This is a genomic window from Streptomyces sp. NPDC058284, from assembly GCF_042881135.1.
In the GTDB taxonomy this organism is placed as follows: Bacteria; Actinomycetota; Actinomycetes; order Streptomycetales; family Streptomycetaceae; genus Streptomyces.
In genome coordinates this window covers 113,971-169,712 of sequence record NZ_JBHVYE010000003.1, presented here as the reverse complement: position 1 = coordinate 169,712, position 55,742 = coordinate 113,971, and the positions used below count along the sequence as shown (strand labels likewise).

Sequence of the window (55,742 nt, the reverse complement as noted above, 5' to 3'; positions counted from 1 at the left end):
AGCTGGCCGAGAAGCTGGCCATCTCCGAGGAGGAGGTGCTGGAGGGCCTGGAGTCGGCCAACGCCTACTCCACGCTGTCCTTGGACGTCCCCGACACGGACGACGAGTCCCCGGCCGTCGCGGACACCCTGGGCGCCGAGGACGAGGCCCTCGAGGGCGTCGAGTACCGCGAGTCGCTCAAGCCCCTCCTGGAGGACCTGCCCCCGCGCGAGAAACGCATCCTGCTGCTGCGCTTCTTCGGCAACATGACCCAGTCGCAGATCGCGCAGGAGGTCGGCATCTCCCAGATGCACGTCTCCCGGCTGCTGGCGCGCACGCTCGCGCAACTGCGCGAGAAGCTGCTGGTCGAGGAGTAGTCACTGCGCGTGATCACCACGTCGTGACTTTGCGTGATCACTCACCGGAGTCACTCCTCGTAGCCGATTTCCACGGTCACTGCCGCGTACCCGCTACTTCTGATCCTGAACGTTACTTCTGATCCTGGACGTTGCCGGGGCCCTGGATACCGAGGGCCTCGGTCGTGGCGGGATTGATCAGGAGGACGAGCGAGGCCACGGCCGCGAGCGCGAGGGCGATGCCGGCCGGGATCGCCGCACTGTCGGCCTGCAGCAGCTGCCAGGCCACCGGAAGCGCCATGATCTGCGTGATGATCGCGGGCCCGCGGCTCCAGCGGCGCAGCTTCATCAGCCCGCGCGCGGCGAGCAGCGGAAGCAGTGCGAGGACGATGAGCGTGATGCCCCCCGTCTCGGCCTGCCGCGGATCGTCGGGCGATCCCGCGAGGCCCATCGCGAGCATGTAGACGCCCCCGGCGAGAAGGGCGAGACCCTCCAGCGCGACCAGGGCCGCGGCGGCGGTCACCCGTGCGGGTCGCGGGCCGGGCTCGGGCGACTCCGGGGTTTCGGGGGTGGATTTCCGCTCAGTACTCACCCGAGCAGGGTAGCTCCGGGTGCCCGCGCCGCGGCACCTCGGTCTAGGCCGGGTAAAGACGGCTAGGTAGTCTGCTGCGCATGCGTGCACTTCTCGTGGTCAACCCGGCGGCAACCACCACCAGTGCGCGTACGCGTGATGTGCTGGTCCACGCCCTGGCGAGCGAGATGAAGCTCGACGCGGTCACCACGGAGTACCGCGGGCACGCCAGAGACCTCGGCCGACAGGCCGCGGAGAGCAAGGACATCGAGCTCATCGTCGCCCTCGGCGGCGACGGCACCGTCAACGAGGTCGTCAACGGCCTGCTGCACCACGGTCCCGATCCGGACCGCCTCCCCCGCCTCGCCGTCGTCCCCGGCGGCTCCACCAACGTCTTCGCGCGCGCCCTTGGGCTGCCGAACGACGCCGTGGAGGCCACCGGCGCCCTGCTGGACGCCCTGCGCGAGGGCAGCGAGCGCACGGTGGGGCTCGGTATCGCGGGCGGCACGCCGGGCACGGAGGACGAGGCCGTGCCCTCGCGCTGGTTCACGTTCTGTGCGGGACTCGGCTTCGACGGCGGCGTGGTCGGCAGGGTCGAACAGCAGCGCGAGCTCGGCCGGCGTTCGACGCATGCCCTCTATGTGCGACAGGTGCTCCGCCAGTTCCTCGACGAGCCACACCGCAGGCACGGAATGATCACCCTCGAGCGGCCCGGCGAGGACCCGGTGACCGACCTGGTGATGTCGATAGTCTGCAACACCTCCCCCTACTCCTACCTGGGCAATCGTCCGCTGTACGCGTCCCCGCAGGCCTCCTTCGACACAGGTCTGGACGTGCTGGGCCTGAAGAAGCTCTCCACGGCCGCGGTGGCCCGTTACGGCACCCAGCTCCTGACGTCGACGCCCGAACGCGGACCGCACGGTAAGCACGCGGTTACGCTCCACGACCTCACGGACTTCACCTTGCAATCCAAGGTGCCCCTGCCCCTCCAGATGGACGGCGACCACTTGGGACTGCGGACGAGCGTGACGTTCACAGGCGTACGCCGTGCACTGCGTGTGATTGTGTGAGTAGAAGGGCCTAAAGTCCTTTCACTCGAACGTTTAGGCCAGGGTCCACCCCATAGAAGTACGGCTGTGACCCAGCCGACACTGAGGAATCAAAAAAAACTTTCCGGAAGGGGTTGTATCCGCCGCCGAGGTTTGCGAATCTCTACATGGCGATCGGGACGGCCCGCAACATCGGCCCCACAGAGAGCCAGAACCCCTCCTCCACCACAGGTCCACACCAGGCAACTGGGCGTCGGCCCTTCCCGTGCGGGGGGATTCGTGAAAGCGTTCACATTCACAAGCAATCTGCATGTAATACCAAGGAGAGGTAGCAGCCATGGACTGGCGTCACAACGCCGTTTGCCGCGAGGAAGACCCCGAGCTCTTCTTCCCCATCGGCAACACCGGTCCTGCGCTGCTGCAGATCGAGGAAGCCAAGGCCGTCTGCCGCCGCTGCCCCGTCATGGAGCAGTGCCTGCAGTGGGCGCTCGAGTCCGGCCAGGACTCCGGCGTCTGGGGTGGCCTCAGCGAGGACGAGCGTCGTGCAATGAAGCGCCGCGCCGCTCGCAACCGTGCTCGCCAGGCCAGCGCCTGACGTTCACGCCCCCCCACGAGCCTGAGCTTGGCGGCGCGTACAGCGAGTACGCAACTCCCGCCCCCGAGCCGCAGCCGCGCAGTACCCCCGATGCGCATCGCAACGTGAGCAGTGAGCCCCGGACCAATCGGTCCGGGGCTCACTGCTTTCTTCTGTACCGCGGCCGGCTCTCGCCCGGCCGGTCGCCGACTGTTTGCCGCTGCTACGTATCCGCTGTCACTTGTCGGCGCGAACCGGAATGTCGAGGATCACCCGTGTGCCACGCTCGGGAGCGGGAACCATGTCGAAAGTGCCGCCCAGCTCACCTTCGACCAGTGTGCGGACGATCTGCAGACCGAGATTGCCCGAGCGGTGCGGATCGAAGCCGTCGGGCAGCCCGACGCCGTCGTCCTGGACGGTGATCAGCAGCCGTGTGTCCTTGGCGGTGCCGCCGCGCACCGCCGACACCTCGACCGTGCCGGTGTCCCCTTCCCGGAAACCGTGCTCCAGGGCGTTCTGCAGAATCTCCGTCAGCACCATCGACAGCGGCGTCGCGACCTCCGCGTCGAGGATTCCGAAACGGCCGGTGCGCCGGCCCGTGACCTTGCCGGGTGAGATCTCGGCGACCATCGCGAGCACCCGGTCGGCGATCTCGTCGAACTCCACGCGCTCGTCCAGGTTCTGGGAGAGCGTCTCGTGGACGATGGCGATGGAGCCCACGCGGCGCACGGCCTCCTCGAGCGCCTCACGGCCGGTGGCGGAGTCGATGCGACGGGCCTGCAGCCGCAGCAGCGCGGCGACTGTCTGGAGGTTGTTCTTCACCCGGTGGTGGATCTCCCGGATGGTGGCGTCCTTCGTGATCAACTCCCGCTCGCGGCGGCGCAGTTCGGTGACGTCACGCAGGAGGACGAGCGATCCGATACGGGGCCCCTTGGGCTTGAGCGGGATCGCGCGCAGCTGGATCACGCCGTCACCGCCCTCGATCTCGAACTCCCGCGGTGCCCAGCCACTGGCGAGTTTGGCCAGCGCCTCGTCCACCGGGCCGCGGGACGGCGCGAGTTCGGCCGTCGCCGTGCCCAGGTGGTGGCCTACGAGATCGGACGCGAGGCCGAGACGGTGGTACGCGGAGAGCGCGTTCGGCGACGCGTACTGCACGACACCCTCGGCGTCGAGGCGCACCAGACCATCACCCACGCGCGGGGAGGCGTCCATGTCGACCTGCTGCCCCTGGAAGGGGAACGATCCCGCGGCGATCATCTGTGCGAGGTCGGACGCCGACTGGAGGTAGGTGAGCTCCAGCCGCGACGGCGTGCGCACGGTCAGCAGGTTGGTGTTGCGGGCGATGACTCCCAGGACGCGCCCTTCCCTGCGTACGGGAATGGACTCGACGCGCACCGGGACCTCCTCGCGCCACTCCGGGTCGCCCTCACGCACGATGCGGCCCTCGTCCAGGGCGGCGTCGAGGAGGGGGCGGCGACCGCGCGGCACGAGGTGGCCGACCATGTCGTCCTGGTAGGAGGTCGGGCCGGTGTTGGGCCGCATCTGCGCCACGGAGACGTAGCGGGTTCCGTCGCGCGTGGGGACCCAGAGCACCAGGTCGGCGAAGGAGAGGTCGGAGAGCAGCTGCCACTCCGAGACCAGCAGGTGCAGCCACTCGAGGTCGGAGTCACCGAGGGCGGTGTGCTGGCGTACGAGGTCGTTCATGGAGGGCACGTGTGCGAGCGTACCTTTCACGTCCGGCGGCCCCGACGAGCCGCGGCGCCAGGGGCGGGACCCTCAGCCCGCCCACGGCACCGCAGCCCTTCAGGTGCATCGGCCGCCAGAATGTGCGGTACTGAACAGCCGATCGAGAGGGTCCGACGCGGTCAGGGCAGAGAGCGCCGGCTCCTCGTTCCGCTCTCCTGTGCGGGAAGAGCGGAGGCTTTACCCACGCATTGTGGACTAGACCATTCTCCCATGTCTATGCGTCGGCGGATGTTTGTTGTCGTCTCTTTCGCCAGGACTTTCGCCGTCACATTCTCCGACAGTTCCCCCGACTCCGCCCCTGACGGGCTGCACCCGATCTCCGGCGCTCGCGTCCGCGGTCACACCTGCGGCCACGCCCGCATCGCGAGGTCGGCCACCGCTTCCAGGTCCTCCCTGGTGGCGCCGTCCCTGGCCTGCTGCGACATCCCCTGGAAGACCGCCGCCGTATAGCGGGCGAGGGCGCCGGGGTCGGTGTCGCCGGGCAGCTCCCCCGCGGCGACGGCAGCGCGGACGCGGGACTCGATGCCCGCCACGTTGGCATTGCGCCGCTCACGGAGCATCTCCTCCACCTCCGGGGTGGTGCAGTTGGTCGCCGCGGAGATGACGAGGCAGCCCCGGGGGCGGGTCGGGTCGGTGAACTCGGCCGCCGCTTCGTGCAGCATCCGGGAGACGGCGCCGCGCGCCGTCGGTTCCTCCTCGAAGGCGCGGCCACCGAAGGAGCCGTGCGTGTGGCCGTACCGCACGACGACCTCGTCGAAGAGGCGGCGCTTGTCGCCGAAGGCGGCGTAGAGGCTGGGCGCCCCGATTCCCATGACGCGCGTCAGGTCCGAGACGGACGTCCCCTCGTACCCGTGCTCCCAGAAGGCCCGGATCGCCTGCTCCAGCGCCGTCTCGCGGTCGAAGGAGCGCGGGCGGCCTCGCTGTTTCGTCGCCATGGAGTGAATTGTATAGCGGGCGCTAGTAAATCGGCGGCGGGTCGGGTACGGTTCTTTTTGTAGCGACCACTAGAGAAAGAGGGGGCGTCCGGCATGGGTGCATCTGCGGGCAGGCTTGCGGGGAAGACGGCGCTGGTCACGGGCGGCAGCCGAGGGATCGGCCGCGGCATCGCCGAGCGGCTCGGACGGGACGGGGCGCGGGTGGCCGTGCACTACGGCAACAACGAGGTGGCCGCGAAGGAGACGGTCACCGCGATCGAGGAGGCGGGCGGCTCCGCCTTCGCGATCGGCGCGGAGCTGGGAGTGCCGGGAGACGCCGAGACGCTCTGGGCCGAGTTCGACCGGCACGCGGACGGCCTGGACATCCTGGTGAACAACGCGGGCATCGGGCTCTACGGCCATGTGGGAGAGGTACAGGACGCGGAGTACGACAAGGTGTTCGCGGTCAACACCAAGGCCCTGTTCTTCGTCGTACAGAAAGGCCTCGACCGGCTGCGGGACGGCGGCCGGATCATCAACATCTCCTCCGGCGTCACCCGGATCGCCTTCCCGATCACCATCGCGTACTCGATGACGAAGGGCGCGGTGAACGTCCTTACCCATACGCTCGCGCAGGAACTGGGCCCGCGCGGAATCACGGTGAACGCGGTGGCCCCGGGAATCATCCAGACAGAGATGCTGGAGGGCCTTCCCGCGGAACGACGGGCGGAAATGGCGGGGTACTCGGCCTTCGACCGCATAGGACTGCCGGCCGACGTGGCGGACATCGTCGCCTTCGTGGCCTCGGACGACGCACGGTGGATCACCGGGCAGTACATCGACGCGACGGGAGGGTCGGCGCTGGGGCTGTAGCGGCGGGCCGGACAGCAGGGCCGGGGGGACGGGCGCCGCGCGCCGACCGGCCACCCGGCCGCCTGGAGGGCGGGGCCGTCCGGCGGGCGGAGGGTCCGGGGAAGGCCGAGCATGGACTGAGGAATCGACTGCCCTGGCGGCACAGCTCTGCTAGATTGGTCTATACCACCAATTCTTGTGAGTGACCCTCAGCCCCTCTCCAGATCGGCAGGCCCAGCGTGGAAGTTGTCATCGTCCCGGACGCCAAGGCAGGCGGCGAGCTCATCGCGGAGGCCATGGCCGCCCTGGTGCGTCGTAAGCCTGACGCCCTGCTCGGTGTCGCCACCGGCTCCACTCCCCTGCCCATCTACGAGGCGCTGGCCGCCAAGGTCGCGGCTGGTGCCGTGGATGCCTCGCGGGCGCGCATCTGCCAGCTCGACGAGTACGTGGGGCTGCCTGCCGGGCACCCCGAGTCGTACCGTTCCGTGGTGCTGCGTGAGGTCGTCGAACCCCTCGGGCTGAGCGAGGCCTCCTTCATGGGGCCGGACGGCAGCGCCGAGGACGTGCAGGCGGCGTGCGTGGCGTACGACCGGGCGCTCGCCGAGGCCGGGGGCGTCGATCTGCAGCTGCTCGGGATCGGGACGGACGGGCACATCGGGTTCAACGAGCCGTGCTCGTCGCTCGCCTCGCGTACGCGCATCAAGACGCTGACCGAGCAGACGCGGGTGGACAACGCACGCTTCTTCGACGGGGACATCGAGCAGGTGCCGCACCACGTCATCACCCAGGGGATCGGGACGATCCTCGAGGCGCGGCACCTGGTGCTGCTCGCCACGGGTGAGGGCAAGGCGGACGCGGTGGCCGCGACGGTGGAGGGGCCTGTCGCCTCGGTCGTGCCCGCCTCCGCGCTGCAGTTGCACCCGCACGCCACGGTCGTCGTGGACGAGGCCGCCGCCTCCAAGCTGAAGCTCGCGGACTACTTCCGGCACACGTACGCCAACAAGCCCGGCTGGCAGGGGCTGTAAGAGGTATCGCGGACGTACGCAGGACGGAGGGGCGCCCCGGGCAAGGGGCGCCCCTCCGTCTTGGTCCAGGACAGGGTGAGGACCAGGCTCACTCGCCTGTGATCGCCTCCGCCGCCGCTTCTCCGCAGACGCGGGAGGCGCCGCGTGTGGCGATGTGGATGGCGCCGGTGGGGGCGGCCTGGGGGACGCCCATTTCCACCACGACCGTGTCCGGGCGGGCCGATACCAGGGTGGTCAGGGCGTCCGCCATCCACGCGTGGCGGTGGGCGTCGCGGACGACGGCCACGATGCGGTGCTCTCCCGCCGCGGCGAGCGCCCGGGCGCCGGAGCCGTCGCCGGAGAAGGTGCCCGAGGCGGTGCCGGGGAAGCGGCGCTCCAGTTCGGCGGTCACGCCCCAGGGGGTCTCGTCGCCGACCGCGATGTTCGGCAGCGGGGAGAAGGTGGCGACATAGGGGGCCTCGGTGACCGGGGCCGCGTAGGTGTCGCCGCGGGTGACCCGCAGGGCGCGGCGGGCCGCGACCAGGCCGATCCCGGTGTCGGGCGCGCCCCCCGCATGACCGGTCGCGCCCGACACCTCCGCCGCCGCGGTCCAGCCCGCGAGGGCGCGTACACGGTCGGCCGCGTCGGCGAGGCGTTCCTCGGACAGTTCGCCCGAGCGCACCGCCGCGACGAAGGCGTCCCGCAGCCGCAGCACGGTTCCCTCGTCGGAGGGCCCGCCACCCGTGCAGATCGCGTCGGCGCCGGCGGCGATGGCGAGGACGCAGCCGCGCTCGAAGCCGTAGGTCCCGGCGATGGCCTGCATGTCCATGCCGTCGGTGACGATGAGGCCCTCGTAGCCGAACTCCTCGCGGAGCAGGCCGGTGAGGATGCGGCGGGAGAGCGTGCCGGGGTTCTCCGGGTCCAGGGCCGGGGCCAGGACGTGGGCGCTCATCACGGCGCGGGTGCCCGCGGCGATGGCCGCGCGGAAGGGCGCGAGGTCGCGGGAGTTCAGGACGTCCCGGTCGACGTCGATGACCGGCACGGAGTGGTGCGAGTCAATCGCCGTGTCGCCGTGCCCCGGGAAGTGCTTGGCGGAGGTGGCGACGCCGGAGGACTGCATGCCCTCGACGTACGCGGCGGTGTGCCGGGCGACAAGGAGGGGGTCGGTGCCGAAGGAGCGTACGCCGATGACGGGGTTGTCGGGGTTGGCGTTGACGTCGGCGGACGGCGCCCAGTTGAGGTTGATGCCGCAGGCGGCGAGGCGGCGGCCGAGGTCGGCGGCCACCTCGCGGGTCAGCTCCGTGTCGTCGACGGCGCCCAGTGCGTGGTTGCCCGGGTAGGAGGAGCCGGTGCGGACCTCGAGGCGGGTGACGTCGCCGCTCTCCTCGTCGATGGCGATCAGGAGGTCGTCGCGCTCGGCGCGCAGCTGCGCAGTGAGGGCGGCCACCTGCTCGGCGGTCTGTACGTTGCGGCCGAAGAGGCTGACGGAGGCGAGGCCCTCGTCGATCCGGCGGCGCACCCAGTCCGGTGCGGCCGTGGTGCCGTCGAAGCCGGGCTGGAGGACGGCGAGGGCGTCGCGGGTGAGGGTGTCACCGGCGTGCGTCGTGAGTGTCGTCATGAGGCGTTATCCCTTCACTGCGCCATCGGTCAGGCCGCTGACGGCCCTGCGCTGCAGGAAGACGAAGAGGATGAGGATCGGGATGGCGAAGAGGGAGGAGGCGGCCATCGTGGCGCCCCAGTCGTCGCCGAAAGCGGTCTGGAAGCTGGACACCCACACCGGCAGGGTCTTGGCCCCGGGTTCCTTGTTGAGCACCAGGACCAGCGGGAACTCGTTCCAGGCGGTGATGAAGCCGAAGAGCGAGGTCGACATCAGGCCCGGGGCGAGCAGCGGCAGGATCACGCGGCGGAAGGCCTGCATGCGGGTGCAGCCGTCGACCATGGCGGACTCCTCCAGCTCCTTGGGCACGGCGGCGACGAAGCCGCGCAGCGTGAGGAGGGTGAAGGGGAGGATCATCACCGTGTAGAAGAGGGTCAGCGGGATCAGGCTGTTCAGCATGTCCGCGTCGCGCACGATGATGTAGATCGCGATGACCATGACTTCCCACGGCGCCATCTGCGCCAGCATGAAGCCGATGATGAAGCCGCGCCGACCCTTGAAGCGCATCCGGGCCAGGGCGAACGCCGCGGTCACGCCGATGATGAGGGAGAAGAGGACCGCGAGGATCGTCACGGTGAGGGAGTTGCCGACCATGGTCCAGAAGTGGTCGGCGTCGATCGCCTTCTTGAAGTGTTCGAGGGTGACGTCGGTCGGGATCCAGACCGGGTCCTCGGCGATGATGTCGCCGGTCGGCTTGAACGCCGTCGCGAACATCCAGTACACGGGGAAGACGCAGAAGACGAAGATGACGACAGCGGTCAGGTTGGGCCACAGGCGGCCCATCAGCGAGCGCTTCACAGCTCGTCCTCCTCTTGCTTGAGCACGATCCGCAGGTAGAACGAGGTGATGGCCAGCAGGATGATGATGGTGAGCAGCGCGATCGCGGCGCCCATGCCGAAGTGCTGGTTGCCCATGCCCTCGATGTAGGCGTAGACGGGCAGGATCTCGGTGAGGCGGTCGGGTCCGCCTTCGTTGATCGTGAAGACCTGCACGAACGCCTTGAAGACCCAGATGATCTCCAGGAACGTCGTGGCGTAGAGGAAGGGCCGCAGATACGGCAGCGTCACCTGGGTGAACCGCTTCCAGGCACCGGCGCCGTCCAGGGCCGCGGCCTCGTACAGCTCCTTGGGGATGGTGGTCGTGGCGGCGTACAGGTTGATCGCCACGAAGGGGATGGACATCCAGACGATGAGCAGCAGGACGACGAAGAAGGTCGAGTACTGCGTGGCCAGCCAGTCGTGGTCGGCCATCGACTCGAAGCCGATCTTGGCGAGCACCCAGTTGACGACGCCGAAGCGCTGCGCGAACAGCCACTGGTAGACGGTGCTCGCCGCGACGACGGGCATCGCCCAGGCGAGCACGAGGCCGACCAGGAGGAACGTGCGCATCCTCCGGCCGAGGCGCGCGAGCAGCAGGCCCACCAGCGTGCCGAGGACCATGATCAGCACGACGTTGACGGCGGTGAAGACGACCGAACGTCCGGTGACCCGCCAGAAGTCCTCGCCGGTGAGGACCTCCTTGTAGTTGTCGAATCCGTTCCACTCGGTCAAGTGCAGAATGAACTGCCGCATGTTGAGGTTCTGGAACGACAACATCCCGTTGCTGACCAGCGGCCAGCCGAGCAGCAGCACGGTGGCGATGATCGCGGGGGCAAGGAGCAGATAGGGCGTCAGGCCGGCGCGACGCTCCGAGGGACTGCGCCGCCCTTTTGGCTTTGGCCCGCCTTCGAGTGTCTGCACCTCCGTCGGGCCGGAGGGCGGCCGTTCGGTCTTCTGCACGGTCATGCTCGCCATCTCTTTCGTGAGCAACGCGGAGCGCTGGGGTCAGCGCGGAGAACGCAGTGAGCGCGGAGAACGCAGTGAGCGCAGTGAGCGCGAAGAGCGCATGGATGCGCCGGGGGCAGCGGGGTCGTGTCACCCGCCGCCCCCGGCAGGGCACGCGTTCCTACTGCTTCTGCGCCAGGCGCTTGTTGAGCTCGCCCTCGACCTGCTTGGCCGCGTCGGCAGGCGCCTTACCGTTGAGCACCGCGGTCATGTAGTTCTTGATCGGGTTCGGCGGGTTCTCGACCGCGCCCCACTCCGGGATCAGCGGGGTGGTGCCGCCGCCGGAGGTGGCGGGAGCCGCGGCCTCGGCGGCCGGGTTGCCCTTGAGGTTGGACTCCAGCGCCTTCTTGTTCGGGATCGTGCCGCCTTCCTTGGCGAACTGACCCTCGAACTTGTCGGACAGCGCGATCTTCAGGAACTCCTTGGCGAGCTCCTGCTTCTTGCTCGTCGCGGCGACGGCGAGGTTGGAGCCGCCGAGGAAGACGCCCTCGGGCTTGTCGGCGGTGGCGCCGGGGATCGTGAAGAAGCCGATGTCCTTCTCGATCTTCTTGTTGGCCTTGATCGCGGTCGCGGCCTCCCAGCTCATGCCGATGAAGGCGCCGGTCTTGCCCTTGGCGAAGACCTCGGCCTGCTGCGGGGTGGCCTCGTCCTTGTTCTTCGGCGCCTTGGAGAGGTCCGCGAACTCCTTGTACGTCTTCATGGCCTTGGTGACCTTGGGGTCACTGAGGTTGGAGACGTACTTGTCGCCGTCCTTCTTGACCAGCTCGGCGCCCTCACCGATGGTCAGGCCGACGAAGTGGTACCAGTTCTGGCCGGGCAGGTAGATCGGCTCGGCGTCGGTCTTGGAGCCGATCTGCTTGAGGTCCTTGAGGAACTCGGCGCGGGTCTTGGGAAGCTTCTTGATGCCGGCTTCGGCCCAGATCTTCTTGTTGTAGACCACGACGCGGTTGAGGACGAACCACGGGGCGGCGTACTGCTTGCCGTCGATGACCGAGGCCTTGTTCATCGAGTCGGTCCAGTCGGCGCCGATCGACTTCTTGAGGTCGTCGAGCTCGGCGAGGCCGCCCGTCTTGGCGTACGCGGCGGTCTGGGTGTTGCCGATCTCGAAGACGTCCGGGGGGTTCTCCTCGGAGAGGGCGGTGGTCAGCTTCTGCTGGATGCCGTTCCACTGCTGGACTTCGAACTTCAGCTTCGCGCCGGTCTTCTTCTCGAAGGCGGCGGTGACGTCCTTCTGCCACTGGTCGGGCGTCGAACCGTCCATCGCCCAGAGCGTCAGGGTCTCGCCCTTGAAGCTGTCGGCTCCCCCGGCCTTCTTGTCGTCGTCGTCACTGCCGCAGGCCGCGACCGAGACCAACATGCCCGCGACACCAATGGCCGCTATGAGCTTGCGCTTCACGTCACCCTCCTCAAGGGATGCCAGTCAACCCCCCACCCGCAGCGACCGAATGGACCGAGATCTGCCCGTGGGACTGGAACCTGGTCTTTAATGGTGTAGACCAGTACGGGGGAGCTTGGCCTAGACCTTTAGGGGTGTCAAGGGTGTATAAGAAGGGCTGTCGCGTCCGTTATCGGACCGACACCTGAGCAGGCAGAGACTTCCCCCAAGCTCTCGACTTCGCTCGACCAGAGGGCGCCCCATGGCCCGGTACGTGCCACGATGTGAGCCGCGACAGACGGAGGAGCCGGTGACGGCAGCAGCACAGGAGCCGGGAAGGTCAATCATGGGCACCGAGGCGGGCAGCACAGGGGCCGATGCCGGCGTGCCCGCGGAGGCCCCCAGCGTCGGCCGCACCGCGCGCGTACCCAAGTACTACCGCCTCAAGCGGCACCTCCTCGACATGACCGAGACGCTGCCGCCCGGCACCCCCGTCCCGCCGGAGCGCACGCTCGCCGCCGAGTTCGACACCTCCCGCACGACCGTGCGCCAGGCCCTTCAGGAACTGGTCGTCGAGGGCCGCCTTGAGCGCATCCAGGGCAAGGGCACCTTCGTCGCCAAGCCCAAGGTGTCGCAGGCCCTCCAACTCACCTCGTACACCGAGGACATGCGCGCCCAGGGCCTGGAACCGACCTCGCAGCTCCTGGACATCGGCTACATCACCGCGGACGACACCCTCGCCGGACTGCTCGACATCAGCGCGGGCGGGCGCGTCCTGCGCATCGAGCGGCTCCGGCTCGCCAACGGCGAGGCGATGGCCATCGAGACCACGCACCTCTCGGCGAAGCGCTTCCCGGCCCTGCGCCGCTCCCTGGTGAAGTACACCTCGCTCTACACGGCACTCGCCGAGGTGTACGACGTGCACCTCGCGGAGGCCGAGGAGACCATCGAGACCTCGCTCGCGACCCCGCGCGAGGCCGGCCTGCTCGGCACCGACGTCGGCCTGCCGATGCTGCTGCTCTCGCGCCACTCCCTGGACGGCGACGGCCAGCCGGTGGAGTGGGTGCGGTCGGTGTACCGCGGCGACCGGTACAAGTTCGTGGCACGTCTGAAGCGGCCGACGGACTGAGAGCCCGTACTCGACCCCACACCGGCGCGCCACGCCCCGCACCCCACGCCGGCGCGCCACGCCCCGCACCCCACGCCGGCGCGCCACGCCCCGTACCCCCCGCGCCCCGGCAGTCGCCGTTCGCCTCCTCGCCCCCACCCGGCTCGGCAACTCCGCGCTATAGCGGGCGAGTTAACCCGTGCTCTACCGTCTTCCCCGATATCGCCATGAGCGGGAGGACGACCCGGTGCGCAGAGCGAATCCCCGATCCATCGTCATCTGGTCCCTCGTCGCGCTGGTCGGCGCCGCGGGCTGGACCGTCCTGGCGCTCGCCCGCGACGAGGAGGTGTCAGCCGCCTGGATGGTGGCGGCGGCCCTCGGCTCGTGCGCCGTCGCGTACCGCTTCTACTCCAAGTTCATCGCGTACCGCGTCCTGAAGGTCGACGGGAAGCGGGCCACGCCCGCCGAGCGGCTCGACAACGGCATCGACTTCCATCCGACCGACCGCCGGGTGCTGCTCGGCCACCACTTCGCGGCGATCGCGGGGGCCGGGCCGCTGGTGGGGCCGGTCCTGGCCGCCCAGATGGGGTACCTGCCAGGCACCATCTGGATCATCGTCGGCGTGATCTTCGCGGGCGCCGTGCAGGACATGGTCGTGCTGTTCTTCTCGACGCGGCGCGACGGCAAGTCGCTCGGGCAGATGGCGCGCGAGGAGATCGGCCCGTTCGGCGGGGCCGCCGCGCTGCTCGCCACCTTCGCCATCATGATCATCCTGCTCGGGGTGCTCGCGCTTGTCGTCGTCAACGCGCTCGCCGAGTCGCCGTGGGGCACCTTCTCCATCGCGATGACCATCCCGATCGCCCTGCTCATGGGCTTCTACCTGCGGGTACTGCGCCCAGGACGGGTCAGCGAGGTCTCCCTGATCGGCATCGCGCTGCTGCTGCTCGCACTCGTCGGCGGGCGCTGGGTCGCGGAGTCGTCGCTCGCGGACACCTTCACGCTGGCGCCCTCGACGCTGGTCATCTGGCTGGTGGCGTACGGGTTCGTCGCCTCGATCCTGCCGGTGTGGATGCTGCTCGCGCCGCGCGACTACCTCTCCACCTTCATGAAGATCGGCACCATCCTGCTGCTGGCGCTCGGTGTCGTCGTCACTCTGCCGACGCTGAAGATGGAGCCGGTCACCGACTTCGCCTCGCGCGGTGACGGGCCGGTCTTCGCGGGCTCGCTCTTCCCGTTCGTCTTCATCACCATCGCCTGCGGCGCGCTGTCCGGCTTCCACGCCCTGATCTCCTCGGGCACGACGCCGAAGATGATCCAGAAGGAGACGCAGGCCCGGATGATCGGCTACGGCTCCATGCTGATGGAGTCGTCCGTCGCGATCATGGCGCTCGTCGCGGCCTCCATCATCGACCCGGGGCTGTACTTCGCGATGAACGCGCCGGCGGGCGTCATCGGCGACACCGTCCAGGAGGCGTCGAAGGCCGTCGCGGGCTTCGGGTACAGCATCTCGCCGGCCGACCTCGCGCAGGCCGCGGGGAACGTCGAGGAGTCCTCGCTGCTCTCGCGCACCGGCGGCGCGCCCACCCTCGCGGTCGGCGTCTCGGAGATCTTCTCGAAAGTCACCGGCGGCTCGATGCGGGCCTTCTGGTACCACTTCGCGATCATGTTCGAGGCGCTGTTCATCCTGACCGCGCTCGACGCGGGCACGCGCGTGGGCCGCTTCATGCTGCAGGACATGCTCGGCAACGTCTACAAGCCCTTCAAGAACATGAGCTGGAAGCCCGGACTGCTGCTCACCAGCGCGGCCGTCACCGGTCTCTGGGGCTACTTCCTGTGGGTGGGCGTGCACGAGCCGCTCGGCGGGATCAACCAGCTCTTCCCGATCTTCGGCATCGCCAACCAGCTCCTCGCGGCCGTCGCCCTCGCCGTCTGCACCACGCTGCTCGTGAAGTCCGGCCGCCTCAAGTGGGCCTGGATCACCGGCATTCCGCTCGCCTGGGACGCGACGGTGACGCTCACCGCGAGCTGGCAGAAGGTGTTCTCCAGCGACCCGCGCGTCGGCTTCTTCCAGCAGCGCGCGAACTACCGGGACGCCATCGACGACGGCAAGATCCTGCCGCCCGCCAAGACGATGGACGACATGCACACCGTCGTCACCAACTCCACGGTGGACGGCGTCCTTTCGGCGGTACTCGCGCTGCTCATCGTCGTCGTGATCCTGGACGCGGCGCGGGTGTGCGTCCGCCACGTCCGCAGCCCCGACGCCACGCCGCTGCACGAAGCGCCCTACGTGGAGTCGGAGTTGAGCGCCCCGGCCGGGCTCTTCGCGACCCGTGAGGAGAAGCGGGAGCCGGCGCCGTGACCTGGCTGCTGCGCGGCGTGCGCTGGATGCGCTGGTACGTCCATGAGCTGACCGACGAGTCGGCGTACGAGCGGTACGTGGCTCATATCCGCAAGGACCATCCAGCAGCAACCGTCCCCAGCCGCCGCGCATTTGAGCGTATGCGGACAGAACGCCAGGAGTCGGATCCCCACAACGGGTTCCGCTGCTGCTGAGCAGGGACATCGCCTCGTCCGTTATCCGGACAGGGGTTCCATGGCGCAAGACTGTGGCTTAGATTTCCCGCACGTTAAGCATGGGATAAGTGAGGGAACGGAGCCGCGATATGTCAGATGCGCCTGAAGTGAACAGACCGGTCGTCACACCGGTCCGCGTGGTCATCGCCGTCTGCCTCGTCGCGCCGTTCGTCGCGATGCTCTGGGTGAGCTCCTACGCCAAGGTCGACCCGACCTTGATCGGCATTCCGTTCTTCTACTGGTACCAGATGCTGTGGGTGCTCATCTCCACGGCGCTGACGATGATCGCGTACAAGCTGTGGCAGCGTGACCAGCGCGCCCGCAAGGCCGAAGCGGCCCAGAGGGGTGCCGGACTGTGACCACACTCGCATCGGGGACCGGCGGCGTGAACGGCGTCGCCCTCGCCGTCTTCATCTTCTTCTTCGTCGCCGTCACGGCGATGGGCTTCCTGGCCGCGCGCTGGCGCAAGGCCGAGACCGAGAGCCTGGACGAATGGGGCCTCGGCGGTCGCTCGTTCGGCACCTGGGTCACCTGGTTCCTGCTCGGCGGCGACCTCTACACGGCGTACACGTTCGTGGCCGTCCCCGCGGCGATCTACGCGGCGGGCGCGGCCGGCTTCTTCGCGGTGCCGTACACGATCCTCGTCTATCCGCTGATCTTCACCTTCCTGCCGCGGCTCTGGTCCGTCTCGCACAAGCACGGATACGTGACCACCTCGGACTTCGTGCGCGGACGCTTCGGCTCCAAGGGGCTCTCGCTGGCCGTCGCGGTCACCGGCATCCTCGCCACGATGCCGTACATCGCGCTCCAACTGGTCGGCATCCAGGCCGTGCTCGACGTCATGGGCGTCGGCGGCGGCCCGGACACCAACTGGTTCATCAAGGACCTGCCGCTGCTCATCGCCTTCGCGGTGCTCGCCGCGTACACCTACTCGTCCGGCCTGCGCGCGCCCGCGCTGATCGCGTTCGTGAAGGACGGGCTGATCTACCTCGTCATCGCCGTCGCGATCATCTACATCCCGATCAAGCTGGGCGGCTTCGACGAGATCTTCCAGGCGGCGGGCGAGAAGTTCTCGAAGGCCAACGAGGCGGCGGGCAAGCCCGTCGCGGGCCTCGCGCCCGGCCGGGGCGGTCAGTGGACCTACGCCACGCTCGCGCTCGGCTCCGCGCTCGCCCTGTTCATGTACCCGCACTCGATCACCGCGACGCTCTCCTCCAAGAGCCGCGACGTCATCCGCCGCAACACCACGATCCTGCCGCTCTACTCGCTGATGCTAGGCCTGCTGGCGCTGCTCGGGTTCATGGCGATCGCGGCCGGGGTCAAGGTCGAGAACGGCCAGCTGGCCATCCCGCAGCTGTTCGAGAACATGTTCCCCGACTGGTTCACCGGCGTCGCCTTCGCCGCCATCGGCATCGGCGCGCTCGTGCCTGCGGCGATCATGTCGATCGCGGCCGCGAACCTCTTCACCAGGAACATCTACAAGGACTTCCTCAAGCCGGACGCGACTCCCGAGCAGGAGACCAGGGTCTCCAAGCTGGTCTCGCTGCTCGTGAAGGTGGGCGCGCTCGTCTTCGTCCTCACGATGGACAAAACGGTCGCGATCAACTTCCAGCTGCTCGGCGGCATCTGGATCCTGCAGACGATGCCCGCGCTGGTCGGCGGCCTGTTCACCCGGTGGTTCCACCGCTGGGCGCTGCTCGCCGGCTGGGCGGTCGGCATGGTGTACGGAACGCTCGCGGCGTACGGCGTCGCCTCGCCGACCCAGAAGCACTTCGGCGGCTCGTCCGACGAGATCCCCGGCATCGGCGAGATCGGCTACATCGGCCTGACCGCGTTCATCCTGAATGTGGTCGTGACCGTGGTCCTCACCTTCGTCCTGAAGGCGCTGAAGGCCCCCGACGGCATCGACGAGACCTCCCCGGAGGACTACACGGCGGACGCGGGCGACCCCGGCGTCGTCCAGGAGCTGCCGAAGGCGACCGCGGGCGCCGGGCACTGAGAGCCTGTCCTTGAACCCGACGCTCAACACCGTTCCCCGCAAGTGACGTTGGGCCGCCGGAAAACCGGCGGCCCTTTGTCGTACCCGTGTTGCACACTGCGCCCCATGGACATCACCATCAGGCGGGCACACCCCGCGGAGCACGAGGCGCTGGGCGATCTCACCGCGCGGGCCTACCTCGACGACGGACATCTGGACCACGGAGCGGAGGACCGCTATCTGGCCGTGCTGCGGGACGTGGCGGGGCGCGCGGCGCACGCCGAGATCCTGGTGGCCGTGGCGGACGACGCGGCCTCCCGCGAGCTGCTCGGCGGCGTGACCTTCGTGCCGTCCGGCGGCCCCATGGCCGACATCGCGCGGGACGGCGAGACGGAGATCCGCATGCTGGCGGTCTCGCCCGCGGCGCGCGGCCGCGGTGTCGGCGAACTCCTGGTGCGGGACTGCGTCCAGCGGTCCAGGGACGCGGGCCGCGACCGGCTCGTGCTGTCCTCCTCGCCCACCATGCGCACCGCCCACCGGCTCTATGAACGTCTCGGCTTCATACGCACCCCGGAGCGCGACTGGTACCCGATCCCGGGCCTGCCGCTGCTCACCTACGCGCTGGAACTCCCGACCGCACCTTAGACCCTGCCTATGCGAGCCGACACAAGATGTGGGCCTGCTTCAGAAGCACGGCACAAGATGTATGCTCATGCTCGCTGTCGCCGCAGGGGAATCCGGTGCAAGTCCGGAACTGTCCCGCAACGGTGTACGTGTACGCATTTGTCGTACCCGGAGTCCGAAGACCTGCCGGCAGTGCACCCGTGCCGTCCGGCCCGGGTGCCGACCGTCCGGGCCTCGTGGAATGGGCCGGTGGACGCGGTACGCCACCCTGCCCGGGTGCGCCCGTGTGTGCCGTCCTCTCCCCCAGGCCCAGAGCCGAGCGAGGGAGAGCTCCACGTGACCATCGCGCCTGCCGAACCTGCGTCAGCGCTGTCACCACAGCCCACCGACAGCACTGTGGGTACCGACGCGCCAGGGACCGCGCTGCTGCGCACCCTGACCGACCTCACCGCCGATCTCCCCGACGCCGACGCCGGCCGGGTGGCCGCCGCCGCGCTGCGCGGCCGCTCCACCCGGGCCGACGTGGCCGAGCTCAGGGAGCTCGCGACCGAGGCGGCCGCGGGGCTCATCTCCGAGGACCCGGCGTACTCCAAGCTCGCGGCCAGGCTCCTGTCGATCGGCATCCGCGAGGAAGCCGCTACCCAGGGCGTGCGCTCCTTCACCGAGTCGATCGCGGTCGGCCACCGCGAGGGCCTGATCGCCGACCGCACGGCGTCCTTCGTCACCGAACACGCGGCCCGGCTCGACGCGCTCGTGGAGAGCGCGCTCGCGGACGGCGCCGACTTCCGCTTCGGCTACTTCGGCCTGCGCACGCTGCACAGCCGCTACCTGCTGCGCCACCCGATCACCCGGCAGGTCATCGAGACGCCGCAGCACTTCATGCTGCGCGTCGCCAGCGGGCTCGCGGAGGACTCCAGCGTCCGGGCCGTGGACGAGGTCGCCGCGCTGTACGGCCTGATGAGCCGCCTGGACTACCTGCCGTCCTCCCCCACGCTCTTCAACTCCGGCACCCGCCACCCGCAGATGTCCTCCTGCTACCTCCTCGACTCGCCCCTGGACGAGCTCGACTCCATCTACGACCGCTACCACCAGGTCGCGCGGCTCTCCAAGCACGCGGGGGGCATCGGCCTCTCGTACTCCCGCATCCGCTCCCGCGGCTCGCTGATCCGCGGCACGAACGGGCACTCCAACGGCATCGTGCCGTTCCTCAAGACGCTGGACGCCTCGGTCGCCGCGGTGAACCAGGGCGGACGCCGCAAGGGCGCCGCCGCGGTCTACCTGGAGACCTGGCACTCCGACGTCGAGGAGTTCCTGGAGCTTCGCGACAACACCGGTGAGGACGCGCGCCGCACCCACAACCTCAACCTCGCGCACTGGATCCCCGACGAGTTCATGCGCCGGGTCGCCGCCGACCGGGACTGGTCGCTGTTCTCGCCCTCCGACGTGCCCGACCTCGTCGACCTGTGGGGCGAGGAGTTCGACGCCGCCTACCGCGCGGCGGAGGCCGCCGGGCTCGCGAAGAAGACCCTGCCCGCGCGGGAGCTGTACGGCCGCATGATGCGCACCCTCGCGCAGACCGGCAACGGCTGGCTGACCTTCAAGGACGCCGCCAACCGCACCGCGAACCAGACCGCCGAGCCCGGTCACACCGTGCACTCCTCCAACCTCTGCACCGAGATCCTGGAGGTGACGGACGACGGCGAGACGGCCGTCTGCAACCTCGGCTCGGTGAACCTCGGCGCGTTCGTCGACCCGGCCGCGCAGGACATCGACTGGGAGCGGCTCGACGCCACCGTCCGCACCGCCGTCACCTTCCTCGACCGCGTCGTCGACATCAACTTCTACCCGACCGAGCAGGCCGGGCGCTCCAACGCCAAGTGGCGCCCGGTGGGCCTCGGCGCGATGGGCCTCCAGGACGTCTTCTTCCAGCTGAAGCTGCCCTTCGACTCCCCCAAGGCGCGCGCCCTGTCGACCCGGATCGCCGAGCGCATCATGCTTGCCGCGTACGAGGCCTCCGCCGACCTCGCCCAGCGCAGTGGCCCGCTCCCCGCCTGGGAGAAGACCCGCACCGCGCGCGGTGTCCTGCACCCCGACCACTACGACGTGGAACTCACCTGGCCGGAGCGCTGGGCGGCGCTGCGCGAACGCATCGCCACGACCGGCATGCGCAACTCGCTCCTGCTCGCCATCGCGCCGACCGCCACCATCGCGTCCATCGCGGGCGTCTACGAGTGCATCGAGCCGCAGGTCTCCAACCTCTTCAAGCGCGAGACGCTGTCCGGCGAGTTCCTCCAGGTCAACGCCTACCTGGTGGATGAGCTGAAGCGGCTCGGTGGCTGGGACGCGCAGACCCGCGAGGCGCTGCGCGAGGCCAACGGCTCGGTGCAGGGCTTCGACTGGATCCCCGCCGAGGTGCGTGAGCTGTACCGCACCGCGTGGGAGATCCCGCAGCGCGGCCTGATCGACATGGCCGCCGCGCGCACCCCGTTCCTGGACCAGGCGCAGTCGCTGAACCTGTTCCTGGAGACGCCGACCATCGGCAAGCTCTCCTCGATGTACGCGTACGCCTGGCAGCAGGGCCTGAAGACCACGTACTACCTGCGTTCGCGCCCCGCGACGCGCATCGCCCGCGCGGCAGGCGGGCCGAACGCCGCGAGCGCCACCCCCGTCCCCCAGCAGGCGGCCGACCCCGACGCCGTCGCCTGCTCCCTGGAAAACCCCGAGTCCTGCGAGGCCTGCCAGTAATGAGCACCACGACCAACAGCGAGAAGAACCTCCTGGACCCGGGCTTCGAGCTGACCCTGCGCCCCATGCGCTACCCGGACTTCTACGAGCGGTACCGGGACGCGATCAAGAACACCTGGACCGTCGAGGAGGTCGACCTCCACTCCGACGTCGCCGACCTCGCCAAGCTCTCGCCCGGCGAGCAGCACATGATCGGCCGCCTGGTCGCGTTCTTCGCGACCGGTGACTCGATCGTCTCGAACAACCTGGTCCTCACGCTCTACAAGCACATCAACTCCCCCGAGGCCCGGCTCTACCTGAGCCGCCAGCTCTTCGAGGAGGCCGTGCACGTCCAGTTCTATCTGACGCTGCTCGACACCTATCTGCCCGATCCGGAGGACCGCGCGGCGGCCTTCGACGCGGTCGAGGAGATCCCCTCCATCCGCGAGAAGGCCCAGTTCTGCTTCAAGTGGATGGACTCGGTCGACCAGCTCGACCGCCTGGAGTCCCTGGCCGACCGGCGCCGCTTCCTGCTCAACCTGATCTGCTTCGCTGCGTGCATCGAGGGCCTGTTCTTCTACGGCGCCTTCGCCTACGTCTACTGGTTCCGCAGCCGCGGCCTGCTGCACGGCCTCGCGACCGGCACCAACTGGGTGTTCCGCGACGAGACGATGCACATGAGCTTCGCCTTCGACGTGGTCGACACGGTCCGCAAGGAGGAGCCGGAGCTCTTCGACGACGCGCTTCGGGAGCAGGTCACCGACATGCTCAAGGAGGCGGTCGAGGCCGAGCTGCAGTTCGCCCGCGACCTGTGCGGCGACGGCCTGCCGGGCATGAACACCGACTCGATGCGCGACTACCTGCAGTGCGTCGCCGACCAGCGGCTGCAGCGCCTGGGCTTCGCGCCGGTCTACGGCTCGGAGAACCCCTTCTCCTTCATGGAGTTGCAGGGCGTCCAGGAGCTGACCAACTTCTTCGAGCGGCGGCCCTCCGCCTACCAGGTCGCCGTCGAGGGTTCGGTCTCCTTCGACGACGATTTCTAGCCTGGCGCGGTAGGCCCGCGGTATGTCCGCGGTGTGCCCGCCCCGTCGCTCAGGACGGGGCGGGCACGCCCGTGTGCTCAGCGCGGCCGGGCACGCAGGACGAGCCGCCTGGGGTGCAGGGTGATGCCGATCCGCGTACCGGTGTCGGTCTCCTTGACCCGCTCCAGGCGCCACTTGGGGGCCACCGTCCCGAGGATCAGGGCGAGTTCGGCCAGGCTGAAGTGGTCTCCCGGGCACTTCCTGTTGCCGACGCCGAACGGCATCATCGCGAACTCGGGGATGTCCGCCGCGCGTTCCGGATTCCAGCGGTCCGGGTCGAACTCCAGATTCCGCTCGAAGGAACGCGGGTCGCGCTGCATCGCGTAGACGCTGTAGACGAGGTCCGCGTCCGCCGGAATCGAATAGCCTCCCAGCTCGGTTTCGGCCACGGACCTGCGCGTGAATATCCAGGCGGCCGGCCGTATGCGCATCGCCTCGGTGACGACATTGCGAGTGTGCGGCAGGTCCTTCAGATCGGCGAAAGTGATCGCCCGGTCCGGGGCCACGGCATTTACCTCTTCAACCAACCGCCTTTCCTGCTCCGGGTGTTCGGTGAGCAGATGGAACGCCCACGCCAGCGTCGACGCCACATTCTCCGCACCCGCCACGACGAGCGAAACGACGTTGTCGTGGATCTCCTGGTCGGCTATGGGCGCTCCGGTTTCGTCCCTTGCCCGCAGCAATTGCGCGAGCAGATCGTCCGGGCCGCCCGGCCCGGCCGCGCGGCGTTCCGCGACGATCTCGTCGACCAGCGCGTGCAGATCGGCGAGCGCCCTCTCGAAGCGCCGGTTGGCGGGGGTCGGCACCCGGTAGAGGGGCCCGACGGAGAGCACCATCCGGCGGTAGAGGCCCTCGAACACGGTGTGCAGCGAGTCGGCGATGCGGTCCGCCTTCTCGCCGATCGAGTCGACCTCAAGGAGCGAGCGCGAGACGATGCGCACGGCGGTGCGGAACATCTCCGCGCTCACGTCGACCGTGGCGCCCGGCCGCCAGCGGGCCGCCGTGGCCCGCGCCTCCTCCTCCATCACCTTGGCGTAGTCGGCGATCCGCTCGGGCCGGAACGCGGGCTGCATCATGCGCCGTTGCCGCCGGTGCAGCTTGCCGTTGCTGGTCGCCACGCCCTTGCCGAGGAGCACCTCCAGGGTGTCCCAGAGCGGCCCGCCCACGATGTACTCCGGGTCCTTCAGCATGGCGCCGACGAGCTTCGGATCGCAGACGGCGTACGCCGTCCGGGGCCCCAGCCTGATCCGTACGAGATCGCCGTGGTCCCGCAGCGCGGCGAGGAAGCCGAGCGGGTCGCGCACCAGGTGCCAGGCGTGGCCGAGCAGCGGCACACCGCCCCGGACGAGGGGCGGGGTGCGCAGCGGACCCGGCCCCGGGGTGGCCGGAGCGGGTATCGCGGATTCGACGCTCATTCCTCACCTACCAGTTCGTTTTCCGCCAGTCCGTCTTCCGTCACATACGGGGGTATGGACCTGTCGTCCCAGCTGTCCACCCGATAGCGACCGGATTCGTGATGGAACCAGTACACGGAAGAGAACCAGTTCCGCATATTGAAGACGCAGGATCCCACCGCGTCCGCGAGTTCCCTTCCGTGTTCACTACCGTCCGCCATTGAGTCGGCGAGCAGAAGCACTTCACGCTCCGCTTCGATGAATTCCATGACGCACTGACTGACGCGTCTGTGGACTTCCCGCACGGCCTCCTCAAGCGTCATTCCCTTGTGGTGGATGAGGCTGATCCCGAGATTGTGCAGCTCGTCCCCCGCGAGTTCTTTCGGGAGCGAGCACAGGTCGTTGTACCAGGCCGAGAAATCCTGGGTCGCCCGTGCCGCCCGCCGGTAAGCGGGGTGTTTCCGTACCGCCTCCGGCAGTTCGCGCCCCGCGGTCGGTTCGAGGAGGTCGATCCAGGCCCAGTGCGCGAACGTGAGCCGGCGCAGCTCGATGTACGCCTCGACCGTGGGCACCGTGCCGGCGCACCGGTTCCTGAACTCCTCGTCGTACGCCTCGATCACCGGGTGGAAGTGCCTGGCGAACCGGGCGTTCCAGCTGGGGCCGAGGAAGGAGTACAAGCGAAGGACGCAGTCCGCGAAGCCCGCGACCAACGGGTCCTTGTGGTGCAGGTATCGCCGGGGGTCGTTCAGGGCGCCGTGCAGGCCTCGGCACAGCCGCCGCCACTGGGGGGCTCTGCCGTGCACCGAGTCCCGGTCGTGCCGGTCGTCCCACGCGAAGAACCAGCTGCTGAGGTCCGCTATAGCGGTGAGCAACTCGTCGGGCGCGCCAATGTAGTAGCCCGCGACCAGGTCGGTGTAGCAGAGGCTGTCCGCGTACCGTTCGACCTTGTCCGGGGGCATCAGGCGCATTTCGCGCAACCAGGTCCTGGACTTCTCCTGAAGCTTTGGCCAATACGGGTGCAGACGACGAGGGAACGCTGCTTCGATCACCGGAACGGCCAGTGCCGGCGGGACGGTTACCACCGGTGTGCGTGGCTGTGTGTGTGGTTGTGTCGGTGAAGTGCTTCCGGAATATGCAGGCACGAACGGACCCCTTTCAGCCGCCTGAGGACACGCGCCCCTTCCGCCGTGCCGGGCGCGCGCCGTTGCGTATCCCCGCGCTTTCCATTCAGCACCACAACTGACCGTTCAGGGAACAGATTTGCGCCATTCACTACCCCCCAGTGCCGAGAACATCCACGTACGTGACTGAATATGGATCACTGGAAGCCTGATTTGCTCGCACAGGCGAGCGGTTCACGCCAACAGCCCCTGGTCAGGGGTGATCCCCGACCAGGGGCCGCTCGTGTCGCACCGTTCCCACGCCGCTCAGGCGCCGCGGGGGTCAGTCATTCGCCACCACGGGGTAGCGCGGAGTGCCCTCTTCCATCTGGCGCAGCGCCTCCTTGCGCTCCCTCTTGGAGAGGCGGTCGATGTAGAGGTACCCGTACAGATGGTCCGTCTCGTGCTGCAGGCAGCGCGCGAAGTAGCCGGTGCCGCGCACCTTGATGGGGTTGCCCTTCTCGTCCTGCCCGGTCACCTCGGCATAGTCGGGGCGGGCCAGGTCGGCGTAGGCGGTGGGGACGGAGAGGCAGCCCTCGCCGGAGTCGTCGAGGCGGCGCTTGTCGGCGGGCAGCTCGCGCAGCACCGGGTTGCAGACCACCCCGACGTGCCGCACGCCGTCGTCGTCCATGCAGTCGTAGACGAAGACCTTCAGATCGACGCCGACCTGGTTGGCTGCGACGCCCACGCCGTTGGCCACCCGCTGGCTCACGAACATGTCGTCGATCAGGCTCGCGAGCTCGTCGTCGAAGGCCGTGACGTCCTTGCACTCCTTGTGCAGGACCGGGTTCCCGACGACCGTGATCGGCCGGTACGTACCGCGCTCGCGGTAGGCCGTCTCCCGCTCCTCGCAGTTCTCGGTGTCGATGACGAAGCCCTCGTCGTCGACGGGGAGGACCCCGTCGCCGCCGATGGCCTGCTGCTCAGTGTCCTGCGCCATGTCCGCCGTACGCCTTCCGTGGAACCCTCAAGAGTTTGTGCCGGTACAGCCTACGGCGAAGTGTCAGCAGACCTCTTCGAGATCCCGCCAGTCGCGGGAATCCGGGCTGTCCGCCACCCACCCGTCCAGGAGCCCCCGCACCAGGGCGGCCGGGGCCGCGAGGCCGCACTCGCGCTCCGGCACCCAGAGCGCGCCGGGGCTGCGGTGCCCGAGCGGTCCCGGATGGCCCGGCTCGCTGTGGTCGTGCGGGTCCAGGTGCTCGCCGTCGCCCTCGTCGCTCGGCATCCGGGACTCCGAGCACATCCGGCAGAGCAGCCGCACGGAGGACGACCAGTCCTCGGCGGCGAAGCCCGCGTCGGCGGCGAGCCGCTCCAGGGCGTCCCTGTCGTCCTCGGTGGCGGCCTCCAGGAGGACCACCCAGGTCGGCACGGGCGAGGGCGCCCACAGCTCGATCTCGTCGAACACGGGGTAGGAGTGCCCGGCGGCCGTCGTGCGCTCGCCGTGCGGGACGCCGTCGTGCAGGACGACCTCGCCCCAGCGGCGCCCGGAGGACGGCAGCGGGATGGAGAGGACCTCCATGCGGGCCGGGTCGAGCCGCCGGCCCCACACGACCTCGGCCTCGCCCTCCGGGGAGAGCCGCACGGCCGCGCTGCCGAGCTCCATGCCCGTCGGCTCGCCGGACGCGGCCACCCCGCCCGGCACCCGCAGGCCGTACGCCTGCCAGGCGCGGCGGGCCAGCGGCCAGTCCTGGAGGGCGGTCGCCGCGATGCCGACGTTCCACCAGTCGGGGGCGCCGGCGGAGCGGTCCAGGAGCGCGACGGCGCGCAGCCCCGCGGCCCGCGCCTGCTCCCAGTCGTGCCGGAACTTGTGCAGCAGGGCCAGGTTGAACCAGGACTCGGACAGCCAGGGCTCGAGATCCGCCGCACGCGTGAGCAGCGCCCCCGCGTCCTCGTACCGGCCGTCGCCGATCAGCGTGAACGCGCGGTCGGTCGCCTGCCGCCATGAGGCGGAGGGCCGGTGCCGTCCCTTGCCGAAGATCCTCACGATTCCCGCCTGATTCCCGCCTGCCACGTATGCGTAGGTCGCGTCTCGTCCGGGCGCGGCGTCGGGCCCGTGCCCCCGTGCACCCTCTTCTTCGCATCCAACCACGTACGGTCGGACGGCCGCTCATTACCCATGGGTTACCCAGCCCGACGCGAGGTAAGGCTCCCTGGACAGCACCCTCGCCAGCGACTCCACGACTTCCGGCTGGTAGTCGTGGCCGGTGGCGAGGCGCAGCCGCTCCAGGGCCCGCAGGGGGCCGTCGAGCGCCCCCGAGGGTCCTTCTCCCCGCGCCATCTCGTCGTACGCGTTCGCGGTGCGCACAATACGTGCGGTGAGCGGCTGCTCGCGATACGGATCGGCCTGCCGCTCCACGACGACGGCGACGGCGGCGTCCACCCCGGTCTGGCGTACGACGGCGCCGCCGAGCAGGGCTATTCGGCGCTGTTCCGCCTCGGGGAGCGCGGCGGTGGCGCCCGCGGGGACGGGGTCGACGAGGGAGAGCTGGCCGATGTCGTGCATCAGGGCGGCGTGCTCGAGGACGGTCAGGTCCGACGCGGAGAGCCCGAGGTCCCGCCCCACGGCCCGGCTCAGCCCCGCCACCCGGTGGGCGTGCCCCTGCGGGGTGTACCCGGCGATCTCGGTGGCCCTGGCCAGCGAGGCGATGGTCTGCCGGTAGGTCGCCCGCACGGCCGCGTACCGCCGGAAGGACAGCTGGGTGAGCAGCAGCGGCAGGCTGAAGACCGGCAGCGCCCAGAGCCCCGCCACGGCCACCGCGAGCGCCATCACGGCGCCCGTCGCGCAGACGGCGGAGCCGATCCCGAGCGTGCCCCGCAGCTCCTCGCGCAGCAGCGGCCCGAACGGCCACCGGGTGCGGGCGCGCGCCGTCACGGCGGCGAGGACGGCGTCGCAGAGCGCGGTGAGGACCAGCAGGGCGACGCTGACCAGCACGAAGTAGGGGCCGTGCCCGAACCACTCCCGCAACTTGCCCGAGTTGTACAGGGGTTGGAAGCAGGCGGCCGCGAAGCCGACGGTCAGGACGCGGCGCGCCAGGTGGTCGAGCGTGTGCCCGCGGCCGAGCGCCACCTGCGGCACCGCGCCCACCAGCGCCGCCGCGACGACCACCGCGATCACCTGGAGCACGCCGTGGTGGGTGGCCCGTCCGCTGTTCTCGCCCAGCAGGGCGTACGCCAGTGCCCCGGCGGCGCCGAGCGGCGCGGACTCCCTGCCCTGCCCGCTCCCCCACCGGGCCAGCTCGCCCAGGGCGATCAGCACCCCGAAGGCGAGCGCGACCCGCCCTTCGGCGACGCCGTGCCGGAGGGTCCAGAGCAGGGCGGCGAGGGCGAGCAGTCCGGCCAGGCAGGTGACGGTCGGGGGCAGGCGCGAGGAGGCCCTCACCGGGCGGCCGGGCGGGAGAGCGCGGAGGCCGTCGGCACGGTCCCGGCAGGCACGTTTCCGCCCTGGTCCGGCACGTCCGCGGTGACCTCGGGGTGCCAGCCCTCCCGCTCCAGGGCCCGCGCGAGGGCGCCGACCATCTCGGGGTCGAACTGTGCCCCCGCGCACCGCGAGAGCTCCGCCACGGCGGCCTCGACGGGCCGGGCCCGCCGGTAGGACCGGGTGGAGGTCATGGCGTCGAAGGCGTCGGCCACCGCCACCACCCGCGCGCACTGCGGAATCTGCGCCCCCGCGAGGCCGTACGGGTAGCCGCTGCCGTCGATGCGCTCGTGGTGGTGCAGGATCGCCGCCCGCGCCTCTCCCAGAAAGCCGATGCCGCGCACCATCTCGTGGCCGTACTCGGGATGCAGCTCGATGATGCGCCGCTCCTCGGGCGTCAGCGGCCCTTCCTTGCGCAGCAGCCGCGTCGGCACGCCGAGCTTGCCGACGTCGTGCAGGATCCCGGCGAACCGCAGGACTTCGACGCGCTCGTCGTCCATGCCCAGCTCACGGGCGATCATGACGGAGGCGCGGCCGACCCGCTCGCTGTGGCCGCGGGTGTACTTGTCCTTGATGTCGACGGCCTGCACGAGGGCCCGGATGGTGGCCTGGTGGGCGGCCCGCTCGCGGTGGTACTGCGCGAAGACCCAGCAGGAGACGCCCATCGGGAGCAGTACGAGCAGGGCGGCCGGGGGCCCGTAGGGGCTGGCCCAGAGCACGGCCATCATCAGCCCGGCGAGGCCGTGCACGGTGACGGGTGCGAGGCTGCGCAGGAAGAGCCCCCGCCAGGCGGTCCGGGCCGGCACGCGCTCGGCGGTCACGAGGATGCCGCCGTCCAGCGCGGCGAGCACGCAGGAGAAGGCGAGTACGGCTGCTCCTGCGGGCCACAGGACGTACGGGAAGTCGGGCGCGGCACCGGCGGCGGGCCCGCCGAGCAGGCCGTACACCCACGCCGAGACCCAGGCGGCCAGGGCGAGTTGGGCGCCGCGCCAGAGGCGACGCACCCACCGGGGGTGCCGGTCGACGCGGGCGAGGAGGGCGCCCGGCAGGGCGACGAGGGCGGCGCCCTGCGGTGGCAGCAGAAACACCCCGGCGAGCAGCACGGGGAAGAAGGTGCCGAGGCCGCGCGGGGCGCGACGGCCGACGAAACCGCACCGCGTGAGCTGCTCGCAGCCGGCGAAGAGCGCGGCGAGGAGGAGGACGGCGGGCCACGAAGGGTGGGTGCCGGGCGCGGGCGTGGCGCAGGCGCCGCCGGTCAGGGCGACGCACAGGATGTAGACGCGGGCCCGCACCGGCACCGACCGCATGGAGCACTCCTCCCCGTTCCAGGTCCGGAGACTAGAACGGAGACCCCCCGGCCGGCGCCCGGCTGCCGTTAATTAGCACGTTCGAGTGACGGGAGGGGAGAGAAGGAGAGAGAGGGGAAGAGGAGGTGGGGTCAGGCCTCCGAGGCCGTCACGTCCCGCGGGAGGTCCTGCGTGACGTCCTGGTCGGGCACGGTCTGCCCCGAGCGGATGAGGTCGATACGCCCCATGACCTTGGCCCGCAGGTCGACCGGTACGTCGTCGGAGCCGCAGCAGCGCTTGACCAGCTTCTTGACGGCCTGCTCAAGGCCGTACTTCTCCAGGCACGGGGAGCACTCCTCGAAGTGCGTCTCGAACTTGGTGCAGTCGCTGTCCGGCATCTCGTGGTCCAGGAACTCATAGAGATGGTCCAGGACTTCACTGCAGTCAGTCTCGTGCGGCTCTCCGCAGCTCATGAGCCCGAGCCTTTCGTTCCGTTCGACTCCCCGGCGCCGGCCGGGACGAGCCCGCGCTCACGGGCGTAGTCCTCCAGCATGCCGCGCAGTTGGCGACGGCCCCGGTGCAGCCGGGACATCACCGTACCGATGGGTGTCCCCATAATGTCCGCGATCTCCTTGTACGCAAAGCCCTCTACGTCGGCCAGATAGACGGCGATGCGGAACTCCTCGGGGATCGCCTGCAGCGCCCGCTTCACGTCCGAGTCGGGCAGATGGTCCAGCGCCTGCGACTCGGCCGAGCGCAGACCGGTGGACATGTGCGACTCGGCGCGCGCCAGCTGCCAGTCCTCGATCTCCTCGGCGGCGCTGCGCTGGGGCTCGCGCTGCTTCTTGCGGTACGAGTTGATGAACGTGTTCGTGAGGATCCGGTACAGCCACGCCTTGAGGTTGGTGCCCTCACGGAACTGGTGGAACGACGCGTACGCCTTGGCGTAGGTCTCCTGCACCAGGTCCTCCGCGTCCGCCGGGTTGCGCGTCATGCGCAGCGCCGCCGAGTACATCTGGTCGAGGAACGTCAGCGCGTCCCGCTCGAAGCGGGCCGTGCGCTCCGCGGCTGTCTCGGACCTCTCGGCGCTCTCTCGGGGCTGCTCCGCCTGACCGCTCTCGGTCCCTGCGTCGGTCCCAGTGACCGGACCCACCTCCTCCAACGACGTGGCGAGGCCGAAAGCAGCCCCACTCGAATCGGAGGATAGACGACGATCCGCTCCCCGCGCCGCCCGAATAGATGCGGTTTTGGGTGCGCTCAACACCGTCCACTCCAGGTCAGAGGCGCTGGAGCGGTTCGGGCAGATGGTCGAACCCATGCGGCGGACTCCCTCTCGTACGAACAGCTACCGACGGCGTTCGCCGTCTGTTCGCGACAACAGAGGTCACCCGCCCAACATTCCCGTCCAGTGGGCCACGGCGTCCGTGATCCGCTTCACTGCCTCGTCCTGGCCGGTCCCGGCCCGCTTCGGGACGGCGAATCCGTGATCCCCGTAAGGGATTTCCACCAGTTCGTACGTTCCGCCGTCCGGGAACTCGGCGGGCCTGCCGAACGGGTCGTTGCCGCCCTGCACGACGAGCGTGGGCACGCCGGTGGAGAGCAGTTCGCCGGCCCGGGACTTCTCCGGCCTGCCCGGCGGATGCAGCGGGAAGCTGAGGGCGAGCACGGCGGCGGCGCCCAGCTCGCTCGCCGTGCGGCAGGCGACACGGGCGCCCGCGCTGCGCCCGCCGGAGACCACGGGCAGCCCCTTCTTCTCCAGCGCCGGCCAGATCCCCCGCCACCCCGTGTCCAGCGTCTTCGGCGCGGGCGCCAGCTTCTTCCCCGCGACCCGCCAGGGCTGCTCCACGAGGGCGACGCTCACTCCGTGCCCGGGCAGCACGGCGGCCAGCGCCTGAAGGTCCCGGGCCTCGATTCCGCCACCGGCGCCGTGGCTGACGGCGAGGAGGAGGCGGGCCTTCTCCGTGGCGGGGTGCCAGGTGATGCGCGCCGTACCGGCGTCGGTCTCTACGGTCTCGCTCCGCGTTGCGTGGCTCACGTCAGAAGAGTGTGCCCTCTTCCGGTCCTTCCAGCTCCTTCAGGAGCTCGGGGCCGTTGTTGCGGACGTTGCTGACGGCGGTGGAGACGGGGTAGGCCCGCATCAGGCCGTGCGGTGGCGGTTCCAGGAGGGTGCGGAGTTCGTCGGGGTCCGTGCGGGAGGGGTCGAGCCAGGCGTCCCAGCGGTCGGGCGTCAGCATCAGCGGCATGCGCGGGTGGATGTCCGCGAGCGAGCGCGGGCCCTCCTCGGAGGCGACCGCGAGGGGCGCGGTCTCCGCCTCCGTGGTGATCACCGTGCACGTCACCCACCAGGCCAGGGGGTGCTCGTCGGGCAGCGTCCGGTCCCGCCAGAACTCATAGAGCCCCGCCATGGCGAAGACGGAGCCGTCGGCGGGCGTCACGAAGTAGGGCTGCTTGCGCGGCCGCTTCTTCTTGCCCTCGACCTCCAGCTGCCGTTCGTCGGGCGCGGTCACCCACTCGTAATAGCCGTCGGCCGGGATGACGCAGCGGCGGGAGGTGAAGGCGCGGCGGTAGGAGGGCTTCTCGTGGACGGTCTCCGCGCGGGCGTTGATCATCCGGGCGCCGCCGTCGGGCGTCTTGGACCAGGAGGGGACGAGGCCCCACTTCAGGGTGCGCAGCTGGCGAACCGGAGCCGGGTCCCCGGCGTCTTTCAGGGGACGGTCGAGGACCGCGTAGACCTCTTTGGTGGGGGCCACGTTGTAGTCGGGGGCCAGTTCTTCCGCCGGCTCCCACTTCTCGATCTCGAAGACGGCCGCGAGATCCTCCGGCCTACGACTGGATGCATACCGTCCGCACATACGTGCCAGACTGCCAGACCGCGTACGACCCGAGGGAGCCGTCCCAGTAATGGAAAGCACCGCCAGCGCCAGCCTGACCGACCTCTGGGACCGAGTCTTCGGCACCCAGGCCGCGCCGGAACAGTGGCTGGTGATCGCGGCGGGTGTCGTGGCCCTGGCCGTCGTCGTGCCGCACAACATATGGCGGCTCGCCCGCAACGCCATCACCATCGCGCACGAGGGCGGCCACGGCCTGGTCGCCCTGCTCACCGGGCGGCGCCTCGACGGCATCCGGCTGCACTCCGACACCTCGGGTCTGACCGTCTCGCGCGGCAAGCCGTCCGGCCTCGGCATGATCCTCACCGCGGCCGCGGGATACACCGCGCCGCCCCTGCTCGGCCTCGGCGGCGCGGCGCTGCTCGCCGTCGGGCACATCACGGCGTTCCTGTGGCTCGCGACCGCGCTGCTCGTCGTGATGCTGGTGATGATCCGCAACGCGTACGGCGCCCTGACGGTGGTCGTCACCGGCGGCACGTTCCTGGTCGTCTCCTGGCTCGGCACCACCGACGTGCAGGCGGCGTTCGCGTACGCGGTGGTGTGGTTCCTGCTCCTGGGAGGCGTACGTCCCGCCTTCGAGCTGCAGTCCAAGCGCAGCCGCGGCGGCGCGGGCGACTCGGACGCGGACCAGCTCTCGCGCCTCACGCACGTCCCGGCCGGCCTTTGGCTCTTCCTCTTCCACGCCGTCTCGCTCTGCTCGCTGATGGGCGGAGCGCGCTGGCTCCTCGACGTCTGAGGGCCTCTCCCCGGCCAGCCACTAAAGTGAGGTGCATGACCGAAACCCCGGCGCACACCGCCCTCTGGCCCGCCCCGCACGCAAGCGGAGCCGTCACCGCGACGGTCCACGTCCCCGGTTCGAAGTCGGTCACCAACCGGGCGTTGGTCCTGGCCGCGCTGGCCGCCGAGCCGGGCTGGCTGCGCCGCCCGCTGCGCTCCCGCGACACCCTCCTGATGGCGGGCGCGCTGCGTGCGATGGGCGTCGGCATCGAGGAGACGGTGTCGTCGAGCTCCGCGGTCGCCGGTGGCGCCGGTGCCTCCGGCGAGGCGTGGCGCGTGATCCCCTCGCGGCTGCACGGGCCGTCCACGGTCGACGTCGGCAACGCCGGCACGGTCATGCGCTTCCTGCCCCCGGTCGCCGCCCTCGCCGACGGCCCGGTCCGCTTCGACGGCGACCCCCGTTCGTACGAGCGCCCCCTGCACGGTGTCATCGACGCGCTGCGCGTGCTCGGCGCCCGCATCGACGACAAGGAGGGCAGCCGTGGCGCGCTGCCGCTGATCGTGCACGGCGGTGGCGCCCTGGAGGGCGGCAGGGTCGAGATCGACGCCTCGTCCTCCTCGCAGTTCGTGAGCGCCCTGCTGCTCTCGGGCCCGCGCTTCAACCAGGGCGTGGAGGTGCGGCACGTGGGCGGCGCGCTGCCGTCCATGCCGCACATCCGGATGACGGTCGACATGCTCCGCGCCGTCGGCGCCCAGGTGGACACCCCGGAGGCGGGCGGCGAGCCGAACGTGTGGCGGGTGGCCCCCGGCGCCCTGCTCGGCCGCGACCTGACCATCGAGCCCGACCTGTCGAACGCCCAGCCGTTCCTCGCCGCCGCCCTGGTCACCGGCGGTACGGTGACGATCCCCGACTGGCCGGCCCGCACCACGCAGCCCGGCGACGCGCTGCGCCGGATCTTCACCGAGATGGGTGGTTCCTGCGAACTGACGGAGCAGGGCCTGGTGTTCACCGGATCCGGTGCGATCCACGGAATCGACGTGGACCTGAGCGAGGTCGGCGAGCTCACCCCCGGCATCGCGGCGGTCGCGGCCCTCGCCGACTCCCCCTCGACGCTGCGCGGCGTCGCCCATCTGCGCCTGCACGAGACGGACCGCCTGGCCGCGCTCACCAAAGAGATCAACGGTCTCGGCGGCGACGTGACCGAGACCGCCGACGGCCTGCACATCCGGCCGCGCCCGCTGCGCGGCGGTGTCTTCCACACCTACGACGACCACCGCATGGCGACCGCGGGCGCGATCATCGGCCTCGCGGTGGAGGGCGTGCGGATCGAGAACGTCGCGACGACGGCGAAGACCCTCCCTGACTTCCCCGACCTCTGGACCGGAATGCTCGGGAACTGACGGGCGGATCGAGAACATGCGCCGCTACGGCAAGAACCCCGACGAGGACGACATCCGCGTCCGCCCCAACCGCAAGGGCAACCGCCCCCGCACCCACATCAGGCCCAAGCACGAGGACGCCGCCGAGGGCATGGTCCTCACCGTCGACCGGGGCCGCCTCACCGTGCTTGTCGACGACCGGATCGTGATGGCCATGAAGGCCCGCGAGCTGGGCCGCAAGGCCGCCGTGGTGGGCGACCGGGTCGCGGTCGTCGGGGACCTGACCGGGAAGAAGGACACCCTCGCGCGGATCGTGCGGATCGCGGAGCGCACGTCCGTGCTGCGGCGCACCGCCGACGACGACGACCCCTACGAGCGGGTGGTCGTCGCCAACGCCGACCAGCTCGCCATCGTCACCGCCCTCGCGGACCCCGAGCCGCGCCCGCGGCTGATCGACCGGTGCGTCGTGGCGGCGTACGACGGCGGCCTCGAACCGATCCTCGTGCTGACCAAGTCGGACCTGGCGCCGGCCGACAAGATCCTGGAGACGTACGCCACCCTCGACATCCCCTACGTGGTCACCAGCCGCGAGGAGTTCACCGACGGCGCGGAGCTCGCGCGGGTCCACGAACTGCTCGACGGCAAGGTCACCGCCTTCGTGGGGCACTCGGGGGTCGGCAAGACCACGCTCGTCAACGCGCTCGTACCGCAGGAGCGGCGGCGCACCACCGGGCACGTCAACGCGGTCACGGGCCGCGGCAGGCACACCACCACCTCCGCCCTCGCGCTCCCGCTGGAGGGGTCGGCGGGCTGGGTGGTCGACACGCCGGGCGTACGGTCGTTCGGCCTCAACCACGTCGACCCGTCCCGCGTCATCCTCGCCTTCCCCGATCTGGAGCCGGGCACTGCGGAGTGCCCGCGCGGCTGCAGCCACGACGAGAAGGACTGCGCGCTGGACGCCTGGGTGGCCGAGGGGCACGCGGATCCGGCCCGCCTCTACTCGCTGCGCAGGCTCCTCGCCACGCGCGAGCGGCGCGACGAGGACTGACGTCCCGATTGTTTGCCGCCGCGCCGGTAAAGGTAAATGCATAATCGCACCAAGCCGGATTCAAGCCAGACGAAGCGGCCGCGGTTCATGGACGAGTACGGGAGGCAAGGACATGGCGTGGCTGCTGGTCATCGTGGCCGGGATTCTCGAGACCGGCTTCGCGGTCTGCCTCAAGCTGTCGCACGGATTCACCAGGCTCTGGCCCACGATCGCGTTCGCCTCCTTCGCGCTCGGCAGCTTCGGCCTGCTGACCCTGGCGCTGCGGAAGCTGGACGTGGGGCCCGCGTACGCGGTGTGGACGGGCATCGGGGCCGCGGGTACCGCGATCTACGGCATGGTCTTCCTCGGCGACCTGGTCTCCACGCTCAAGATCGTGTCGATCTCGTTCGTCATCATCGGCGTGATCGGACTCCAGCTGTCCGGCTCCGCGCACTGAGGTCCTGAGCGGCCGGGCGCCCGCGGGCTACCTGGCCGACACCCACCGCCCGATGGCCCCGCGGACCAGCTCCGCGGGGTCGTCGTCGTTCCCGGCGGGCGCGACGACGTACGACAGGGCGAGGCGGACGGCGCTCTCACAGGCGAGGGCGAGCTCGGGGTCCCTGGACCGGCCCCGGCCGCCGAGCGCGAGCACCGCCCTGTCCCGTACGAGCGCGAGCAGTTCCGCGGCCGAGGGCACGCCCGCGTCCGCGCGGCGCTGCGCGGGCACCGGCGAGGTGGACCCGGTGACCCGGCTCGGCCCCGGCAGCCGCTCGCCCCAGCAGTCGGTGATCGCGGCCCGCACGAGGGTGTTGGCGCGGGCAGCGCCCACCGTCCACGCCGCCACGGCGGCGAGCCGCTCCGCGGGCTCCCGTTCCTCGGCGAGGGCTCGCTCGACGCCGTGCAGATAGCCGTCCGTCTCGCGCCGCAGCAGCGCGCGGGCGAGCCCGTCCTTGCTGCCGAACTCGTTGTAGAGGGTCTGGCGCGAGACCCCGGCGGACGCCGCGACGTCGACCATGCGGACGCTCGGCCACGGCCGCCGCGCGAGCGCCGCGTACGCCGCGTCCAGTAAGGATTCCCGTGCTGCAGGCATCGTTGCCTCCCCGGGCCGCCCGATCGGCTCCGGTGCCAGAGTTGACGCGCCCGGCAGCACTGTCAATAGCTCCGGCGCACTGTCAATGGCTCCGGCGGGGGCAAGGGCGCGCGCCCCGCCCCGGCACTGTGGATCGCGCCGAACGAGATCGATACTGTTCACCCATGCCCGACTACCACGATGATCTGCGTCTCGCCCACGTCCTCGCGGACACCGCCGACGCCGCGACCATGGACCGGTTCAAGGCCCTCGACCTGAAGGTCGAGACCAAGCCGGACATGACCCCGGTGAGCGAGGCCGACAAGGCCGCCGAGGAGCTGATCCGTGGCAACCTCCAGCGGGCCCGGCCGCGCGACGCGATCCTCGGCGAGGAGTACGGCGTGGAGGGCACGGGCCCGCGCCGCTGGGTGATCGACCCGATCGACGGCACCAAGAACTACGTACGCGGCGTGCCGGTCTGGGCCACCCTGATCTCCCTGATGGAGGCGGGCGAGGGGGGCTACCAGCCGGTGGTCGGGGTCGTCTCGGCGCCCGCGCTCGGCCGCCGGTGGTGGGCGGCGAAGGGCGGCGGCGCCTATACGGGGCGCAGCCTCACCTCGGCGACGCGGCTGCGGGTCTCGAAGGTCTCCCGGCTCGCGGACGCCTCCTTCGCGTACTCCTCGCTCTCCGGCTGGGAAGAGCAGGGGCGCCTGGACGGCTTCATGGATCTGACGCGGTCGGTCTGGCGCACCCGGGCGTACGGCGACTTCTGGCCGTACATGATGGTGGCCGAGGGCGCGGTGGACATCTGTGCGGAGCCGGAGCTCTCGCTCTGGGACATGGCGGCGACCGCGATCGTGGTGACGGAGGCGGGCGGCACCTTCACCGGCCTCGACGGCAAGCCGGGACCGCACAGCGGCAACGCGGCGGCGTCGAACGGCCTGCTCCACGACGAGCTGCTCGGATACGTCAACCAGCGCTACTGAGAGCCTGTCTTTGAACCCCCGCCTGCGCCCCGACGCCCGGCCCCGCCACCCGGACGGCGCGCGGCCACCGGCGCACGCGCCCTGAACCGAGCGCACGCCCCGAACTGACCGCACGCGCCCCCTTGCTGGGCCCCGGCGTGGCTGCGACTCTATGAGTCCCCCTACTTGTGAACTTGTGAATCCGTTCTCCAGCCGGTAGCGGAGGCAATCCTTCGCCCACCGGGAGACCCCGGTTTCATCAAGGAGGTGGCTCACGCCCATGCTCGTCCGCGACGCCATGAGCTCGGTGGTCCTCACCATCGGCCCCACCCACACCCTCCGCCAGGCGGCCCGGCTGATGTCGGCGCGCCGCGTCGGCGCCGCAGTCGTCCTGGACCCCGACACCTACGGGCTCGGCATACTCACCGAGCGGGACATCCTGATCTCCCTGGGCCTCGGCCAGGACCCGGACAACGAGACCGCCGGCACGCACACCACGACGGACGTCGTCTTCGCCTGCCCCGCCTGGACCCTGGAGGACGCCGCGGACGCCATGGCGCACGGCGGCTTCCGGCACCTGATCGTCATGGACGACAACGAGCCGACCGGGATCGTCTCGGTCCGCGACATCATCCGCTGCTGGGCGCCGGCCCGGCGGGCGGCAGCCGGCGTGGCGGGCTGACCGCAGCGCCGCCAGGACACGGCGGCGGGCCGGTCCCCGAGGGGATCCGGCCCGTCGCTCGTCCACGGCAAGTGGGGCGGGGTCAGCCGCGCAGGGCCTGGACCGCGGCCTCCAGCCGCTTGCCGAAGTCACCGTCGGCCTGACGGAAGTTGTCGATCGCGCGCTCCGCGATCTCGTCGCGCGAGACCTTGGAGATGAAGCCCGCGAGGTTGTCGACGAGGCGGCCCTTCTCGTCCTCGGACATCAGCCGGTAGAGGTTGCCCGCCTGCACGAAGTCGTTGTCCTCGGCGTGCCTGGCCGCCGCGTGGTTGCCCGCGACGCCCGTGACCGGGATGGGCTGCCACAGCGGCCGGTCCGTCTGGAACGGGCCGCCGAAGCTGTTCGGCTCGTAGTTCTTCGCGCCCTTGTGGCGGCCGTCGTACAGCGCGCCGTCACGGGAGTTGGTGCGCGCCTCGGTGGCGTGCGGGCGGTTCACCGGCAGGTGGTCGGCGTTGATGCCGACGCGGTAGCGGTGGGCGTCGCCGTACGCGAAGAGGCGGCCCTGGAGCATCTTGTCGGGGGAGGGACCGATGCCCGGCACGAAGTGCGCGGGGCTGAAGATGGCCTGCTCGACCTCGGCGAAGATGTTCTCCGGGTTGCGGTTGAGCTCCAGCCTGCCGATCTCGATCGGCGGGTAGTCCGCGTGCGGCCACACCTTGGTGAGGTCGAACGGGTTGAAGCGGTAGTTCGCCGCGTCCGCCGCCGGCATGATCTGCACCTGCACCGACCAGGACGGGAAGTCGCCGCGCTCGATGGCCTCGCGCAGGTCGCGCTGGTGGGAGTCGGGGTCCTCACCGGCGAGCCTGTTGGCCTCTTCCTGGGTGAGGTTCTTGATCCCCTGGTCGGTCTTGAAGTGGTACTTGACCCAGAAGACCTCGCCGGCCTCGTTGTTCCACTGGAAGGTGTGCGAGCCGAAGCCGTCCATGTGGCGGTACGAGGCGGGGATGCCGCGGTCGCCGAAGAGCCAGGTCACCTGGTGGGTGCTCTCCGGGCTGAGGCCCCAGAAGTCCCAGACGTTGTCCGCCTCGGTCGAACCCGTGTAGGGATCGCGCTTCTGGGTGTGGATGAAGTCGGGGAACTTGATGGCGTCCCTGATGAAGAAGACCGGGGTGTTGTTGCCGACGAGGTCGTAGTTGCCCTCTTCGGTGTAGAACTTCAGCGCCCAGCCGCGCGGGTCGCGCACCGCGTCGGCCGCGCCGAGGTTGCCGGCCACGGTGGAGAAGCGCAGAAACGTCTCCGTCTCCTTGCCGACCTCGGAGAGGAACTTCGCCCGCGTCCACTGCGAGACGTCACGGGTCAGCGTGAAGGTGCCGTACGCACCCGCGCCGCGGGCGTGCACGATCCGCTCCGGGATCCGCTCGCGGTTGAAGTGGGCGAGCTTCTCGAGCAGCAGCTGGTCCTGGACCAGAACCGGTCCGTCGACGCCCGCGGTCTCGCTGTTCTGGTTGTCGGCCACCGGCGCGCCGGCCTCCGTGGTGAGCGGTCCCTGCGTCACGTGCGCCTCCTGCGTCATTCCTGCAAGTCCTGTCCCTTGGTGTTATCCAAACTCGATCCTACAATGGACTTTGTCTAAGTCAAGCGAGCATCCAAAGTCACATCCATTCGGGACTGAGGTCCCCCGCCTGTTAGGCTGGCTTTCATGAGTGACCTGTTGGAACGACTGCGCGGACGCGGCTGGCGCATGACAGCGCAGCGGCGCGTCGTGGCCGAGGTCCTCGACGGGGACCACGTCCACCTCACCGCGGACGAGGTGCACGCCCGCGCCGCGGACAAGCTGCCCGAGATCTCCCGGGCGACCGTCTACAACACCCTGGGCGAGCTGGTGACCCTCGGCGAGATCCTCGAGGTCTCGACGGACCGCCGCGCCAAGCGGTACGACCCGAACGCGCACCGCCCCCACCAGCACCTGGTCTGCGCGCGCTGCGGCGCCATCCGCGACGTCCACCCCACGGGCAACCCGCTGGCCAGCCTCCCCGACTCGGAGCGCTTCGGCTTCACGGTCGAGGACGTGGAGGTCACATACCGGGGCGTCTGCCCGAACTGCGCGTCGGCGTAGCCACCCTCCCCCTGCACACGCGAAGCCCCCGGCAGCCTCTGTGGCGCCGGGGGCTTCCGCGTACTCACAGGACTTCCGGAATCTGACGGGGCGTCATATTGTCGGCGGGCCCATGTCCGTACGCCCTCCGCAAGGAGATCCCCGTGGGAGACCCGCACCCGAAACTAGAAGCCCACGCACTCACCCGAACGTTCGGCCGCGCCGCCGATGCGGTGCACGCACTCGGCCCCTTGGACCTGACCGTCGCCCCCGGCGAGTTCACCTGCGTCGTCGGCCCGTCGGGCTGTGGGAAGTCGACCCTGCTGCGCATCGCCGCGGGCCTGCTGCGGCCCAGCTCCGGCGAGCTGGGCATCCGCACCGCCGCCCGGCACCCCGTCGCGATGATCTTCCAGGACTACGGCATCTACGACTGGAAGACCGTGCGGGGGAACGTACGTTTCGGCCTGGACGTCCAGAAGGTCCCGCGCCGCGAGGCCAACGCCCGCGCCACGGACTGGCTGACCCGCATGGGCCTCGCCGAGTTCGCCGACGCCTACCCCGCCGCCCTCTCCGGCGGCATGCGCCAGCGCGTCGCGATCGCCCGCGCGCTGGCCGTCGAGCCCGAGATCCTGCTGATGGACGAGCCGTTCGCGGCCCTCGACGCCCAGCTCCGCACGATCCTCCAGGACGAGCTCCTCGCCCTCACCCAGACCACCCGCACCACGACCCTGTTCATCACGCACAGCCTCGAAGAGGCGATCATCCTGGGCGACCGCGTCCTGGTGATGTCCGCAAGGCCCGGCCGCGTCATCGCCGAGCGCCTCCCGCCGTTCCCGCGCCCCCGCAGCGGCGAGGTCCGCTCGGCTCCCGAGTTCACCGCGCTCAAGAGCGAGCTGTGGGAGCTGCTGCGGGCCGAGGTCGGCACGGTGGCGGCGGCATGACCACCGCCACCGGCAAGAGCCCGGCACCCCGCCCCGGCGAGAGCTCCGCCCCGCGCGAAGAAGTCCTGCTCAGAAGGCCGGGCCCGCGGGAGCTGCACCCGGTCCGCACCCATCGCCGCCGCCGCGCCCTGGAGATCTCCCTCGCCGCGGGCGTGCCCGTCGCCCTCATCCTGCTGTGGCAGCTGGCCGCCGTGAGCGGCTGGATCGACGACCGCGTCTACCCCGCGCCGCAGACCATCCTGGAGGACGGCTGGCACCGCGCCGCCGACGGTGATCTCTGGCCGGACGTCCGGGCCACGCTGCAGCGCGTGCTCGCCGGGTACGCGATCGGCACGGTCGCCGGCTATGCGCTGGGCCTGCTGATGGGCTCGCTCTCCGTCCTGCGCGCCGCCCTCGAACCCACTCTCGACGCGCTGTACGTCGTCCCGAAACTGGCGCTGCTTCCCGTCTTCCTGAACATGTTCGGCCTCGGCGAGGGCCCACAGATCGCGCTCGTCGCCGCCACCGTCTTCTTCTTCGTCTGGATATCGACGATGGCGGCGGTCCTCGCCGTGCCCTCGGGGCACCGGGACGCGGGCCAGGTCTTCGGCGCCTCGCCCTGGCAGATGTTCCGGCACGTCCTGCTGCCCGCCTCGCTGCCCGCCGTCCTGGTCGGCGCGCGGATCGCCGCGGGCGTCGCGGTCCTGGTCATCGTCGCCTCGGAGCAGATCGCGGCGGCGGACGGCCTCGGCCACCTCATCTTCGACTCGCGCGCCCTCTTCCAGAACGACGTGATGTTCGTCGGCATCGTCTGTGTCGCCGTGCTCGGCGTCGTCTTCTCCGAACTGGTGCGGATCGCGGGCCGCCTGCTCACCCCGTGGGCACCGCGCGACCGTGGCCGCGGCCAGTCATGACCTCGACCGGCGTACGCGGGAATTCAGCCGGCGTACGCACGAAGACAGCACTCGGAGGCGCCATGCGCACCCGCTCCACCGCACTCACCCTGCTCCTGGCGGGCACGCTGCTCGCCGCCGCGGGCTGCGCGAAGGAGGACGACGAGGCCCCGTCCGCCCCGGCCGGCCCCCGCACCGTCACCGCGGTCTCCGGCTGCGGCAAGGGCAGCTGGACCGACCCCGCCGACCTGGCACCCGACCGCGCACCGGCCCGCTGCGCCCCGGGCACCCCCGCCCCCAAGCCCCTCCCCGAAGAACGCAGCCTGACGATAGCGACCGGCACCCTGAGCGCCGAGTACGTCGCCCCGCTCCACATGGCCCTTGAGAAGGGGGAGTTCAAGAAGGAGGGCCTGAACGTCGATCTGAAGGTGCTGCCCACACCCGACGCGCTCCCCCTTCTGGCCAAGGGCGACATCGACGCCCAGTGGGCGGCCCCGGAAGCCGCCGTGATGAACGGCATCACCAGCGGATTCGACATCAAGTGGACGGCCGGCAACTTCTCTCCCGACCCGCGCTCCAAGAGCGGTCTGTGGGTGCGGCTGAAGAAGAACGAGCGTGCGGCCCACGTCTCCATGGCGGGCCGCACGCTCGGCACGATGATCGGCAAGGGGTCCGTCATCGCGTACCCCATCAACCGCGCCCTGAAGGAGCACGGTGGCGGCCTCGACAAGATCCGGTTCCAACAGCTGGGCTCGGCGGACGTCCTCACCGCGCTCCAGAACGGCGGCACCGGCTCGGCCTGGCTGCTCGACCCGGTCTGGCGCAAGGTCGACGGCGACAAGAGGTACGCGTTCCTCGGCGGCCAGCCCCTGGCGGAACCGCTGGGCGGCCTCCTCTTCGGCCCGAACCTCCTCAAGAAGGACCCCGACGCGGGCGTCGCGCTGCTGCGCGCGTACATCCGGACGGTGAACACGTACTTCGCGGGCGACTACAAGGCCGACAGAGCCTTCGCGAAGGAGCTCGCCCAGCTGCTCAAGACGGACGAGAAGGTGCTGCTCTCCACGCCGTCGCTGCGCATGGACTGGGAGATCCGCGCCGGCACCACGGACCGTCTGCAGGAGGCGTACCGCGCGGCGGGCGTCTTTGACGGCGCCAGGGTCCCGGAGAAGCGGGCCGTGAACCGCGAACTGTACGAGGAGGCGGTGGGGCACACGAAACGCTGAGGGCCGGTCTTTGGGCCCCGGGACTCACCGAGCACACGCCGAAGGCCCGGAACCAGTGGTTCCGGGCCTTCGGTTTCAGTAGCGGGGACAGGATTTGAACCTGCGACCTCTGGGTTATGAGCCCAGCGAGCTACCGAGCTGCTCCACCCCGCGTCGATGAACACAACTCTACGTCAGGGCTACGACCAGCGCAAATCTGTTCCCACGGTCCCCGTTCTCACGGTCCCGTTCCCTCGCTCCCGTTCCCACGGTTGCGGGCCTACGCGGAGAGTTCCTGCCGCAAGGCCTCACGCAGACGCCCCGCGCGCTCGGAGACCTCCGCGGGCCCGAGATCGACGGCCCGCGAGGCCCACCGCTGCCCCTGCGCGAGCTGTCCGCGCCGGGCGTAGAGCAGGGCGAGCCGGAGCGCCGCGCGCCCGTGCCCCGCGTCGGCGGCCCGCGTCCACCACAGCGCGGCCTCCGGCTCACTGCCCTCGCGGGCGAGGAGCAGGCCGAGGTTGAACGCGCCGTTGCGGCTGCCGGCCTCCGCGGCCTTGCGGTACCACCGCGCGGCCTCGACGACGTCGCCCCGGCCCGAGGCGAGCATGCCCACCCGCACCTGGGCCCGTCGGTGCCCCTGCTCGGCGGCTCTCTCGTACCACTCCTCGCACTCGCTCTTCTCCGCGGCGGGCTCGCCGAGGGCGGGCGGCGCCGCGGCGGGGCGCCGCGCGTCGAGGACCGTACCGAGCCGGTACGCCGCCTCGGCGCTACCGCCCCCCGCCGCGCAGCGCAGATACCGCTCGGCCTCCCGGTCGTCGCCCGCGCGCAGCCGGGCGGTGCCGACCTGGAGGGCCGCGTCGGTGTGCCCGGCCGCGGCCGCGCGCTCGTACCAGCGCAGGGCGCCCGCCTCGTCGTCCCTGCTCGCGTACAGGATTCCGAGGTTGAACGCGGCGTCGACGCTGCCGGCCTCCGCGGCCTTGGAGAACCACGGCTCGGCCCCGGCGGCGTCGCCGCCCTGGAGCAGCAGCACGGCCAGCGCGTTGGCCGCCTCGCGGTGCCCCGCGTACGCGGCACGGCGGTACCACTGGTCGGCCTGCGCGGTGCGGCCCTGCTCGGCGCAGAGCAGCCCGAGGTTGTACGCGCCGTTCACATCGCCCGCGTCCATGGCCGCCCGGTACCAGCGCTCGGCGGTCTGGGTCTCGCCCCGCTGCGCGTGCAGCGCGCCCAGCGCGTTCGCGGCGTTCCCGTCACCGTCCTGCGCGGCCTTGAGCCACCACACGGCGGCGCTCTCCTCGTCGCCCGCGTCCCGCAGCAGGAACCCGAGGGCGCAGGCCGCCCTCGCCTCCCCGTCCTTGGCGGAGTTGAGGTACCAGCGGCCGGCCTCCTTCAGCTCGCCGCGCCGCTCCAGGATCGCGCCGAGGTGCAGCGCGGCCCTGCGGTGCCCGCGGGCGGCGGCCTGGCGGTACCACTGCTCGGCCTCGTCGGCGGGCGCCTTCGCGTCGTCGTCGCCGTGCTCCGCGCGCGAGGGCCGCTCGCCGCGCTCGGTGGTGGCCCGCCGGTCGAGCGCGCGGGCCAGGCGGTAGGCGGCCTCGCGGTGGCCGCGCTCGGCGGCGACGCGCAGCCAGCGCTCGGCTCCGACGTCACCGCGGTGCTCCAGGAGGTCCGCGAGGGCGTACGCCCCGAGGGTGTGCCCGTCCTCGGCGGACTGGCGCAGCCAGTACTCGGCGGCGGGCTCGTCGCCGCGCTCGCGGTGGTGGCGGCCGAGCGCGTGCGCGGCCGCGGCCGAACCGGCGACGGCGGCGACCCGCCACCAGCCGGCCGCCTCGTCGGCGTATCCGCGCTGGTGGAGGAGGACGCCGAGGTTGTTGGCCGCGGCGCGGTCGCCCTCGGCGGTCGCCGCGCGCAGCAGAGACTCGGCTCCGTCGAGATCACCGCGGCGCAGCAGAAGGCTTCCGAGAACGCTCATCGCGTCCACGTCGCCGGCCTCGGCGGCCAGCCGATGGCGCATCTCCTCGGCGGCCGCCCCGGGATCCTCCCGGTCGGCCGGCTGCACAAACCGCCCTGTCTCCAACAGAGTTGCCTTGTCCCCCATAACGTCCATCGTCGCACCACCTGCAACCTGGGTACACCTGGTATACCGCAGCCAGTGAGGTCACTTCAGCGTTTTGTCGACATGCCCACAGAGAGATAAGTGAAACACAGATCTCCCAACTCTCCCCCGACCGTGCACCCTTCGCATGTCTTGGCACAGGACACCCGCACACGCCGACCACCGGCCGCCGCACCGGCACCGGTCACACACGACGAAGGCCCGGATCCGTAAGGATCCGGGCCTTCACCTTGCAGTAGCGGGGACAGGATTTGAACCTGCGACCTCTGGGTTATGAGCCCAGCGAGCTACCGAGCTGCTCCACCCCGCGCCGTTGTGTTCAAACCGTACCACGGCGCGGGGTAGCTCCTTGACCAGCCACTACCCGGTCTCGTCCGCCGCCTTGTCGCCGTCCTTCTTATCGGCCTTGTCGGCCTTGTCGGCCTTGTCGGCGTTCTTGTCGCTCTTCTCGTTGGCCTTCGCCGAGGCGGCCTCGGCCCGCTTCAGAGCCTCCTGGAGCTGGTCCTGGGCCTCGCCGTACGCCTTCCAGTCGCCCTTCTTCATGGCCGCCTCGCCGTCCTCGAACGCCTGTTGGGCGTCGTCGAGCGCGGCCTGGACCGTCGGGTCGTTCGTCCTGGGCGGCTTGGTCGGCTCGTCCCGGCCCTGGTCCTGGCCCGGTGGCTTGGTGGCGCCCTCGACACTGAAGACCTTGTTGAGGCCCTCGCTGAGCGAGTCCGCGAAGTAGGTTTCCGTGCCGTACGACACAGCGACCTTCTTCAGAAGGGGATACGCCGACTTGCGTCCCTGTACGTAGACGGGTTCGACGTACAGGAAGCCGTCGTCCAGTGGCACGGTCAGCAGATTGCCGTAGAGGACGTCGGAGTCGGCGCCCTTCATGTCGCGGACGAAGGTACCGACCTCCTTCATGGAGTTCAGCTTGTTCTGGACCTGTTCGGGCCCGTCGACGTCGCCCTGCACTCTGAGCAGCTGCATCTGGCCGTAGTTCTTGCTTCTGGCGTCGGCGTCGACCGTCATGAACGCCCGTAGGTTGGGCCGCTCGCTCGGGGTGAACGTCGTCGTCAGCGAGAACTGCCGCTGTGTCTGACCCGGCGACTTCAGCGACAGGTAGTACGGCGGGACCGCGCTGTCGTCCTTCTTCGTCGGGTCGTTCGGCACCTGCCAGGCGTCACTCGCGTTGTAGAACTGGCCGGGGTCCGTGACGTGGTACTTCGTCAGCAGTTCGCGCTGCACCTTGAACATGTCCTGCGGGTAGCGCAGGTGGTCCATCAGCTTCGGCGGGATCTCGCTCTTGTCCTTGACGGTGCCCGGGAACGCCTTCTTCCAGGTCTTCAGGACCGGGTCCTTGTCGTCCCACGTGTAGAGCTTGACGTCACCCGTGTACGCGTCGACGGTCGCCTTCACCGAGTTCCGGATGTAGTTGACCTGGTTCTGCTGGGCGATCACCGTGCGCTGGCTGTCCGCCTGCGACAGGGAGTCGGCCGTGGTGTCGCCGAGCGTCGTCCGTGAGGCGTACGGGTAGCCGTTGCTGGTCGTGTAGGCGTCGACCACCCACTGGATGCGGCCGTCGACCACCGTCGGGTAGACGTCGCCGTCGATGGTCAGCCACGGGGCCACGGCCTCGACGCGCTCCTTCGGAGTGCGGTTGTAGAGGATCCGCGAACCGTCGCCGATGGCGCCCGAGTAGAGGATCTGCGGCTCTCCGAACGACACCGCGTACGCGGCGCGGTTGATCGGGTTGGAGAGGTTGACGCCGCTGTCGCCCTTGTAGCTGTAGGTCTTCTGGCCGCCGCCGTTCTCCTCGTAGTCGAGCTCCTTCTGGGGCCCGCCCACGATCGAGTACTGGGTGGTCTTCTCGCCGTAGTAGACCCGCTGCTCGTACTCACCGAGGTCGCCGTTGGTGGGCAGACCGGACTCGGTGAACGCGGGGGCGCCCTTGGAGCCCTTCTTCGTCTCCGTGCCCTTGGCAGCCACCATGCCGTAGCCGTGGGTGTAGGCGAAGTGGTCGTTGATCCAGTTGCGCTTGTCGAGCTTGTTCACGTCGATCTCGCGCAGGCCGACGATGGTGTCCTGACCGTTGTAGCGGTCCACGTCCAGCGTCTTCGGGAACTGGTAGTAACTGCGCTCCTGCTCCAGCTGCTGGAAGGTCGGCGAGACGATGTTCGGGTCGTTCAGCCGGTAATTGGCCGCCGAGTCCGCGTTGTCGCGCTTCTTCTTGGAGTCCTCGTCGACCCGTCCTGCGCCCTTGTACTCCTGCGGCTTCACGCCGTTGATGCCGTAGGCGTTACGGGTCGCCTCGATGTTCTTCTCGATGTACGGCGCTTCCTTGGCCTGCTCGTTCGGCTGGACCTGGAACTTCTGGACGATCGCGGGGTAGAGCCCGCCGATGAGGATCGCCGAGAGCACCATCAGGCCGAAGCCGATGACGGGCAGCTGCCAGGTGCGCCGCCAGAGCGTCGCGAAGAAGAGGATCGCGCAGATGACCGCGATGCAGAACAGGATCGTCTTCGCCGGCAGGTACGCGTTCGCGTCGACGTACCTGAGGCCCGTCCAGTTGCCCGTCGCCTTGAAGTCACTGGACTTCACCGCGAGGCCGTACCGGTCGAGCCAGTAGGCGATGGCCTTGAGTGACACGAAGACGCCGAGCAGCACCGAGAGGTGACCGGTGGCCGCCGCGGTCGCGCGCGCGCCGGGGCTGGTGATCCGCAGCCCGCCGTACAGGTAGTGCGTCAGCGCGGCGGCGACCAGGGAGAGCACCGTGGCCGCGAAGCCGAAGCCGAGCAGGAAGCGGTACCAGGGCAGGTCGAACGCGAAGAACGCCACATCCATGTGGAACTGCGGGTCCTTCTGGCCGAAGGGCACGCCGTTGACCCAGAGGAGCCAGGTGCGCCACTGCCCCGCGGCGCTCGCGCCCGCGATCAGCCCCACCAGGGCGGTGACCCCGATGAGCAGCCACTTCTTGTACGGGGCGATGCCCATGCGGTACCGGTCGAGGCTCTGCTGCTCCATCGACATGGCACTGAGCGGCGGGCGCAGCCGGTGCGCCAGCCAGATGTTCACGCCGACCGCGACCGCCATCAGGAGGCCGAAGACGAAGAACAGGCCGATCTTGGTCCACAGGGTCGTCGTGAAGACTGATGAGTAGTGGACCGAGCGGTACCAGAGCCAGTCCGTCCAGAACCCCGCGAACATGACGAAGGCCATGGCCAGGACGGCCAGTACCCCCAGTGTCATGAGCAGGGTCCGGACACGCCGGGAGGGTCGGCCCACTCTGATCCGTGGCCCCGTCGGGCCTCCGCCGCGGTCCGGCATCTGGAAAGCCAAGGTGCGCACCTCGAAGTTCGCTGTTGATTCGTGTTGGTCCGTCAGGCCCCCGAGATCGCGGACCCACACCTATGCAACTTACCTACGCTTTACTCGGTTCCCGTTTCTCGGGACTAACGAGGCAGGATTGTGACCATGTCCAACACTCCCATGGCAGCGAGCCCCCTCACCCGGGCGGTACTCGAGATCGACGAGTACGTCTCCGGCCTCGGCTGGGACCGGCCCGCCCGCCTCTTCGCGCTGGTCGACACGGCGCGACTGCGTACTCAAGAACCCGGCCTGGCCTCCCAGCTCGGCCTCGACGACGGTGTGGAACACACCGGTCTCACCCCTATCGAGCAGGAGGAGATTCCCGCCGACAAGCCGCTGGACGAGTTCCTCGCCACCATCGCCTGGCCCGACGCGGTGGTGGGCTGCGCCCTCACGGTGGAGCGCCTGATGCTGCCGCCGTCCGCCGAGACGGCCGTCCCCAAGGGCCTCGGCGAGGCGCAGCTCGCGAAGTGGGTGGCCGAGCACCCGGACCGCCAGGAGGTCCGCATGACCGTCGCGGTGCTCCGTGACGGTGCGCGCGAGTCCGCGTTGCGGCTGCGCGAGAAGGATTCGCCGACCGAGGTCCTCACGGGCTCGGACCTGGTGCCGGGACTGGCGGAGGCACTCGCGGCGACGTTCGCGTAGCGGGTTCGCAGGCCGACAGGTCTTCCGTGCTGTACGCGGGTGGCTGCCACCCGCGTACAGCGGTGTCCCCCGCCGGCTGTGTCCCCCGCCGGCTGTGTCCGCTGCTAGCTCGCCCGGCACCGCGGCAGGTCGGCCGTGTCGCCCTTGCTGATCTTCTTCAGGGACTTCACCGCGTCGTGGATGGTGTCGACCTTGACGAGCTTGAGCCCGTCGGGGACGTCGCTCGCGGCGGCCGCGCAGTTGCCCTTCGGCGTGAGGAAGTACTCGGCGCCCTTCTTGCGTGCGCCGACGGTCTTCATCTGGATGCCGCCGATCGGGCCGATCTTGCCGTTGTCCTCTATGGTGCCGGTGCCGGCCACGAACTTGCCTCCGGTGAGGTCGTCGGGGGTCAGCTTGTCGACGATTCCGAGAGCGAACATGAGACCGGCGCTCGGCCCGCCCACATCGGCCAGCTTGATGTCGATCGTGAACGGGAAGGTGTGGTCGGTGCCCGCCTTGATGCCGACGACCGCACGGCCGGTGTCTCCTTCGGCCGCCTCCGTCGTCATCCTGACCTCCTCGGTCCCGGTCGCTTCCTTGCCCGCCTTCTCGGCGGCGGCCGCGTCCTTGACCGGGACGACCGAGAACGTCACCGCCTCGCCGGGCTTGTGCCGGGTGACGAGCTTCGCGACGTCCGTCATCTCCTTGACGGGCTTGCCGTCGACCTTCTTGATGACGTCGCCGGCGTGCAGCTTGCCCTCGGCCGGGTCGCCCTTGAAGACGGTGGAGACGATGACCTGGGACTTCACCGGGATGTCCAGCTCCCGGAGCGCCGCGACCTTGGCGCTCTCCTGGGAGAGGCTGAAGTCCTCGGCGTTCTCCTGGGAGGACTGCTGCTCGGTCTTGCCGTCCGGGTAGAGCGTGTCGTGCGGCACCACGATGCTGTCGTGTGCCAGCCAGCCGTAGACGGCCTCCGCGAGGTTCGTGTTGTAGTCGGCGCTCGTGACCCTGACCGTCGTCATGTTGAGGTTGCCGGTCGTGGGATAGGTCTTCCGCCCGGAGATCTGGAGCACCGGCTCGCCGTCGTGGTCGCCGAGCGTGTTCACCGTGGGCCCGGGGGACATCTCCGAGTAGGGCACTTTGATGAGCACTCCGGCGCAGAGCAGCGCGATCAGCATCAGGGTGGAGGCGAGCATCGTCGCGGTGCGGCGTGGCATGGAACGACAGTACGGGACCTGCCTGTGAGAGCACCTTCGGGGCCGGTCCGTACGGGGAACCGCGGTACGGGCCCGAGCCCGGGCGCCGACGCGGGCGTCACGTCCCGGTGCGGGACTTCTCCATGGCCTCGCGGAACGCGGCGTAGCCGTTGAGCTCGATCGCGTCGCCGGTCCGTCCGGACTTGCGGTTGCGGGCGGCCCAGCTGCCCCACAGACCCGCGCCGACGGCAGCCAGGACCGGAATCAGCAACCAGGCAAGCGATGCCATGTCAACCTCCCGACCCCTACGACCCACCGCAACTGACTGATCAGCAGATTAACCATCTGCATGGTCAACGCTCACGGCAGGGGTCGGGTTACGCAACCGGAGCCACACGGACCAACCGGGCCGCGGGGGCTCCACCCCGTCCCGGCGGCCGCTCCCCCGCACCTCAACAGGCGCCGACCCACTCCTCCTTGCCGTCGGAGAAGCGCTGGTGCTTCCAGATCGGCACCTCGTGCTTGAGGTCGTCGATCAGCTTGCGGCAGGCGTCGAAGGCTTCGGCGCGGTGCGGGCAGGAGACGGCCACGACCACCGCGAGATCTCCGACGGCGAGGTCACCGATGCGGTGCACGGCGGCCAGGGCGCGCACCGGGTACGAGGCGACGACCTTCTCGGCCACCCGGCGCATCTCGGCCTCGGCGGTGGGGTGGGTCGAGTACCCCAGCTCGTCGACGTCCGCGCCGCCGTCGTGGTTGCGCACGGTCCCCACGAAGAGCGCCGTGCCGCCCGCCGCGTCGTCGCCGACGGCCCGGAAGACCTCGTCCAGGGAGAGCGGCGTGTCACGGATCGCGAGGAGGCGGATCGGGTCCTGCGCGGCCTGCTCGCCGGGGTGGTCCATCGTGGTACGTGCCATGCGGCCATGGTGCCGCACGGCACGGTCATCGCGGAATAGACCTTTCGCCCGGCACGCGCGCGTGTCGCCTTGGAGTTCCCTACAGGGCGAGGGCGGCGTACGCCTGGGGGCGCCCCTGGGGGCGCCGACGTATGCCCCCTCGACGGCGCCGCGCAGTTCCAGGCCGACCCCCGCGCCCCCGCGCCCCCGCACCCCCGCACCCCCGCACCCCTCAGATCCTGCGCCGCGCCTTCCGCGCCCTGCGGACCACCGCCGCGGCGCCCAGCAGCGCGACCGTCGCCCCCGCCGCGCCCGCGGCCGTGGCGTCCTTGCGCCCGAGCCGCCGGCCCGCCACCGTGCGCCGCCCGGAGACCTCGTCGAGCAGCTCCGCGAGGACCTCCTCGTTGGTCCACTGCGGGCGCCACCCGGCGTCGTGCAGCCTGCTGACGCTGACCACCCACGGGTACATCGTGTACGCGAGGTCGCCCGCAGGCGACGGCGTGAGGCCGATGCGGTGCAGCCGGGCGGCGGCCCCGAGGGCGACGGCCGAGGGCAGCTCCATGCGCCGGATCCCGCTGAGCTCCTCGACCTCCTCCTGCTCCAGCCAGCCGTCGCAGCCGACGGCGAGCTCGCCGTCGACCTTCTCGAGCACCGCGTACTCCAGAGCGCTGCACAGGTCCTCGACGTGGCAGAACTGCCAGGCGGGGCGTGAGCCCGCCACGACCAGGAGCCGGGGCGACTCGAAATAGCGGGTGAGGGCCGTGTCCGTGCCGCCGACCAGGGTCGCGGGCCGTACGACGGTGACGTTGAGACCGGGGTGGGCGCGGGGCGCCCGGCGGGCGAGGCGCTCGACCTCCAAGAGGTCGCCGACGCCGGTGGCCTCGGCGGTGGCACGCAGTTCGGCGTCTTCGGAGAGGGGCAGTTCGTTGTCGGACAGCGCCCCGTAGACCATCGCCGAGGTGCACAGGACGACGCGGTGCACGCCCGCGGCGGCAGCGGCGGTCAGCACGGTCTGGGTGCCGCGCACGTTGTAGGCGGTGCGGGCCGCGCCGTCCGTCTCCAGGTCCAGGTCGAGCGCCAGGTGCACCACGACGTCCGCGCCGCGCAGCTTCTCGGCGATGGCCGGGTCCCGAACGTCCAGGATGTGCCACTGCGCCTGCGAGCAGTCACCCCGGCGCTCGTCGATGGCGATGACCTGCTTGATCTCCTCCGAGGCCGCGAGGCGCTCGGTCAGCAGCGCGCCCACGCCGGAGGCCGCGCCGGTGACGGCGACGACGGGCCCTCGGACGGGCGCCGGGGTTGACGGGTTTCGCGCTGCGCGAACCTGTGGATCTGGGGAACTCACCGGGCGTCTCCAGCGGTTGTCTTCAGTACGTAAGCGAATGACGCGTACGTACCAGGTGGCATCCATCCTGCCGCAGGCCGAGAGTCGGCGAAGCACCGAGGCCCGATCCCGTCACGGTGTCTACGCTGGGTGGTGTTGTAGGGCAGCCGCCGCCGGCACATGACCGGCGGCCTGACGAGCCGAGGAATCCCGTGAGTGACACCCCATTCGGATTCGGCCTTCCGCCGGAGGAGCCGGAAGACGGCGACGAGGGCAAGAAGAAGGAATCCCCTGGAGAGGGCCAGAGCGGGGGACAAGGCGCAGGTGGCCCCGCGAACCCGTTCGGTTTCGGGGGGTTCCCGGGCGCGGGCGGCCCCGGCGGCGGCGACAATCCGTTCGCCGCGATGTTCGGTTCGATGAACCCGAACGACCTGGGCGCCGCGTTCCAGCAGCTCGGCCAGATGCTGTCGTACGAGGGCGGCCCGGTGAACTGGGACATGGCCAAGGACATCGCCCGCCAGACCGTGTCCCAGGGCACGGCGGACGGCGCCAAGGACGCCAGCGTCGGCCCCGCCGAGCGCTCCGCCGTCGCGGAGGCCGTGCGGCTGGCCGATCTGTGGCTGGACGACGCGACGTCGCTGCCTTCGGGCTCCGGCACCGCTGTGGCGTGGAGCCGCGCCGAGTGGGTCGAGGCGACCCTGCCGGTGTGGAAGGAGCTCGTCGACCCCGTCGCCGAGCGGGTCGGCCTCGCCATGGGCGATGTGCTGCCCGAGGAGATGCAGGCCATGGCGGGCCCGCTGATCGGCATGATGCGCTCCATGGGCGGCGCCATGTTCGGCCAGCAGATCGGCCAGGCCGTGGGCGTGCTCGCGGGCGAGGTCGTCGGCTCCACCGACATCGGCCTGCCGCTCGGCCCGTCCGGCAAGGCGGCGCTCCTCCCGGTGAACATCCAGGCCTTCGGCAAGGACCTGGGCATCGACAAGGACGAGGTGCGGCTCTACCTGGCGCTGCGCGAGGCCGCCCACCAGCGGCTCTTCGCCCACGTCCCGTGGCTGCGCTCGCACCTGTTCGGAGCCGTCGAGGGGTACGCGCGCGGGATCAAGGTCGACACGGCCAAGCTGGAGGACGTGGTCGGCCAGCTCGACCCGCAGAACCCCGAGCAGTTGCAGGAAGCGCTTCAGCAGGGCATGTTCCAGCCGGAGGACACCCCGGCCCAGAAGGCCGCTCTGGCCCGCCTGGAGACGGCTCTCGCGCTCGTCGAGGGCTGGGTGGACGCGGTGGTGCACGCCGCCGCCAAACCGCGCCTGTCGTCCGCCGACGCCCTCCGGGAGACGCTGCGCCGCCGCCGCGCGACGGGCGGGCCCGCGGAGCAGACGTTCGCGACCCTGATCGGTCTCGAGCTGCGCCCGCGCCGGCTGCGGGACGCCTCGCGCCTGTGGGCCTCCCTCACGGACGCGCGCGGCGTCGACGGCCGTGACGGCCTGTGGGAGCACCCGGACATGCTGCCGACCGCCTCCGACCTGGACGACCCGGACGGCTTCGTCCACCGCGAGCAGCTGGACTTCTCCGAGCTGGACAAGATGCTCGGCGAGGCGGCGGGCGGCGGCGCCGCGAAGCCGGACCTCAAGAAGGACACCGGCGACGACACCGAGGGCGACGGCAAGGACGACGGCGACAAGTGAGTCTGTACGACGACACGGTCCTCGTGCTCAAGGGGTACGAGGACCAGCCCGAGCTGCGCCAGGCCTACCTGGAGCACCTGTCGGCGCACGGTGACGACGGCATGTGGAAGGCCTGCACCGCGGGCCACGTGACGGCGAGCGCCCTGGTCGTCGACCCCGCGCGCGGACGGGTGCTGCTCACGCTGCACAAAAAGCTGCGGATGTGGCTTCAGATGGGCGGCCACTGCGAGCCGGGCGACCCGACGCTCGCCGCGGCGGCGCTGCGTGAGGCCACGGAGGAGTCCGGCGTGCCCGGCCTGACGCTGCTCGCGGGCGGTCCCGTCCGCCTGGACAGGCACCCGATCCCGGGCCCGTGCACCCAGCACCTGGACGTGCAGTACGCCGCGCTCGCCCCCGAGGACGCCGTCGAGGCGATCAGCGACGAGTCCCTGGACCTGCGCTGGTTCGCGTACGACGAGGTGTCGGGGGTGGCGGACGAGTCGGTGGTACGACTGGTCGAGGCGACAAGGGCACGCCTGTAGCCGGGGAGCGCCCCTGAAAGGGGCGCGGGGAACTGCGCGACCAGCCACAGCCGGCCCGCAGTTCCCCGCGATTTGTTCCCTGCGTCACCGAAGCGGAGCGCTCAGCTCCAGACGTTGCCCTGGTTCTGCCCCCGTGCCCCCTGCTGGCCCACCCCGAACTGCGCCCGGGCGCCCTGCCCGATGACCGCGTTCTGGGGCGGCAGCATCTCGCTGGGCTGGACGAGCGCGTAGCCCTGGCCCATGAAGCTGAGCTCCCAGCCCTCGCCCGTGTTGCCGCGGCGCCGCCAGACGCCCGAGGAATGGGTCTGGGCCTGCATCTGGACGCGCAGGCCGTTGGACCAGGCGACGATCGCGTCGGCGTCGGCGTTGACGTACCGGTCCGGCGTGACCTGCAGCATCAGCGGCTGCCCCGACGTCATCAGGGCGACCTTGCCGCGTCCGGTGATGTTGAGCTGGTACTTGCCCGAGCCGGAGATGCCGTACTGGCTGTCCACGGCGATGACCTGGTGGGTCAGCGACGAGTCCATCGCCAGGACGTAGCTGCTGTCCACGGTCAGGCCGTCCTGGTCCACATCCACCACGTGGATGTACTGGGCGAGGTTGGCGAGGTAGACCGTGCCCTGGCCGTGGACCCGCATCAGGTCCAGGCCCTCACCGGTGTGCGCGCGGGCACGCTGGTTGCCCTGGCTCTGGTACTCCGCGTCGAACTCCATAAGACCCTGGTAGGCGACCATGGCGCCCTTGCGGGCCAGGACGTCGTCGTGACCCTCCAGGGCGACCCGCAGCATCTGCGGGTTCTGGACGGAGTAGCGCTCCTGCGTCTGCTGCTCGGCATGCGCGAAAAGTGGGCTCTGCATGGTGTGTTGCTCCCCCTCAGCCCCGTGCTCGGAGGCGGTCGGTGCTGTCCTCACTGGGCTGTACGACGACGATGCCTTCTCCGGAGAAGCCCATCTGGTAGGCCTCGCCGCTGCCG

General features: G+C 70.3%; 53 protein-coding genes, 2 tRNA genes and 1 riboswitch (2 of these 56 only partly in view). Of the genes, 26 read left to right on the top strand and 29 right to left on the bottom strand.

The window, feature by feature from the left end; genetic code table 11:
* Positions 1–356, top strand: partial view of an RNA polymerase sigma factor SigF gene (locus tag ACFVYR_RS06745; protein ID WP_384249177.1) — the 3' end only. The gene continues 676 nt to the left of window position 1, outside the view; 356 of the gene's 1,032 nt are visible here — the last part of the coding sequence; the start codon falls outside the window, past its left edge; its stop codon occupies positions 354–356.
* Positions 357–468: 112 nt separating this feature from the next.
* Here ACFVYR_RS06745 and ACFVYR_RS06740 read toward each other — a convergent pair whose 3' ends face one another.
* On the bottom strand, positions 469–927 hold the full coding sequence (locus ACFVYR_RS06740; RefSeq protein WP_384249179.1) for a hypothetical protein: 459 nt from the start codon (positions 925–927) through the stop codon (positions 469–471).
* 80 nt (positions 928–1,007) lie between these two features.
* Between ACFVYR_RS06740 and ACFVYR_RS06735 the strand changes: the two genes are divergently transcribed.
* Together ACFVYR_RS06735 and ACFVYR_RS06730 are read left to right on the top strand one after the other, a co-directional pair.
* Positions 1,008–1,976, top strand: a complete 969-nt coding sequence (locus ACFVYR_RS06735) for a diacylglycerol/lipid kinase family protein (RefSeq protein WP_384249182.1) — start codon at positions 1,008–1,010, stop codon at positions 1,974–1,976.
* Positions 1,977–2,292: 316 nt separating this feature from the next.
* Positions 2,293–2,550, top strand: a complete 258-nt coding sequence (locus ACFVYR_RS06730; protein WP_016639615.1) for a WhiB family transcriptional regulator — start codon at positions 2,293–2,295, stop codon at positions 2,548–2,550.
* 216 nt (positions 2,551–2,766) lie between these two features.
* On the opposite strand, the gene ACFVYR_RS06725 is transcribed toward ACFVYR_RS06730, so the two are convergent.
* Positions 2,767–4,233, bottom strand: coding sequence for a sensor histidine kinase (locus tag ACFVYR_RS06725; RefSeq protein WP_384249561.1), 1,467 nt, complete (start codon positions 4,231–4,233; stop codon positions 2,767–2,769).
* A gap of 380 nt (positions 4,234–4,613) precedes the next feature.
* Positions 4,614–5,210 (bottom strand): TetR/AcrR family transcriptional regulator, encoded by a 597-nt coding sequence (locus ACFVYR_RS06720; protein ID WP_384249185.1) that lies wholly within the window; start codon positions 5,208–5,210, stop codon positions 4,614–4,616.
* Between the two features lie 93 nt (positions 5,211–5,303).
* Here ACFVYR_RS06720 and ACFVYR_RS06715 point away from each other — a divergent pair, with 93 nt between their 5' ends.
* On the top strand, positions 5,304–6,062 hold the full coding sequence (locus ACFVYR_RS06715; protein ID WP_384249187.1) for an SDR family oxidoreductase: 759 nt from the start codon (positions 5,304–5,306) through the stop codon (positions 6,060–6,062).
* A gap of 218 nt (positions 6,063–6,280) precedes the next feature.
* A complete protein-coding gene (nagB, locus tag ACFVYR_RS06710) occupies positions 6,281–7,066 on the top strand; it encodes a glucosamine-6-phosphate deaminase (RefSeq protein WP_384249189.1) in 786 nt (261 codons plus the stop codon).
* 88 nt (positions 7,067–7,154) lie between these two features.
* Here nagB and ACFVYR_RS06705 read toward each other — a convergent pair whose 3' ends face one another.
* The 4 genes from ACFVYR_RS06705 to ACFVYR_RS06690 all read right to left on the bottom strand — a co-directional run bounded on the left by ACFVYR_RS06705 (position 7,155) and on the right by ACFVYR_RS06690 (position 11,921).
* The gene (locus ACFVYR_RS06705; protein WP_384249191.1) at positions 7,155–8,663 is read right to left on the bottom strand and encodes a glycoside hydrolase family 3 protein; all 1,509 of its coding nucleotides are present in this window, start codon (positions 8,661–8,663) and stop codon (positions 7,155–7,157) included.
* Between the two features lie 6 nt (positions 8,664–8,669).
* Positions 8,670–9,500 (bottom strand): carbohydrate ABC transporter permease, encoded by an 831-nt coding sequence (locus ACFVYR_RS06700; RefSeq protein WP_384249194.1) that lies wholly within the window; start codon positions 9,498–9,500, stop codon positions 8,670–8,672.
* Positions 9,497–10,486: a carbohydrate ABC transporter permease gene (locus ACFVYR_RS06695; protein WP_384249197.1), complete on the bottom strand. Its 990-nt coding sequence runs from the start codon at positions 10,484–10,486 to the stop codon at positions 9,497–9,499. The genes ACFVYR_RS06700 and ACFVYR_RS06695 overlap by 4 nt, the downstream gene beginning before the upstream one ends.
* Before the next feature lie 160 nt (positions 10,487–10,646).
* Complete coding sequence (locus tag ACFVYR_RS06690; RefSeq protein WP_384249199.1) at positions 10,647–11,921, bottom strand: extracellular solute-binding protein; 1,275 nt, start codon at positions 11,919–11,921, stop codon at positions 10,647–10,649.
* Positions 11,922–12,246: 325 nt separating this feature from the next.
* Between ACFVYR_RS06690 and ACFVYR_RS06685 the strand changes: the two genes are divergently transcribed.
* The 8 genes from ACFVYR_RS06685 (at position 12,247) to ACFVYR_RS06650 (ending at position 21,954) form a co-directional block, all read left to right on the top strand.
* Positions 12,247–13,029, top strand: a complete 783-nt coding sequence (locus ACFVYR_RS06685; protein ID WP_384249202.1) for a GntR family transcriptional regulator — start codon at positions 12,247–12,249, stop codon at positions 13,027–13,029.
* 226 nt (positions 13,030–13,255) lie between these two features.
* Positions 13,256–15,370, top strand: coding sequence for a carbon starvation CstA family protein (locus tag ACFVYR_RS06680; RefSeq protein WP_384249204.1), 2,115 nt, complete (start codon positions 13,256–13,258; stop codon positions 15,368–15,370).
* Positions 15,367–15,564: a CstA-like transporter-associated (seleno)protein gene (locus ACFVYR_RS06675; protein WP_384249208.1), complete on the top strand. Its 198-nt coding sequence runs from the start codon at positions 15,367–15,369 to the stop codon at positions 15,562–15,564. The genes ACFVYR_RS06680 and ACFVYR_RS06675 overlap by 4 nt, the downstream gene beginning before the upstream one ends.
* A 110-nt stretch (positions 15,565–15,674) precedes the next feature.
* On the top strand, positions 15,675–15,944 hold the full coding sequence (locus tag ACFVYR_RS06670; protein ID WP_384249210.1) for a DUF3311 domain-containing protein: 270 nt from the start codon (positions 15,675–15,677) through the stop codon (positions 15,942–15,944).
* 26 nt (positions 15,945–15,970) lie between these two features.
* Positions 15,971–17,584, top strand: a complete 1,614-nt coding sequence (gene mctP, locus ACFVYR_RS06665) for a monocarboxylate uptake permease MctP (RefSeq protein ID WP_384249565.1) — start codon at positions 15,971–15,973, stop codon at positions 17,582–17,584.
* A 105-nt stretch (positions 17,585–17,689) separates the two neighbouring features.
* A complete protein-coding gene (locus tag ACFVYR_RS06660) occupies positions 17,690–18,208 on the top strand; it encodes a GNAT family N-acetyltransferase (protein ID WP_384249213.1) in 519 nt (172 codons plus the stop codon).
* Positions 18,209–18,262: 54 nt separating this feature from the next.
* Positions 18,263–18,393, top strand: a riboswitch (cobalamin riboswitch).
* A gap of 130 nt (positions 18,394–18,523) precedes the next feature.
* Complete coding sequence (locus ACFVYR_RS06655) at positions 18,524–20,932, top strand: ribonucleoside-diphosphate reductase subunit alpha (RefSeq protein WP_384249215.1); 2,409 nt, start codon at positions 18,524–18,526, stop codon at positions 20,930–20,932.
* Positions 20,932–21,954, top strand: a complete 1,023-nt coding sequence (locus tag ACFVYR_RS06650) for a ribonucleotide-diphosphate reductase subunit beta (RefSeq protein ID WP_384249217.1) — start codon at positions 20,932–20,934, stop codon at positions 21,952–21,954. The genes ACFVYR_RS06655 and ACFVYR_RS06650 overlap by 1 nt, the downstream gene beginning before the upstream one ends.
* Before the next feature lie 77 nt (positions 21,955–22,031).
* On the opposite strand, the gene ACFVYR_RS06645 is transcribed toward ACFVYR_RS06650, so the two are convergent.
* The 10 genes from ACFVYR_RS06645 to ACFVYR_RS06600 form a co-directional block, all read right to left on the bottom strand.
* Positions 22,032–23,408 (bottom strand): cytochrome P450, encoded by a 1,377-nt coding sequence (locus ACFVYR_RS06645; protein ID WP_384249219.1) that lies wholly within the window; start codon positions 23,406–23,408, stop codon positions 22,032–22,034.
* Positions 23,405–24,529 carry an epi-isozizaene synthase gene (gene cyc1, locus ACFVYR_RS06640; protein ID WP_384249223.1) on the bottom strand — a complete coding sequence of 375 codons (1,125 nt, stop codon included), beginning with the start codon at positions 24,527–24,529 and terminating at the stop codon, positions 23,405–23,407. Before cyc1 ends, ACFVYR_RS06645 begins: the two co-directional genes overlap by 4 nt.
* 301 nt (positions 24,530–24,830) lie before the next feature.
* On the bottom strand, positions 24,831–25,487 hold the full coding sequence (gene def, locus ACFVYR_RS06635) for a peptide deformylase (protein ID WP_384249225.1): 657 nt from the start codon (positions 25,485–25,487) through the stop codon (positions 24,831–24,833).
* 63 nt (positions 25,488–25,550) lie between these two features.
* Positions 25,551–26,531 (bottom strand): tetratricopeptide repeat protein, encoded by a 981-nt coding sequence (locus ACFVYR_RS06630; RefSeq protein WP_384249228.1) that lies wholly within the window; start codon positions 26,529–26,531, stop codon positions 25,551–25,553.
* A 126-nt stretch (positions 26,532–26,657) separates the two neighbouring features.
* Complete coding sequence (locus ACFVYR_RS06625; protein ID WP_384249230.1) at positions 26,658–27,926, bottom strand: HD-GYP domain-containing protein; 1,269 nt, start codon at positions 27,924–27,926, stop codon at positions 26,658–26,660.
* Entirely contained in the window at positions 27,923–29,269 is a 1,347-nt protein-coding gene (locus tag ACFVYR_RS06620) for an HD-GYP domain-containing protein (protein WP_384249233.1), read from the bottom strand. The genes ACFVYR_RS06625 and ACFVYR_RS06620 overlap by 4 nt, the downstream gene beginning before the upstream one ends.
* A 131-nt stretch (positions 29,270–29,400) precedes the next feature.
* Positions 29,401–29,721, bottom strand: a complete 321-nt coding sequence (gene rsrA, locus ACFVYR_RS06615; RefSeq protein ID WP_384249236.1) for a mycothiol system anti-sigma-R factor — start codon at positions 29,719–29,721, stop codon at positions 29,401–29,403.
* Positions 29,718–30,401 carry a sigma-70 family RNA polymerase sigma factor gene (locus ACFVYR_RS06610; protein ID WP_384249240.1) on the bottom strand — a complete coding sequence of 228 codons (684 nt, stop codon included), beginning with the start codon at positions 30,399–30,401 and terminating at the stop codon, positions 29,718–29,720. The genes rsrA and ACFVYR_RS06610 overlap by 4 nt, the downstream gene beginning before the upstream one ends.
* Positions 30,402–30,632: 231 nt before the next feature.
* Complete coding sequence (locus tag ACFVYR_RS06605) at positions 30,633–31,283, bottom strand: alpha/beta family hydrolase (RefSeq protein ID WP_384249243.1); 651 nt, start codon at positions 31,281–31,283, stop codon at positions 30,633–30,635.
* A 1-nt stretch (position 31,284) separates the two neighbouring features.
* On the bottom strand, positions 31,285–32,100 hold the full coding sequence (locus ACFVYR_RS06600) for an SOS response-associated peptidase (RefSeq protein ID WP_384249246.1): 816 nt from the start codon (positions 32,098–32,100) through the stop codon (positions 31,285–31,287).
* Between the two features lie 49 nt (positions 32,101–32,149).
* Here ACFVYR_RS06600 and ACFVYR_RS06595 point away from each other — a divergent pair, with 49 nt between their 5' ends.
* From ACFVYR_RS06595 to ACFVYR_RS06580, 4 genes are all read left to right on the top strand, one after another.
* Complete coding sequence (locus ACFVYR_RS06595) at positions 32,150–32,872, top strand: M50 family metallopeptidase (RefSeq protein ID WP_384249249.1); 723 nt, start codon at positions 32,150–32,152, stop codon at positions 32,870–32,872.
* Between the two features lie 35 nt (positions 32,873–32,907).
* On the top strand, positions 32,908–34,254 hold the full coding sequence (gene aroA, locus ACFVYR_RS06590) for a 3-phosphoshikimate 1-carboxyvinyltransferase (RefSeq protein ID WP_384249252.1): 1,347 nt from the start codon (positions 32,908–32,910) through the stop codon (positions 34,252–34,254).
* A gap of 16 nt (positions 34,255–34,270) precedes the next feature.
* Positions 34,271–35,281: a ribosome small subunit-dependent GTPase A gene (gene rsgA / locus ACFVYR_RS06585; RefSeq protein ID WP_384249255.1), complete on the top strand. Its 1,011-nt coding sequence runs from the start codon at positions 34,271–34,273 to the stop codon at positions 35,279–35,281.
* A 112-nt stretch (positions 35,282–35,393) separates the two neighbouring features.
* A complete protein-coding gene (locus ACFVYR_RS06580; RefSeq protein WP_384249258.1) occupies positions 35,394–35,717 on the top strand; it encodes a DMT family transporter in 324 nt (107 codons plus the stop codon).
* A 27-nt stretch (positions 35,718–35,744) separates the two neighbouring features.
* Here the strand turns inward: ACFVYR_RS06580 and ACFVYR_RS06575 are convergent, their stop codons facing one another.
* On the bottom strand, positions 35,745–36,350 hold the full coding sequence (locus ACFVYR_RS06575; protein ID WP_384249261.1) for a TetR/AcrR family transcriptional regulator: 606 nt from the start codon (positions 36,348–36,350) through the stop codon (positions 35,745–35,747).
* A 164-nt stretch (positions 36,351–36,514) separates the two neighbouring features.
* On the opposite strand from ACFVYR_RS06575, the gene hisN reads away from it, so the two are divergent.
* Complete coding sequence (gene hisN, locus ACFVYR_RS06570; protein WP_384249264.1) at positions 36,515–37,315, top strand: histidinol-phosphatase; 801 nt, start codon at positions 36,515–36,517, stop codon at positions 37,313–37,315.
* 259 nt (positions 37,316–37,574) lie between these two features.
* On the top strand, positions 37,575–37,976 hold the full coding sequence (locus ACFVYR_RS06565) for a cyclic nucleotide-binding/CBS domain-containing protein (protein ID WP_384249267.1): 402 nt from the start codon (positions 37,575–37,577) through the stop codon (positions 37,974–37,976).
* A gap of 82 nt (positions 37,977–38,058) precedes the next feature.
* On the opposite strand, the gene ACFVYR_RS06560 is transcribed toward ACFVYR_RS06565, so the two are convergent.
* The gene (locus tag ACFVYR_RS06560; RefSeq protein ID WP_384249270.1) at positions 38,059–39,528 is read right to left on the bottom strand and encodes a catalase; all 1,470 of its coding nucleotides are present in this window, start codon (positions 39,526–39,528) and stop codon (positions 38,059–38,061) included.
* 126 nt (positions 39,529–39,654) lie between these two features.
* On the opposite strand from ACFVYR_RS06560, the gene ACFVYR_RS06555 reads away from it, so the two are divergent.
* From ACFVYR_RS06555 to ACFVYR_RS06540, 4 genes are all read left to right on the top strand, one after another.
* Positions 39,655–40,071 (top strand): Fur family transcriptional regulator, encoded by a 417-nt coding sequence (locus tag ACFVYR_RS06555; protein WP_384249272.1) that lies wholly within the window; start codon positions 39,655–39,657, stop codon positions 40,069–40,071.
* Between the two features lie 143 nt (positions 40,072–40,214).
* Positions 40,215–40,991, top strand: a complete 777-nt coding sequence (locus tag ACFVYR_RS06550) for an ABC transporter ATP-binding protein (protein WP_384249275.1) — start codon at positions 40,215–40,217, stop codon at positions 40,989–40,991.
* Complete coding sequence (locus ACFVYR_RS06545) at positions 40,988–41,884, top strand: ABC transporter permease (RefSeq protein ID WP_384249278.1); 897 nt, start codon at positions 40,988–40,990, stop codon at positions 41,882–41,884. Before ACFVYR_RS06550 ends, ACFVYR_RS06545 begins: the two co-directional genes overlap by 4 nt.
* 62 nt (positions 41,885–41,946) lie before the next feature.
* Entirely contained in the window at positions 41,947–43,086 is a 1,140-nt protein-coding gene (locus ACFVYR_RS06540; RefSeq protein WP_384249281.1) for an ABC transporter substrate-binding protein, read from the top strand.
* Between the two features lie 79 nt (positions 43,087–43,165).
* Here ACFVYR_RS06540 and ACFVYR_RS06535 read toward each other — a convergent pair.
* The 4 genes from ACFVYR_RS06535 to ACFVYR_RS06520 all read right to left on the bottom strand — a co-directional run bounded on the left by ACFVYR_RS06535 (position 43,166) and on the right by ACFVYR_RS06520 (position 48,484).
* A tRNA-Met gene (locus ACFVYR_RS06535) sits at positions 43,166–43,239 on the bottom strand.
* 106 nt (positions 43,240–43,345) lie between these two features.
* Positions 43,346–45,166, bottom strand: coding sequence for a sel1 repeat family protein (locus ACFVYR_RS06530; RefSeq protein WP_384249284.1), 1,821 nt, complete (start codon positions 45,164–45,166; stop codon positions 43,346–43,348).
* Positions 45,167–45,411: 245 nt separating this feature from the next.
* Positions 45,412–45,485: transfer RNA gene (locus ACFVYR_RS06525), tRNA-Met, on the bottom strand.
* A 50-nt stretch (positions 45,486–45,535) separates the two neighbouring features.
* Positions 45,536–48,484: a UPF0182 family protein gene (locus tag ACFVYR_RS06520; protein ID WP_384249568.1), complete on the bottom strand. Its 2,949-nt coding sequence runs from the start codon at positions 48,482–48,484 to the stop codon at positions 45,536–45,538.
* 147 nt (positions 48,485–48,631) lie between these two features.
* Between ACFVYR_RS06520 and ACFVYR_RS06515 the strand changes: the two genes are divergently transcribed.
* Positions 48,632–49,171: a PPA1309 family protein gene (locus tag ACFVYR_RS06515; protein ID WP_384249287.1), complete on the top strand. Its 540-nt coding sequence runs from the start codon at positions 48,632–48,634 to the stop codon at positions 49,169–49,171.
* A gap of 104 nt (positions 49,172–49,275) precedes the next feature.
* Here ACFVYR_RS06515 and ACFVYR_RS06510 read toward each other — a convergent pair whose 3' ends face one another.
* The 4 genes from ACFVYR_RS06510 to ACFVYR_RS06495 form a co-directional block, all read right to left on the bottom strand.
* Complete coding sequence (locus tag ACFVYR_RS06510) at positions 49,276–50,367, bottom strand: PDZ domain-containing protein (RefSeq protein ID WP_384249290.1); 1,092 nt, start codon at positions 50,365–50,367, stop codon at positions 49,276–49,278.
* 97 nt (positions 50,368–50,464) lie between these two features.
* Positions 50,465–50,635, bottom strand: a complete 171-nt coding sequence (locus ACFVYR_RS06505) for a hypothetical protein (RefSeq protein WP_384249293.1) — start codon at positions 50,633–50,635, stop codon at positions 50,465–50,467.
* 163 nt (positions 50,636–50,798) lie between these two features.
* Entirely contained in the window at positions 50,799–51,263 is a 465-nt protein-coding gene (locus ACFVYR_RS06500; protein ID WP_384249296.1) for a molybdenum cofactor biosynthesis protein MoaE, read from the bottom strand.
* A gap of 211 nt (positions 51,264–51,474) precedes the next feature.
* On the bottom strand, positions 51,475–52,587 hold the full coding sequence (locus ACFVYR_RS06495) for an SDR family oxidoreductase (protein WP_384249300.1): 1,113 nt from the start codon (positions 52,585–52,587) through the stop codon (positions 51,475–51,477).
* Between the two features lie 191 nt (positions 52,588–52,778).
* Here ACFVYR_RS06495 and ACFVYR_RS06490 point away from each other — a divergent pair, with 191 nt between their 5' ends.
* Both ACFVYR_RS06490 and ACFVYR_RS06485 read left to right on the top strand, forming a co-directional pair.
* Entirely contained in the window at positions 52,779–54,248 is a 1,470-nt protein-coding gene (locus tag ACFVYR_RS06490; protein WP_384249304.1) for a zinc-dependent metalloprotease, read from the top strand.
* A complete protein-coding gene (locus ACFVYR_RS06485; protein ID WP_384249307.1) occupies positions 54,245–54,769 on the top strand; it encodes an NUDIX hydrolase in 525 nt (174 codons plus the stop codon). The genes ACFVYR_RS06490 and ACFVYR_RS06485 overlap by 4 nt, the downstream gene beginning before the upstream one ends.
* A gap of 101 nt (positions 54,770–54,870) precedes the next feature.
* On the opposite strand, the gene ACFVYR_RS06480 is transcribed toward ACFVYR_RS06485, so the two are convergent.
* Together ACFVYR_RS06480 and ACFVYR_RS06475 are read right to left on the bottom strand one after the other, a co-directional pair.
* Positions 54,871–55,626, bottom strand: coding sequence for an AIM24 family protein (locus ACFVYR_RS06480; RefSeq protein WP_384249310.1), 756 nt, complete (start codon positions 55,624–55,626; stop codon positions 54,871–54,873).
* 16 nt (positions 55,627–55,642) lie between these two features.
* On the bottom strand, positions 55,643–55,742 hold the final stretch of the coding sequence (locus tag ACFVYR_RS06475) for an AIM24 family protein (protein WP_384249313.1). It continues 581 nt past the right edge of the window; the window shows 100 of its 681 coding nt (coding positions 582–681); its start codon lies beyond the right edge, outside the window; its stop codon occupies positions 55,643–55,645.

Excerpts from the sequence above, each read along its gene's own strand:
- ACFVYR_RS06735 (WP_384249182.1), top strand. The coding sequence starts at position 1,008 with ATGCGTGCACTTCTCGTGGTCAACCCGGCGGCAACCACCACCAGTGCG.
- ACFVYR_RS06730 (WP_016639615.1), top strand. The coding sequence starts at position 2,293 with ATGGACTGGCGTCACAACGCCGTTTGCCGCGAGGAAGACCCCGAGCTC.
- ACFVYR_RS06725 (WP_384249561.1), bottom strand. The coding sequence starts at position 4,233 with ATGAACGACCTCGTACGCCAGCACACCGCCCTCGGTGACTCCGACCTC.
- ACFVYR_RS06720 (WP_384249185.1), bottom strand. The coding sequence starts at position 5,210 with ATGGCGACGAAACAGCGAGGCCGCCCGCGCTCCTTCGACCGCGAGACG.
- ACFVYR_RS06715 (WP_384249187.1), top strand. The coding sequence starts at position 5,304 with ATGGGTGCATCTGCGGGCAGGCTTGCGGGGAAGACGGCGCTGGTCACG.
- ACFVYR_RS06705 (WP_384249191.1), bottom strand. The coding sequence starts at position 8,663 with ATGACGACACTCACGACGCACGCCGGTGACACCCTCACCCGCGACGCC.
- ACFVYR_RS06695 (WP_384249197.1), bottom strand. The coding sequence starts at position 10,486 with ATGACCGTGCAGAAGACCGAACGGCCGCCCTCCGGCCCGACGGAGGTG.
- ACFVYR_RS06685 (WP_384249202.1), top strand. The coding sequence starts at position 12,247 with ATGGGCACCGAGGCGGGCAGCACAGGGGCCGATGCCGGCGTGCCCGCG.
- ACFVYR_RS06670 (WP_384249210.1), top strand. The coding sequence starts at position 15,675 with ATGTCAGATGCGCCTGAAGTGAACAGACCGGTCGTCACACCGGTCCGC.
- ACFVYR_RS06660 (WP_384249213.1), top strand. The coding sequence starts at position 17,690 with ATGGACATCACCATCAGGCGGGCACACCCCGCGGAGCACGAGGCGCTG.
- ACFVYR_RS06650 (WP_384249217.1), top strand. The coding sequence starts at position 20,932 with ATGAGCACCACGACCAACAGCGAGAAGAACCTCCTGGACCCGGGCTTC.
- ACFVYR_RS06645 (WP_384249219.1), bottom strand. The coding sequence starts at position 23,408 with ATGAGCGTCGAATCCGCGATACCCGCTCCGGCCACCCCGGGGCCGGGT.
- def (WP_384249225.1), bottom strand. The coding sequence starts at position 25,487 with ATGGCGCAGGACACTGAGCAGCAGGCCATCGGCGGCGACGGGGTCCTC.
- ACFVYR_RS06620 (WP_384249233.1), bottom strand. The coding sequence starts at position 29,269 with ATGCGGTCGGTGCCGGTGCGGGCCCGCGTCTACATCCTGTGCGTCGCC.
- rsrA (WP_384249236.1), bottom strand. The coding sequence starts at position 29,721 with ATGAGCTGCGGAGAGCCGCACGAGACTGACTGCAGTGAAGTCCTGGAC.
- ACFVYR_RS06600 (WP_384249246.1), bottom strand. The coding sequence starts at position 32,100 with ATGTGCGGACGGTATGCATCCAGTCGTAGGCCGGAGGATCTCGCGGCC.
- ACFVYR_RS06595 (WP_384249249.1), top strand. The coding sequence starts at position 32,150 with ATGGAAAGCACCGCCAGCGCCAGCCTGACCGACCTCTGGGACCGAGTC.
- aroA (WP_384249252.1), top strand. The coding sequence starts at position 32,908 with ATGACCGAAACCCCGGCGCACACCGCCCTCTGGCCCGCCCCGCACGCA.
- rsgA (WP_384249255.1), top strand. The coding sequence starts at position 34,271 with ATGCGCCGCTACGGCAAGAACCCCGACGAGGACGACATCCGCGTCCGC.
- ACFVYR_RS06580 (WP_384249258.1), top strand. The coding sequence starts at position 35,394 with ATGGCGTGGCTGCTGGTCATCGTGGCCGGGATTCTCGAGACCGGCTTC.
- ACFVYR_RS06575 (WP_384249261.1), bottom strand. The coding sequence starts at position 36,350 with ATGCCTGCAGCACGGGAATCCTTACTGGACGCGGCGTACGCGGCGCTC.
- hisN (WP_384249264.1), top strand. The coding sequence starts at position 36,515 with ATGCCCGACTACCACGATGATCTGCGTCTCGCCCACGTCCTCGCGGAC.
- ACFVYR_RS06565 (WP_384249267.1), top strand. The coding sequence starts at position 37,575 with ATGCTCGTCCGCGACGCCATGAGCTCGGTGGTCCTCACCATCGGCCCC.
- ACFVYR_RS06560 (WP_384249270.1), bottom strand. The coding sequence starts at position 39,528 with ATGACGCAGGAGGCGCACGTGACGCAGGGACCGCTCACCACGGAGGCC.
- ACFVYR_RS06555 (WP_384249272.1), top strand. The coding sequence starts at position 39,655 with ATGAGTGACCTGTTGGAACGACTGCGCGGACGCGGCTGGCGCATGACA.
- ACFVYR_RS06545 (WP_384249278.1), top strand. The coding sequence starts at position 40,988 with ATGACCACCGCCACCGGCAAGAGCCCGGCACCCCGCCCCGGCGAGAGC.
- ACFVYR_RS06540 (WP_384249281.1), top strand. The coding sequence starts at position 41,947 with ATGCGCACCCGCTCCACCGCACTCACCCTGCTCCTGGCGGGCACGCTG.
- ACFVYR_RS06530 (WP_384249284.1), bottom strand. The coding sequence starts at position 45,166 with ATGGACGTTATGGGGGACAAGGCAACTCTGTTGGAGACAGGGCGGTTT.
- ACFVYR_RS06520 (WP_384249568.1), bottom strand. The coding sequence starts at position 48,484 with ATGCCGGACCGCGGCGGAGGCCCGACGGGGCCACGGATCAGAGTGGGC.
- ACFVYR_RS06515 (WP_384249287.1), top strand. The coding sequence starts at position 48,632 with ATGTCCAACACTCCCATGGCAGCGAGCCCCCTCACCCGGGCGGTACTC.
- ACFVYR_RS06510 (WP_384249290.1), bottom strand. The coding sequence starts at position 50,367 with ATGCCACGCCGCACCGCGACGATGCTCGCCTCCACCCTGATGCTGATC.
- ACFVYR_RS06505 (WP_384249293.1), bottom strand. The coding sequence starts at position 50,635 with ATGGCATCGCTTGCCTGGTTGCTGATTCCGGTCCTGGCTGCCGTCGGC.
- ACFVYR_RS06500 (WP_384249296.1), bottom strand. The coding sequence starts at position 51,263 with ATGGCACGTACCACGATGGACCACCCCGGCGAGCAGGCCGCGCAGGAC.
- ACFVYR_RS06480 (WP_384249310.1), bottom strand. The coding sequence starts at position 55,626 with ATGCAGAGCCCACTTTTCGCGCATGCCGAGCAGCAGACGCAGGAGCGC.